General features: G+C 45.5%; 45 protein-coding genes, 1 tRNA gene and 2 pseudogenes (2 of these 48 cut by a window edge). 28 read left to right on the top strand and 20 right to left on the bottom strand.

Annotation, left to right across the window (positions count from 1 at the left end):
* Positions 1 to 1650, top strand: the 3' portion of a protein-coding gene (locus B0I21_RS12025) for a peptidase MA family metallohydrolase (RefSeq protein ID WP_243836077.1). The gene continues 1386 nt to the left of window position 1, outside the view; 1650 of the gene's 3036 nt are visible here — the last part of the coding sequence; the start codon falls outside the window, past its left edge; it ends in the stop codon at positions 1648 to 1650.
* A 70-nt stretch (positions 1651 to 1720) separates the two neighbouring features.
* Here B0I21_RS12025 and B0I21_RS12020 read toward each other — a convergent pair whose 3' ends face one another.
* A complete protein-coding gene (locus tag B0I21_RS12020) occupies positions 1721 to 2041 on the bottom strand; it encodes a GIY-YIG nuclease family protein (RefSeq protein WP_133640704.1) in 321 nt (106 codons plus the stop codon).
* A gap of 112 nt (positions 2042 to 2153) precedes the next feature.
* Between B0I21_RS12020 and B0I21_RS12015 the strand changes: the two genes are divergently transcribed.
* The 7 genes from B0I21_RS12015 to B0I21_RS11985 all read left to right on the top strand — a co-directional run bounded on the left by B0I21_RS12015 (position 2154) and on the right by B0I21_RS11985 (position 12186).
* A complete protein-coding gene (locus tag B0I21_RS12015; protein ID WP_133640703.1) occupies positions 2154 to 2927 on the top strand; it encodes an XRE family transcriptional regulator in 774 nt (257 codons plus the stop codon).
* Positions 2928 to 3030: 103 nt separating this feature from the next.
* Positions 3031 to 3495, top strand: a complete 465-nt coding sequence (locus B0I21_RS12010) for a ribosome maturation factor RimP (RefSeq protein ID WP_133640702.1) — start codon at positions 3031 to 3033, stop codon at positions 3493 to 3495.
* Between the two features lie 2 nt (positions 3496 to 3497).
* Entirely contained in the window at positions 3498 to 4736 is a 1239-nt protein-coding gene (gene nusA / locus B0I21_RS12005) for a transcription termination factor NusA (protein ID WP_133640701.1), read from the top strand.
* A 106-nt stretch (positions 4737 to 4842) separates the two neighbouring features.
* Complete coding sequence (infB, locus tag B0I21_RS12000; RefSeq protein ID WP_133640700.1) at positions 4843 to 7938, top strand: translation initiation factor IF-2; 3096 nt, start codon at positions 4843 to 4845, stop codon at positions 7936 to 7938.
* An 82-nt stretch (positions 7939 to 8020) separates the two neighbouring features.
* On the top strand, positions 8021 to 9142 hold the full coding sequence (locus tag B0I21_RS11995) for a ferredoxin--NADP reductase (RefSeq protein ID WP_317130181.1): 1122 nt from the start codon (positions 8021 to 8023) through the stop codon (positions 9140 to 9142).
* 2 nt (positions 9143 to 9144) lie between these two features.
* Positions 9145 to 9786, top strand: a complete 642-nt coding sequence (locus B0I21_RS11990; protein WP_133640698.1) for an NAD(P)H-binding protein — start codon at positions 9145 to 9147, stop codon at positions 9784 to 9786.
* A gap of 186 nt (positions 9787 to 9972) precedes the next feature.
* Entirely contained in the window at positions 9973 to 12186 is a 2214-nt protein-coding gene (locus B0I21_RS11985; protein WP_133640697.1) for an NADP-dependent isocitrate dehydrogenase, read from the top strand.
* Between the two features lie 173 nt (positions 12187 to 12359).
* Here B0I21_RS11985 and B0I21_RS11980 read toward each other — a convergent pair whose 3' ends face one another.
* Positions 12360 to 13205 carry an AraC family transcriptional regulator gene (locus tag B0I21_RS11980; RefSeq protein WP_133640696.1) on the bottom strand — a complete coding sequence of 282 codons (846 nt, stop codon included), beginning with the start codon at positions 13203 to 13205 and terminating at the stop codon, positions 12360 to 12362.
* Positions 13206 to 13286: 81 nt separating this feature from the next.
* On the opposite strand from B0I21_RS11980, the gene B0I21_RS11975 reads away from it, so the two are divergent.
* Entirely contained in the window at positions 13287 to 13958 is a 672-nt protein-coding gene (locus B0I21_RS11975) for an NAD(P)H-dependent oxidoreductase (protein WP_133640695.1), read from the top strand.
* A gap of 187 nt (positions 13959 to 14145) precedes the next feature.
* On the opposite strand, the gene B0I21_RS11970 is transcribed toward B0I21_RS11975, so the two are convergent.
* Both B0I21_RS11970 and B0I21_RS11965 read right to left on the bottom strand, forming a co-directional pair.
* Positions 14146 to 14913, bottom strand: a complete 768-nt coding sequence (locus tag B0I21_RS11970; protein ID WP_243836074.1) for a murein L,D-transpeptidase catalytic domain family protein — start codon at positions 14911 to 14913, stop codon at positions 14146 to 14148.
* Between the two features lie 71 nt (positions 14914 to 14984).
* On the bottom strand, positions 14985 to 16025 hold the full coding sequence (locus B0I21_RS11965; RefSeq protein ID WP_133640694.1) for a L,D-transpeptidase: 1041 nt from the start codon (positions 16023 to 16025) through the stop codon (positions 14985 to 14987).
* A 133-nt stretch (positions 16026 to 16158) separates the two neighbouring features.
* Here B0I21_RS11965 and B0I21_RS11960 point away from each other — a divergent pair, with 133 nt between their 5' ends.
* Positions 16159 to 17511, top strand: a complete 1353-nt coding sequence (locus B0I21_RS11960; RefSeq protein ID WP_133640693.1) for an aspartyl protease family protein — start codon at positions 16159 to 16161, stop codon at positions 17509 to 17511.
* 77 nt (positions 17512 to 17588) lie between these two features.
* Here B0I21_RS11960 and clpB read toward each other — a convergent pair whose 3' ends face one another.
* Positions 17589 to 20201 carry an ATP-dependent chaperone ClpB gene (clpB, locus tag B0I21_RS11955; protein WP_133640692.1) on the bottom strand — a complete coding sequence of 871 codons (2613 nt, stop codon included), beginning with the start codon at positions 20199 to 20201 and terminating at the stop codon, positions 17589 to 17591.
* A gap of 248 nt (positions 20202 to 20449) precedes the next feature.
* Between clpB and B0I21_RS11950 the strand changes: the two genes are divergently transcribed.
* Positions 20450 to 20522 (top strand) — tRNA-Thr (locus B0I21_RS11950).
* A 126-nt stretch (positions 20523 to 20648) separates the two neighbouring features.
* On the opposite strand, the pseudogene B0I21_RS20575 reads toward B0I21_RS11950, so the two are convergent.
* The 3 genes and pseudogenes from B0I21_RS20575 to B0I21_RS20565 all read right to left on the bottom strand — a co-directional run.
* Positions 20649 to 20842 (bottom strand): annotated as a pseudogene (locus B0I21_RS20575) (integrase core domain-containing protein); the annotation flags it as partial.
* Complete coding sequence (locus B0I21_RS20570) at positions 20780 to 21334, bottom strand: IS3 family transposase (protein WP_394346359.1); 555 nt, start codon at positions 21332 to 21334, stop codon at positions 20780 to 20782. The gene B0I21_RS20570 and the pseudogene B0I21_RS20575, both read right to left, overlap by 63 nt.
* A gap of 128 nt (positions 21335 to 21462) precedes the next feature.
* Positions 21463 to 21753, bottom strand: a pseudogene (locus B0I21_RS20565) (transposase).
* 300 nt (positions 21754 to 22053) lie between these two features.
* Between B0I21_RS20565 and B0I21_RS11940 the strand changes: the two are divergent.
* The 3 genes from B0I21_RS11940 to B0I21_RS20560 all read left to right on the top strand — a co-directional run bounded on the left by B0I21_RS11940 (position 22054) and on the right by B0I21_RS20560 (position 23215).
* Positions 22054 to 22368 (top strand): type II toxin-antitoxin system TacA family antitoxin, encoded by a 315-nt coding sequence (locus B0I21_RS11940; protein ID WP_133640691.1) that lies wholly within the window; start codon positions 22054 to 22056, stop codon positions 22366 to 22368.
* Entirely contained in the window at positions 22337 to 22831 is a 495-nt protein-coding gene (locus B0I21_RS11935; protein WP_133640690.1) for a GNAT family N-acetyltransferase, read from the top strand. The genes B0I21_RS11940 and B0I21_RS11935 overlap by 32 nt, the downstream gene beginning before the upstream one ends.
* Positions 22832 to 23008: 177 nt before the next feature.
* Positions 23009 to 23215 carry an outer membrane beta-barrel protein gene (locus tag B0I21_RS20560; protein WP_133640689.1) on the top strand — a complete coding sequence of 69 codons (207 nt, stop codon included), beginning with the start codon at positions 23009 to 23011 and terminating at the stop codon, positions 23213 to 23215.
* Between the two features lie 407 nt (positions 23216 to 23622).
* Here B0I21_RS20560 and B0I21_RS11925 read toward each other — a convergent pair whose 3' ends face one another.
* Complete coding sequence (locus tag B0I21_RS11925) at positions 23623 to 23949, bottom strand: winged helix-turn-helix transcriptional regulator (RefSeq protein WP_133640688.1); 327 nt, start codon at positions 23947 to 23949, stop codon at positions 23623 to 23625.
* Between the two features lie 116 nt (positions 23950 to 24065).
* Between B0I21_RS11925 and B0I21_RS11920 the strand changes: the two genes are divergently transcribed.
* The 4 genes from B0I21_RS11920 (at position 24066) to B0I21_RS11905 (ending at position 30013) form a co-directional block, all read left to right on the top strand.
* Entirely contained in the window at positions 24066 to 24842 is a 777-nt protein-coding gene (locus tag B0I21_RS11920) for an SDR family oxidoreductase (protein ID WP_133640687.1), read from the top strand.
* 907 nt (positions 24843 to 25749) lie between these two features.
* Complete coding sequence (locus tag B0I21_RS11915) at positions 25750 to 28170, top strand: mechanosensitive ion channel family protein (RefSeq protein WP_166637843.1); 2421 nt, start codon at positions 25750 to 25752, stop codon at positions 28168 to 28170.
* Between the two features lie 17 nt (positions 28171 to 28187).
* Positions 28188 to 29255, top strand: coding sequence for a PCMD domain-containing protein (locus tag B0I21_RS11910; RefSeq protein WP_133640685.1), 1068 nt, complete (start codon positions 28188 to 28190; stop codon positions 29253 to 29255).
* Between the two features lie 8 nt (positions 29256 to 29263).
* Entirely contained in the window at positions 29264 to 30013 is a 750-nt protein-coding gene (locus tag B0I21_RS11905) for a porin family protein (protein WP_208292331.1), read from the top strand.
* A gap of 6 nt (positions 30014 to 30019) precedes the next feature.
* Here B0I21_RS11905 and B0I21_RS11900 read toward each other — a convergent pair whose 3' ends face one another.
* A complete protein-coding gene (locus B0I21_RS11900) occupies positions 30020 to 30412 on the bottom strand; it encodes a hypothetical protein (RefSeq protein ID WP_133640683.1) in 393 nt (130 codons plus the stop codon).
* A 175-nt stretch (positions 30413 to 30587) separates the two neighbouring features.
* Here B0I21_RS11900 and B0I21_RS11895 point away from each other — a divergent pair, with 175 nt between their 5' ends.
* The 10 genes from B0I21_RS11895 to B0I21_RS11855 all read left to right on the top strand — a co-directional run bounded on the left by B0I21_RS11895 (position 30588) and on the right by B0I21_RS11855 (position 42518).
* Positions 30588 to 30935, top strand: coding sequence for a PKD domain-containing protein (locus B0I21_RS11895; RefSeq protein ID WP_133640682.1), 348 nt, complete (start codon positions 30588 to 30590; stop codon positions 30933 to 30935).
* A gap of 572 nt (positions 30936 to 31507) precedes the next feature.
* On the top strand, positions 31508 to 31693 hold the full coding sequence (locus B0I21_RS11890; RefSeq protein WP_133640681.1) for a hypothetical protein: 186 nt from the start codon (positions 31508 to 31510) through the stop codon (positions 31691 to 31693).
* 162 nt (positions 31694 to 31855) lie between these two features.
* Positions 31856 to 32845 carry a LacI family DNA-binding transcriptional regulator gene (locus B0I21_RS11885; RefSeq protein ID WP_133640680.1) on the top strand — a complete coding sequence of 330 codons (990 nt, stop codon included), beginning with the start codon at positions 31856 to 31858 and terminating at the stop codon, positions 32843 to 32845.
* Between the two features lie 141 nt (positions 32846 to 32986).
* Complete coding sequence (locus tag B0I21_RS11880; protein ID WP_133640679.1) at positions 32987 to 33832, top strand: ROK family protein; 846 nt, start codon at positions 32987 to 32989, stop codon at positions 33830 to 33832.
* A gap of 196 nt (positions 33833 to 34028) precedes the next feature.
* Positions 34029 to 34169, top strand: a complete 141-nt coding sequence (locus B0I21_RS20155) for a hypothetical protein (RefSeq protein ID WP_166637842.1) — start codon at positions 34029 to 34031, stop codon at positions 34167 to 34169.
* A gap of 100 nt (positions 34170 to 34269) precedes the next feature.
* Entirely contained in the window at positions 34270 to 37380 is a 3111-nt protein-coding gene (locus tag B0I21_RS11875) for a SusC/RagA family TonB-linked outer membrane protein (RefSeq protein WP_133640678.1), read from the top strand.
* A gap of 10 nt (positions 37381 to 37390) precedes the next feature.
* Positions 37391 to 39025: a RagB/SusD family nutrient uptake outer membrane protein gene (locus B0I21_RS11870; RefSeq protein WP_208292330.1), complete on the top strand. Its 1635-nt coding sequence runs from the start codon at positions 37391 to 37393 to the stop codon at positions 39023 to 39025.
* Between the two features lie 18 nt (positions 39026 to 39043).
* Positions 39044 to 40189, top strand: coding sequence for a SusE domain-containing protein (locus B0I21_RS11865; RefSeq protein ID WP_133640676.1), 1146 nt, complete (start codon positions 39044 to 39046; stop codon positions 40187 to 40189).
* Positions 40190 to 40200: 11 nt separating this feature from the next.
* Positions 40201 to 41331: a glycoside hydrolase family 76 protein gene (locus tag B0I21_RS11860; RefSeq protein WP_133640675.1), complete on the top strand. Its 1131-nt coding sequence runs from the start codon at positions 40201 to 40203 to the stop codon at positions 41329 to 41331.
* A gap of 8 nt (positions 41332 to 41339) precedes the next feature.
* On the top strand, positions 41340 to 42518 hold the full coding sequence (locus tag B0I21_RS11855; RefSeq protein ID WP_208292329.1) for a glycoside hydrolase family 76 protein: 1179 nt from the start codon (positions 41340 to 41342) through the stop codon (positions 42516 to 42518).
* Positions 42519 to 42757: 239 nt separating this feature from the next.
* Here the strand turns inward: B0I21_RS11855 and B0I21_RS11850 are convergent, their stop codons facing one another.
* The 10 genes from B0I21_RS11850 to B0I21_RS11810 form a co-directional block, all read right to left on the bottom strand.
* Positions 42758 to 43747: a chemotaxis protein CheB gene (locus B0I21_RS11850; protein WP_133640674.1), complete on the bottom strand. Its 990-nt coding sequence runs from the start codon at positions 43745 to 43747 to the stop codon at positions 42758 to 42760.
* Positions 43725 to 45353 carry a PAS domain-containing sensor histidine kinase gene (locus B0I21_RS11845; RefSeq protein WP_133640673.1) on the bottom strand — a complete coding sequence of 543 codons (1629 nt, stop codon included), beginning with the start codon at positions 45351 to 45353 and terminating at the stop codon, positions 43725 to 43727. The genes B0I21_RS11850 and B0I21_RS11845 overlap by 23 nt, the downstream gene beginning before the upstream one ends.
* Before the next feature lie 7 nt (positions 45354 to 45360).
* The gene (locus tag B0I21_RS11840) at positions 45361 to 48285 is read right to left on the bottom strand and encodes a CheR family methyltransferase (protein WP_133640672.1); all 2925 of its coding nucleotides are present in this window, start codon (positions 48283 to 48285) and stop codon (positions 45361 to 45363) included.
* Positions 48286 to 48582: 297 nt separating this feature from the next.
* The gene (locus B0I21_RS11835) at positions 48583 to 48840 is read right to left on the bottom strand and encodes a DUF3072 domain-containing protein (RefSeq protein WP_133640671.1); all 258 of its coding nucleotides are present in this window, start codon (positions 48838 to 48840) and stop codon (positions 48583 to 48585) included.
* 154 nt (positions 48841 to 48994) lie between these two features.
* Positions 48995 to 50482: a TolC family protein gene (locus B0I21_RS11830; RefSeq protein WP_208292328.1), complete on the bottom strand. Its 1488-nt coding sequence runs from the start codon at positions 50480 to 50482 to the stop codon at positions 48995 to 48997.
* Positions 50466 to 53645 (bottom strand): efflux RND transporter permease subunit, encoded by a 3180-nt coding sequence (locus B0I21_RS11825; RefSeq protein ID WP_133640670.1) that lies wholly within the window; start codon positions 53643 to 53645, stop codon positions 50466 to 50468. The genes B0I21_RS11830 and B0I21_RS11825 overlap by 17 nt, the downstream gene beginning before the upstream one ends.
* Before the next feature lie 16 nt (positions 53646 to 53661).
* A complete protein-coding gene (locus tag B0I21_RS11820) occupies positions 53662 to 54807 on the bottom strand; it encodes an efflux RND transporter periplasmic adaptor subunit (RefSeq protein ID WP_243836072.1) in 1146 nt (381 codons plus the stop codon).
* A gap of 633 nt (positions 54808 to 55440) precedes the next feature.
* Positions 55441 to 57012 (bottom strand): hypothetical protein, encoded by a 1572-nt coding sequence (locus tag B0I21_RS11815; protein WP_133640669.1) that lies wholly within the window; start codon positions 57010 to 57012, stop codon positions 55441 to 55443.
* 2 nt (positions 57013 to 57014) lie between these two features.
* Positions 57015 to 57188 carry a hypothetical protein gene (locus B0I21_RS20150; RefSeq protein WP_166637841.1) on the bottom strand — a complete coding sequence of 58 codons (174 nt, stop codon included), beginning with the start codon at positions 57186 to 57188 and terminating at the stop codon, positions 57015 to 57017.
* Positions 57189 to 57474: 286 nt separating this feature from the next.
* Positions 57475 to 57671, bottom strand: the 3' portion of a protein-coding gene (locus B0I21_RS11810) for a hypothetical protein (protein WP_133640668.1). Its footprint extends 10 nt past the window's final position; only the last 197 of its 207 coding nucleotides appear in the window; its start codon lies beyond the right edge, outside the window; its stop codon occupies positions 57475 to 57477.

The raw sequence follows: 57671 nt of genomic DNA, 5'->3' as shown, positions 1-57671 counted from the left end.
TTCGGAGCGAATAACCTGAACCCGCATTTCGCCAAAGATGGTCAGCATATCTATTTCCTTTCCAACGCAGATGGCTACAGGAATATGTTTCGCTATTCGCTCGCTACGCTTGCCGTAGAACAGATGACAGACTATTTCACGGGTATCAGCGGAATTACCGAGTATTCGCCGGCAATGAGTGTGTCGGATAATGACGAGATCGTGTACTCCTATTTCAAGGGCAACCAATACAATATTTACAAGGCTAAAGCTACGGATTTCCAGCCGCAAGTGGTCGATGCTACGACTGTCGATCTAGCAGCAGCGATGCTACCACCTTATATCAATCGCGGCGTAAATGTGGTGAACACAAATCTTCAAAATTTTAACCTTTACCAGCGAATCGATGGCTCCCAAATCAAGCCAATAGCTTATCGTTCTAAATTTAAGTTGGACTATCTGGCCAATACGGGGGTGGGCATGACCATAGGCTCCCGATATGGTGCTGGTATGGCGGGGGGAGTTTTCGGTAGTTTTTCTGATATTCTGGGCTACAATCAAATATTTACCACCTTGAATATCAATGGCGAGATCTATGATTTTGGTGGACAAATTGCCTATGTTAACCAGAAGAGCCGATGGAATTGGGGTGGATCCATCTCTCACATCCCTTACCGCTACGGGTTTAGAGGATACGCACGAGAAGACTTGGGACAAGGACAAGGCGAGGAGGTTGTGGTTAACGATTATGTCATTCGGCAATTTGAAACGCAGTTGGATGCGTTCGTTGCTTATCCATTTAATCAATTTCATCGTTTTGAGATTGGTGGCGCTGTGGCACGGTATAGCTACCGCGCCGAAAAATGGCGCCAGAGCTACTTCTTTGGCTATGGAGACCGCGAGCGGATATCGAATGAGGAAGCAAGTGCGCTGGGCTTTGGCAATTTGAATGCGTTAAATGTGCAGCAGGTAAGTGCGTCTTTCGTAGGTGATAAATCCACATTCGGGATGACGGCGCCTTTGGATGGCTTTCGCTACCGCGTTGGTGCCGCCCAATATGTGGGTAATTTAAATTTCACCGCTTACACCGTTGATTTGAGGCGTTATGTGCGCCTGAAGCCGGTTACCGTCGCGGCTCGAGCCTATTCGTATATACGATCTGGTGCTGATGAAAACCGCCTACGTGGAAACTACATCGGTTATCCATTCTTTATCCGCGGTTTTGATGATTTGACGCCTGAAAAAGTTGGCGATCTCTCCTTTAACGATTTGATGGGTGCGCGCGTAGTCGTCGGGAATTTTGAAGTGCGCTTACCATTCACTGGACCCGAAAAACTTGCAGCAGTAAAATCAAACTTTCTTTTTTCTGACCTCAATCTTTTCTTCGACGCCGGTTTGGCGTGGAATAAAGGCAATACCATTGTCGGCAGTTTGGAGAAGAAACCTATCGTGCAGCAAACGGATTTAGATAACGAACTATTGTTTGACGAGAGTGGTGCACCTATTCTGGGATACGATAGAAACTACAGATCTCCGGTGTTCAGTGCTGGCGTGTCGCTCCGCATTAATCTTTTCGGTGCGATGGTATTAGAACCTTATTATGCCGTGCCATTCATCAGCTCAAGGACGAGGTTTGGAACTTTTGGATTAAACTTTATGCCGGGCTGGTAGTCCAATGTAATACAAACACGAACGTGTATCGTGTTCAAGTGAGGTTGTTAAGGGTCGTTGTTTACCTAATTTATGCGTAAACAACGACTTTTTTATTGCTCAATAATGCAGGGGATACGCTTAAATTTAACCAATTTGGATTTTTTGAACGCACCAAACGCTCCCGTTGCATGCGCGTAAAGTGCTTAAGCTGCATTTCGCGCGCTTCGGCCTGCTCTTTATTTTCATAATGCTCTGTATACACCATGTTATTCAGTCGAGATGTCCCAGCAAATAAAATAGATGAAGCATCTTTAATTTCGGCAAGACGCCTATGTACATCGGTACACATACCCGTTTCTAAGTATGTACGGTTACTATCTGTTATTATATATACGGTATACTTTTCCATCCCTTTGCGTGACTAATCTGCTAATAAATTTGGTGATATTAATCTTAATTACTAATTTTATTGGCACAATATTACTAATAAAATTAGTTTTTTAAAATTTTTTTATAAAAATATGTCAAACATCGCATCCAATCTCAAATTCTTAAGGAAGAAAAAGCGTTTAACGCAGCAACAGTTTGCTGACGCCATAGGCATAAAAAGGGCTTCTGTAGGTGCTTACGAAGAGGATCGTGCCGAACCTAAATATGAGTTACTAAAAAAAATAGCGGAGTTTTACGAACTCACTATGGATGAATTGGCGAATGAGCAGATTGATGAGAAATGGCGCCCTACGCCGCGGAGCAACGCTTCGAATTTGCGCGTATTGGCTGTCACCGTTGATAGTCAAGAAAAAGAAAATATAGAGCTTGTTCCGGTGAAGGCTAGCGCCGGTTACTTAAATGGCTACGGCGATCCGGAGTATGTTGCCGAATTGCCTAAGTTTTCACTGCCTATGTTCAACCAAGGAAGCTACCGTGCGTTTGAGATCAAAGGCGATTCTATGCTTCCGTTACCGACAGGAAGTATTATTATAGCGGAATACGTGGAAAACTGGCATGACATTAAGGTCAATCAGACCTACGTCGTTGTATCGAAAGATGATGGCGTGGTATATAAACGTATCGGAGCAAAGTTTAAAGAGGATAAAGGATTGAAGTTGGTTTCCGATAATAAGAGCTACGAGGCGTACTGGGTGGAGGCACCAAGTATTATTGAGGTATGGCGCGCTAAAGCATTTATTAGCACGGCACTACCAGAACCTAGCCCGGAGCCCACGATGGAGACATTAACAGCAATGATGGCACAGATGCAAAAAACGATCAGCGCGGTCGTCGATAATAAATAGTACCGAGTTTTGTCGTTTCAATAATTTTTGGTAGATTTGTAAAATCTGAAAAGAGGGGGCATGGTATGCCCCCTTTTTTAATTCAAATATTGAAAAAATTGCCATGCAGATAGAAGATAGGGTGCGTGAACTTGTTGAGGAGAAGATTGCTGATCGGGACGATCTCTTCATCGTTCGAATAAAGATGCACGTCAACGGTTTATTGGAAATTTTACTCGATGGAGATCAAGGTATCGCCATCGAAGATTGTGCGAAGGTAAGCAGGCATGTCGGCTTTCATCTGGAAGAAGAAAATGCCATTGATAAGGCTTACCGCTTGGAAGTCTCGTCGCCGGGAATTGATACAGGTTTGCTGTCAAGCAGGCAGTACGTAAAAAATATCGGTAGGGATGTTCGTGTCAAGACAACAACGGCTGAAAAGCGAGAAGGAAAGTTGCTTTCTGTTCACGATGCCCATGTTGTTATCGAAGAAAAAGTAAAAGAGAAAGGAAAGAAGGCTGAATTGATACAGTCGGAAATTCCATTTGAGCAAATAAAGGAAACTAAGGTGTTAATTTCATTTAAATAAAAATGAGCAGCAATATCAATTTGATTGACTCTTTCCAAGAGTTCAAGGATTTTAAAAACATTGACCGTCCGACGGTGATCACCGTATTGGAAGAGGTGTTTCGCAGTATGATTCGTAAGCGTTTTGGTACCGATGAAAATGTTGACGTTATCGTTAACCCGGATAATGGTGACTTAGAGATCTGGAGAACACGCGTTGTTATGGAAGATGGTTTTTCAGAAGACGATGATTTAGAGATTGAGTTGGCGGAAGCGCATCAGCACGATCCGGATCTAGAAGTAGGGGATGATTTTATTGAGCAGATAACGCTGGAAAGTTTCGGTCGCCGTGCGATCTTGGCTGCTCGCCAGACGTTAGTTTCTAAGATCCTTGAGCTAGAAAAAGATGAAGTTTTCAAGAAATATAAAGATCGTGAAGGCGAACTGGTTATTGGCGAGGTTTATCAAATCTGGAAAAAAGAGATCCTTGTTTTGGATGAAGACGGCAACGAACTGATCTTACCGAAGACAGAACAAATTCCAGCCGATTACTTCAAAAAAGGCGATAGCATTCGTGCCGTTGTGTCCAAAGTGGATATGATGAACAGCAACCCGAAGATTATCATCTCGCGTACAGCACCCGAGTTTTTACAACGCTTATTCGAATTGGAAGTGCCTGAGATTTTCGATGGTTTGATTATGATCCGCAAAATTGTTCGCGAGCCGGGTGAGCGCGCGAAAGTTGCCGTAGAGTCTTATGATGATCGTATCGATCCGGTTGGTGCTTGTGTGGGTATGAAAGGTTCCCGTATCCACGGTATCGTTCGCGAGTTGAGAAATGAAAATATCGACGTGATAAACTTTACGTCTAACCACTCGTTATATATTACACGCGCGTTGAGCCCAGCTCGTATATCTTCCATCAAAATTGATGAAGATCACAAAACGGCTGCCGTCTATTTAAAACCAGACCAAGTTTCTTTGGCGATTGGCCGTGGCGGACACAATATTAAACTTGCAGGTAAATTGAGTGGTTATGAAATCGACGTTTACCGTGAAAATGACGAGATCGAGGAGGATGTGGATATCGAAGAATTTGCAGATGAAATAGACAGCTGGATTATCGACGAGTTAAAACGCGTTGGGCTGGATACTGCAAAATCGGTGCTATCATTAACACAGGAAGAGTTGGTAAGACGTACAGACTTGGAGGAAGATACCGTTCAGGAAATTGTACGCATCTTGCAAGCGGAGTTCGAATAGGACTTCCGCATCCATAGATACTGAAAAAACAATTGCCCTTAAATTGTTTTTTCAGTGTAAAAAAGCATATTTTTGTAGTACTTAATATTAGAAGGTAAATAAATAGATGACAGAAGGAAAAAGCATAAACTTGCTAAAGGCAGCAAAAGAACTTAACATTGGAATAGGTACAGCTGTTGATTTCTTGGGAAAAAGAGGGTTTGATGTGGAATCAAAACCCAATACCAAGTTGTCGCCAGATATGTACGCTGTTCTTCTCAAAGAATTTCAAGGCGACAAAATTGTAAAAGACGAAGCAAAACAAATAGTTATCGGGAAAATTCGTCGTGATGAGTCTACTGCTGGAATAGCTGGTGTGAATCCTACAGAATCTAAAGATAATAACGAAGATACTACATCTGCAGAACAGGAAGTCTTGGTGAAGAATACACAGCAGCCGGTGGAGACAACCGACGCTGTAGAAGCCAAGGATGAAAGTGCAAAGAAAGAAGAAGCTAGTCCCCTTAAAGTAGTGGGCAAAATAGATCTTGATAGCCTGAATAGAGGTAAATCAAAGAAGGCTGAACCGAAGGAAGAGTCGAAGCCAGAACCGGTCGTGAAAGCGGAAGAGGTGTCTGCGCCTGTTAAAAAGGAAGAGGAAAAGCCTGTAGTTGAAACTCCTGTTGCGGAAGCCCCTAAAGTTGAAGCTCCGCAAGCAGAAACGCCGAAAGTGGAAGCGCCAAAAGCGGAAGCAGCGGTGGAGAAGGTTGCTGAAAATCCTGTAGTCGTTCCGGCTAAGGAGGAACCTAAAGAAGAAGTTAAATCCGAGCCTAAGGCCGACATGAATAAAGAAATTACAGAATCGAAAGCTCCTGTGAAAGGAGATGTTACCCCTCCTGCAGCAGCGGCAGAAGAGCCTCAAAGTAGTGTGATTCGCGCACGTTCGGAAACGTTGGCCGGTCCTAAGGTTGTCGGCAAAATACAGTTGCCGGTTGAACGTAAGCCTGTCGCTTCCTCGTCCAATGCAGCGCATAACGACAACAAGCGCAAGCGCAAGCGTTCCAATAAAAACCCAAATACGCCTGTCAATCCAAATGCGACAGAAGGTCAGCGTAATACGGGTGATAACAGAAACACAGGAAATGCGGGCGGTAACGCCAATAACCGCACACCAGGTGGCTTCAACCGCACCGGCGGTCAGCAAAATAACCGCCAAGGTGGTGGCTTCAACCGTACAGGTGGCCCACAAAACAATCGTCACGATAATCGTGGCAAAGGTCGCCCAGCGGATACACCGAAAGAGGAGCCTTCCGAAAAAGAAATTCAAGATCAAATCAAGGCAACACTGGCTCGTCTAAGTGGTGCTGGTAAGTCGGGTAAGTTTGCACAACGCGCAAAATTACGTAGACAAAAACGGGATGATATAGCGCTTTCTGCTGAAGAAGCAGCAATGGAAGAGGCAGCACAATCGAAGATCCTTCGCGTAACAGAATTTGTTACAGCGAATGAGCTTGCAAATCTGATGGATGTGCAGGTAACGCAAGTTATCTCAACCTGTATGAGTTTAGGTATGTTTGTCTCTATCAACCAACGATTGGATGCCGAAACCTTGTCTATCGTGGCGGATGAATTTGGCTATCAAGTTGAGTTTATCAAACCAGAAGATGAGGAGGTTACTGAACTCGAAGAACCAGATACTGCAAATAACCTGATCGATAGAGCACCTATCGTTACGGTCATGGGACACGTTGACCACGGTAAAACGTCCTTACTCGATTATATTAGAAAAGCCAATGTTACCAAAGGCGAAGCAGGGGGTATCACGCAGCACATTGGTGCTTATGCAGTGAAATTGGACGATGGACGTAAGATCACGTTCTTGGATACACCAGGTCACGAAGCGTTTACAGCGATGCGTGCTCGTGGTGCAAAGGTAACGGATATTGTGATCATCGTTATCGCGGCGGATGATGCTGTGATGCCACAAACCAGAGAGGCTATCAACCATGCGCAAGCAGCAGGATCGCCGATCGTATTTGCCTTTACGAAGGTTGATAAACCGGGCGCCAATGCCGATAAAATTCGCGAGCAACTTTCTGCTATGAATATTCTCGTTGAAGATTGGGGTGGAAAATACCAAGCGCAGGAAATATCAGCTAAAACAGGTGAGAATGTTGAACTCTTATTAGAGAAAGTATTGCTTGAGGCTGAATTATTAGAATTGAAGGCCGATCCAAAAAAACGCGCTGTAGGTTCTGTTATTGAAGCAGCTTTGGATAAAGGTCGCGGTATCGTAACAACAGTATTGGTTCAAGGCGGTACGCTACGGGTAGGAGATGCTATCTTAGCAGGATCACATTCCGGTAAAGTGAAAGCATTGACCAATGAACGTGGCGAGCGTGTAAAAGAAGCAGGGCCATCAACCCCGGTACAGATCTTAGGTATGTCTGGTGCGCCAACGGCCGGCGATAAATTGTACGTGCTGGAAAGCGAGTCAGAAGCCCGTCAAGTGGCCAACAAACGCCTCCAATTGCAACGCGAGCAGGGTATGCGTGCAACCAAACATATCACCTTGGATGAAATTGGTCGTCGTCTTGCTATTGGTAACTTTAAAGAACTTAATGTTATCGTTAAAGGTGACGTGGATGGTTCTATCGAAGCACTTTCTGACTCCTTGTTGAAGTTATCGACAGACGAAATCCAGGTCAATATCATACACAAATCAGTAGGAGCGATTTCCGAATCCGATGTCTTATTGGCATCTGCTTCCGATGCGATCATTATTGGTTTCCAAGTGAGACCAACGCAAGGATCGCGCAAGCTTGCTGAGCAAGAGCAAATTGATATTCGTCTGTACTCGATCATCTACGATGCTATTGAGGAGTTGAAATCAGCAATGGAAGGTATGTTAGCACCGAAATTCGAAGAGAAAATCGTGGCAGAAGTACAAATTCGGGAGACCTTCAAAATCTCTAAAGTGGGTACCATTGCAGGTTGTATGGTTATCGACGGTAAGATTAACAGGAATAACGATATCCGCGTGATTCGTGAAGGCGTCGTGATCCATACGGGTAAACTTGCTTCACTAAAACGCTTCAAAGACGACGTCAAAGAAGTGGCGCAAGGTTACGAATGTGGTTTGAATATCGATCGCTTCAATGATATTCAAGTTGGCGATATTGTAGAAGCCTACGAGCAAGTAGAAGTAAAACGTAAGCTCTAGCATACGTCAGTCGGCAAGCCAAATGCGTGCTTTTATATCACATCTGGTAAAGCTGGATATTGTATAGCACAACATCCTGACAGTGAAAACTGTCAGGATTTTTTTTGCTCTTGATGAGTATCCACTTGCCTATCTTCGGCATTTAGGTTACTTTTATGGCATGTACAAATTTGAGATTGCAGAAATTGTCCGTCAACCCAACGATAACGTAACCATATCTTTCCATGACCTTTCGGGAAATTATCCAGCTCCCAAATCGGGTCAATTTCTAACCCTATGTTTTACGTTTGGTGAGCGGGAAGTGCGGCGCTCGTACTCTTTTAGCAGTTCTCCCTATGTAGATGAACCGCTCGCCGTCACCGTCAAGCGGGTGGACAATGGCGAGATTTCGAGACTTCTTCATCACAAAGCGCAGGTGGGTGATATAATTGACGTGCTGGAGCCGCAGGGCATATTCTTTTATGAACCTGAGCCGACTGCCGAGCGAACGCTATTCTTGTTCGCCGCAGGTGTTGGTGTAACACCACTATATTCCATACTAAAGACAACATTAGTTGCCGAGGAAAAGACAAAGGTCGTACTGGTATACAGCAACGGCTCGGCTGGACGGACCGTGTTTTATGAGGAGTTGCAGCAATGGCAAGAGCGATATCCCGATCGTTTTAAAATCATTTGGATTTTTTCCAACAGCAAGAATTTGTTGAACGCCCGATTGAATCGCGAGTATTTGCTCCGCATCGTGCAACAGCATTTGTTGGCGGGCGAGCAAGCGCTTTTCTTTACTTGTGGCCCTGTGTTTTATATGGATCTAGTTCGTTTTACGCTACTAGGGATGGGCATTCCTGATCAAGACATTCGGAAAGAGACGTTTCATTTTCCGGAGGAAGAAGAAGATGATGATGAGCGTGACGAAGCGCCTGTCGATATGACCACGCATGCCGTTGTTCTCCGGTTTCAAGGTCAAAGCTATCCCTTGGAAGTTCCCTACAATAAAACTATTTTGGATGTAGGCCTCCAACATAAGATTAAACTCCCTTATTCGTGTAAATCGGGCATGTGTAGCACCTGCATCTCCCAATGTGTCAGCGGTAGCGTTCGTATGGATTACAATGAAGTATTGACAGATCGAGAGGTAGACAATGGCCGATGTCTGATCTGTGTTGCTCATCCGTTAGAAGCAGGCACGGTGATTGAGGTGTTATAGCTATGAAAGCACTTATAATCGGCGGTACAGGCGCCACAGGAAAAGAAGTTGTGAGACATTTGCTGGAAAACCCCGCTTATGACGAAGTTCGGGTTTTTGTTCGCCGACCATCCTTTGATCCACGACCGAAACTTCGCGAGGTGATTGTCGATTTTGAAAATTTGGCAGCATGTACTCATGAGATGGATGCTGACGTCGCCTTTTCCTGCCTAGGCACTACAAAGAAAGATGCCGGGAGTGAAGAGGCGCAATGGCGCGTTGATCATGACTACCAGCTCATGTTTGCGCAACATTGTAAGCAACAGGGTGTCGCCAATTTTGTTCTTCTTTCCGCTATGGGCGCTGATGCGAAATCGATCTTTTTTTATAACAAAATGAAAGGACAACTCGAAGAAGATATACAAGCCATCGGCTTTGAACAGCTTACGATAGTGCGACCTAGTCTTATCTTAAGACCTGGTTCTAAGCGCTTGGGGGAGGTGTTGGCTGGTAAAGTCTTGCATTTCTTCAATACATGGGGTCTCTTTAAAAAATATGCGGGTACTACAACAGCTCGGTTAGGCGATGTGCTTGTCACGGCGTCCTTAGAAAAGCATGCAGGTATACGCATCATCAGCACGGAAGATTACAACCGAAAAAAATGATCAGGCATACCGCACGGTGCCTATCAATTTATGCCATTCCTTTTCCTAAAAACGCCATTATTATACGAATTATGGCGTTTTTGTTTGTAAATGCTTATCTTTAGGCAAATTTGAAAAATGGGCTTTGCCATCGGCATTGTCTATCATGTATTCAATGAAAATTAAATAGTATTTCAATAAAAAATTATGTCATCTAAAATTATTTACACGAAAACGGATGAGGCCCCTTTATTGGCCACTTATTCGTTTTTACCCATTGTTCAGGCATTTGCCAAAACTGCTGATATCGACGTGGAATTGAGAGACATTTCATTAGCTGGACGCATTTTAGCAAACTTTTCATCGTACTTGTCGCCAGCGCAACAAACTACGGACGCCTTAGCAGAGCTTGGACAGTTAGCAACGCAGCCCGATGCAAATATTATTAAGTTGCCCAATATCTCGGCTTCTATTCCTCAGCTGAAAGGGGCAATAGCGGAGTTGCAAAAGGCAGGCTTTGCTGTTCCCAATTATCCAGATAGTCCATCAACTTCGGAAGAAGAAGACATCAAGTCGACCTACGCGAAGATATTAGGATCGGCTGTTAACCCTGTCCTTCGTGAGGGAAACTCAGACCGTCGTGCACCAAAAGCTGTGAAAAACTATGCGAAAGCAAATCCACATAGTATGGGCGCTTGGTCTGCAGATAGCCAGACTAAAGTAGCCTCGATGACAGAAGGAGATTTCTTTGCTACCGAGCAGTCTGTAACGATTGCTGAGGATAGCCAGTTCCGTATCGAATTTGTCGCGGAGGATGGCACTACCAAAGAATTAAAAGGCCTAGCCAATCTGAAAGCTGGAGAAGTGGTTGATAGTTCCGTATTGAGCGTCAACAAGCTTAAGGCCTTTGTGCAGAAAACAATTGACGAAGCAAAAGCTGCCGGCGTTTTATTATCAGCCCACTTGAAGGCTACGATGATGAAGGTTTCTGATCCCATTATCTTTGGTGCCATTGTCGAAGTATACTTCAAAGATTTGTTTAATCAATATGGCGATCTTTTTGCCAAGTTGGGCATCAACAAAAATAATGGCTTGGGCGAGGTCTATAGTAAGATCGCAGGACAACCCGAGGAGAGCGAAGTAAAAGCTGCTATCCAGGCAGCCATTGCGAATGGCCCCGATTTAGCGATGGTTAATTCCGATAAAGGTATCACGAATTTACACGTTCCTTCCGATGTTATTGTGGATGCTTCGATGCCAGCCATGATCCGTACTTCTGGACAGATGTGGAATAAAGATGGGAAGCCGCAAGATACGTTTGCCATTATACCTGATCGTTCCTACGCCGGTGTATATGCTGCTGTGATTGAAGATTGTAAAGCTAATGGTGCTTATGATCCTACTACGATGGGATCTGTTCCAAACGTAGGGTTGATGGCGCAAAAAGCAGAGGAATATGGTTCACATGATAAGACATTCCAAGCCGCAGCAAATGGTACTATCCGTGTTGTTTCTGGTGCTGGTGATGTATTGATGGAACAAGCCGTTGAGGCGGGCGATATCTTCCGTATGTGTCAAACCAAAGATGCTCCAATTCAGGATTGGGTAAAATTGGCAGTTAACCGTGCGCGTTTATCAGCTACACCTGCTGTATTTTGGTTAGACGAAGAACGTGCACACGATCGCGAGATCATCAAAAAAGTAAATACATATTTAGCGGACCATGATACCACAGGGTTAGATATTCGTATCCTATCACCTGTAGAAGCGACCAAACTTTCTGTGGAGCGTATCCGTAAAGGTGAAGATACGATCTCCGTGACTGGAAACGTGTTGCGTGATTACTTAACAGACCTATTCCCTATTTTAGAAGTGGGCACATCCGCAAAAATGCTTTCTATCGTACCGTTGATGAATGGAGGTGGATTGTTTGAAACAGGTGCCGGTGGATCTGCGCCAAAACACGTAGAGCAGTTTCAAGAAGAAGGATATTTACGTTGGGATTCTTTAGGCGAATTTTTAGCATTGGGTGCATCATTTGAGCATCTATCGCAAACACAAAGCAATGCAAAAGCACAGGTACTAGCGGACGCATTGGATGTAGCAACCGAGAAATTTCTGGCAAACGATAAATCCCCAGCTCGCCGTGTGGGACAGCTTGATAACCGCGGCTCGCATTTCTACCTCGCATCATATTGGGCAGAGGCGTTAGCCGCGCAATCGAAAGATGCAGACCTCGCAGCGAAATTTGCGCCCTTAGCAGCTACGCTAGCGGAAAATGAAGCGAAGATTAACGAGGAGTTGATTGCTGCACAAGGAAAACCACAAGAGATTGGTGGCTATTATTTTCCGAATGATGATCTGGCTTCAAAAGCTATGCGTCCTTCAGAAACATTAAACAAAGCCATAGATTCCTTATAATTAATACGCTTTTTGAATATAAAAACAGCTCCCGTTTCGAAGAAACGGGAGCTGTTTGTTTTTATTGATATTGATTGCCGTACAAAACCTAGCGATCTATACAGCTTTCAGATTACCGTAATCGTCATGGGTTTTGTCAACGCAGGTCCTCTCTCCATAGGCGATACCCGCGGCTACCCCCGCACGGTGTTGAGCTTACGATATATCTTCGGACTGACACCATGCTGTTGTTTAAAAAATTTATTGAGATGGCTCTCGTCTGTAAAACCAAATTCTGCTGCAATTTCGTTGATTCGCTTGTCGCTATGCTTCAGACGATGTGTAATAAGCGTCGTCTTGTATTTTATGATATAAGACTGCATGGTTTCTCCGCATTGTTTTTTAAAGTACCTACCTAAATAATTTGCGGAAACACCAAATTGAGCGCATAGCGCATCCGTACGTATTTTTTCCGGCTCGTAGATATGGTTTTGAATATAGGTTAACAGCGAAATCACCCGCTCATCCGTTTGTTCGTTGGTTGTGCTGGGGATATAATCGGCGATGTTTCGAGCAATGAGTACGATCAATGTATCTACACACTGTTGTATGACCTCTCTTTTATAGAAATCTGTACTTTTCAATTCGTTTCCGGTATGCTGAATAAGGCTATCGATGAGCTGTCTATCAGCGGCACTTTTCAACAGACAGCCTGGTTTATGAGCGGCATTTTGCAAGATATAGTCTAACTGTTTGATACGCTCGTGCTGCAATACGTTATTCTTGAGATAAATATTAGAAAAGCGGAGGAAAAAAAAGTCCGTGACGGTAGCTACGTCAAAATGATGGGAGGCCTGCGGCGTGATTAGAAACAAGTGTCCAGGTTCATACTTGAAGGTATGCCCATCGACTTGATGTTCTCCCGTACCGCTTAAAATGTAGACAAGTTCAAAAAAATGATGCGTATGATCGCGGATTGGACAGGCAGCCCACGTCTCAAAGGAAATCGAATACGGTTCATGAAGCGTCGCTTTTTGCATATGTAAAAATACCGATTTATCACAAATTTATACCATTTATGTGTATGTATATTGGTATAAATTTGTTGAAAAGGAAATGTTATGAAAGTATTACTAGTCGTCGCTCATCCCGAAGCAAAAAGCTTTAATCTGGCTATGCACCAAACAGCGGTCAACGTGTTGCAGCAACAAGGACATGAAGTTCAATGTACGGATCTCTATCGCATGCCGTTCGATCCGCGCTCCGATAGGCACAACTTTCAGACGGTGCTTGACCCCACATTCTTGAAGTTAGGTATGGAAGAGAACCATGCCACTTTACACAACGGTTTTGTTCCGCTTATTGCAGACGAACATGAAAAGCTGCTTTGGTGCGATATGATGATTTGGCAATTTCCGTTATGGTGGTTTTCAGTACCCGCTATCTTAAAGGGTTGGGTGGACCGTGTTTTTTCCAGCGGAAGAGTGTATGGTGCCGGTCGCGTGCCGTATGTTAGCGGCGCCTTGAAAGGTAAGAGGGCGATGCTGTCATTGACCACGGGCAGTCCCGCCAGCGCTTATGAACCAACAGGCGAGTATGGCGATATCTACAACATCTTAAAACATATCCATCGCGGCATGCTAGCCTATGTAGGTTTTTCTGTACTTGCGCCCGAAATTAATTACGCCGTAGCTCATCTGTCTGCAGCAGAGCGAGAGCAAATGCTTAGCCGATGGGAGGGTAGATTGAAAAATTTAATGACAGAAGATGTTTTTGATGTAGGCAGGTACTAAGGCGGCCGGGTACAGGTGGATGCACCGCTATAAATTGCTGCATGTGCGCAAGCTTGGGAAGGAGAGCGACAAAAAAAAGCTAGTGTCGGCCCCTTAGGAGCTTACACTAGCTTTGTTATATCAACAGTACAAGTTTACTGCTAAACCGTTCTTTTGGCTCCAGTATCTTGTATAAAATGTGCTTCACTTAATTCAAGCGATCGGTTTCCTGCACGACATCATCATGCTGCGCAAGCAGGCCACCCTTGGTTACCGGTGCAAGCACTTTCGTCGAAGCCATATATTCTTTATTCTCTGCATAAATATAGAGCAGGCTGCCGCCTTTTATCGCATTGATAATAGGTTTAGTCAGTTCCCGAGGCAACGCGGGACAACCGTAGCTTCTACCCAAGCGACCGGTAGATTTGATAATGGATTCGCTGCAATAATCTGCACCGTGAATAACTACTGCCCGGGCCTTTGCTTGGTCATTAATTCCTTTTTCTAAACCATTCAATACCAGCGAATAACCATTGCCACCTTGGTAGGTGTTTTGTGTTTCATAGAAGCCTAGCGAACTCTGGTAGGAACCATGTCTGTTGGAAAATGATTTCGCATATTTTTCACCCGAATTTTTACCGTGAGAAACGATGGTGTGAAACAAAACCTTCTCTTTTTGCATGTCTAGCACCACCATTCTTTTATCCGTAGACGGCAGCGTAAAGTCGATGACTGTTAAAATATTCGTTTTTCGGGGATGCAAGAGGTTGTATCCCTGAAAAGCTTGATCGAAAGCTTCGAATTTTAAAACCTGAGACAAATTCATCTTGTCGTATAAAAGCTGACTTGCTGATTTGGCTTCTTCAGGTTTTTCGGAAATGGTTTTAATGGAATTTGATTTAAAATCTTCAGATAACGTGGCCGGTATATAACTCACAAACAACCCCGTCAACATTACAAAAAATAAACTACGCATACACACATATCTTTGATTCACATGCAAAATTAGTAAAAATTTGCTAATCAAAGTGTTAAATTATGTCAAGATCAATCTATAACGATGACGAGCGCGTTAAACTTCTTCGCCCAGTCGAAAACAAACTTCGCATGTGACGAGGCGTTCCGCACACACATGTGCGACCTTGGCGTAGTGCCCAATGACCAGCTGTACTCAATAATCGAACCTTTCGGGTTATTCACTGGCACACCGTGTACGTAGGCTCCATTGGTGAATCGACTGGCGTAAGGTGCGTAGCCTTCTATGTTTGTCGTGCCATCCTTGTAATAGTACATCTTTGTTTTCTTTTCTTGCACGACGTATACGCCTGTCGGCGTCTCCTGTGCATAGGGTGGCTTATGTCGGCCTGTCGTTGCCGGGTTCATACTGCGTATAACCCAATCGCAATCGCCGGTTCTTTCTACGGTCATGATATTTTGGTTGGTTACATCCACAAACACGACATGATGAAAGTCTACCGAATCGCCAAGGGCTTTCACATAGCGCTTTGGTGCTTCCCAGGTTCCTTCAAAGGAAACGCCTTCCACTTTCACCATATCCAAGGTATCACTGCTTCGTAACTTTGCTAGAAAGCCATCGCGACCATAGACCGTCGGACGCTCTGTTTCGCCGGGTACATAAAGCGGCGCGGATTGATAGCGCTCATTGCCCAACGTGTCCGAAATACGCGTATATTCATTTCTACGGTATTTTTTCACGAGCGGCGCTTCCTGATTTTTGTTTTTATGGTTTTGAAGCACAACGTATGACGCAGGCGCGCGCTGAAAATTCTCCACGAAGGCGAGCCGCTCTTTTATTTTGTCCAACTGAAAAACACGGCTGGTGTCTTTGTAGGAATAGCTATCTTCCAACGTGTGTTTGTCGTACGACAGTTCTTTCGACAGTTTAATGTCTTCTGCGGTACGTGGCTTTTTTTTGGCTTCTTCCTCCGCTTTTTTTACAGCGTCCAGCGAGTCTAATCGTCGCTGCTCGGCAGGATCAGTTTTTTCATTTTTAGTGGTGTTCGGTTGGTTACAAGCTATAACCGCCAAACTGCATGCTAGGAAAACTAATTTACTGTATAATTTCATGTATGGTCACTTTCGTTTTTTACGTCCAATCTTCCAAATATAATCATTGCTTGCTGCATACCGATGCTGCGGATTAGTGCATTATCGCGATAAAATCGCTACATTCGTATGCGCTCCAATTATAAATATGTAAATGAAATGGTATGTCTACCTGATGGCTTTATGTACGCCATGTATTTTACATGGCCAGGGCATCTTTAGACTTAAGAATAACAAACCAGTGACCGTAAAGTTTGAATTGCACAACAACGTCGTGCTTTTACCCCTCAAAATCAATGGTATATTATTTTCATTTCTTTTAGACACGGGTGTGAAGGAAACCATACTCTTTGCGCAGACCGATGATTCCCTTTACCTTAACAATCAAAATAAGATGCGTTTCCAGGGCATCGGCATGGAGGAGGGGGTTGAAGGGATACGCTCGAGCGGAAATATCGTTGAAGTAGCTGATGTTGCTGTCGACTCTTTGCATTGGCTGTATGTTATAGAGGCTTCCGAACTGGACATCTCGACTGATGTCGGAGTAGCTATCAACGGTATTTTGGGTTCCAAATTCTTTTATAGTTTTGCTATTCGCATGGATTACGTCACAAAAAAAATGACCTTGTACCCCCACGGCTATCGGTACGATAACGTTATTCGCAACTACACGCCCGTGGCTATGCAGATCGAGAATGACCGACCTTACATAGAGGCGAGGCTTGGAGATGCGTATAATTATGCACATGGTAAAATGTTGCTGGACATGGGCAATACGGATCCGCTCATGTTGTTTCCGTTTTTGTTGCCCGATTACCACGTTGCGGCTCCCTATGTTGAAGAATATATTGGACGGGGTTTTAACGGGGAGATTTACGGTCGGCGAAATCGCATAAAAGCAGTTGATATAGGTAATTTCAAGATCCGTAATCCTATTGTGGCCTACCCGGACTCTGCTGCAGTTTTTATGAGCAAGCTGACGCCAGATCGTATCGGCTCGGTAGGAAGCCAGACCTTGCAACGATTTGACGTATTTATCGACTATGAACGGGAAGTCTTATTTCTTCGAAGAAACCGCATGTTCGCCAAGCCGTTTTTTCTGAATATGGCTGGAATGGATGTCAAGCATGATGGCATGATTTGGAAAAAAGAGCTCATTACACAACCCAACAAGCAGGAGGGAACGTCAAATTCTTATGGGCATAACGAGGGCATAAAGATTGATCTGTCGAATGACAACATGCGGTATTCCTTTGTATTGCGCCCTACCTATCGTGTCGCCGGACTGCGGAAGAGCGGTCCCGCGGCCTTAGCAGGCGTTCAAGTGGGGGATGAGCTGCTGAAAATAAACGGCAAAGACCTTGCGCGATACAGTTTATCCAAAATTATGGAAACCTTACATGCCCGCGTAGGTGAAACCATCCGTATAACGCTGCTGCGAAATGGAGAGCTGAAAGATCTTAAATTTCAATTGATAGACCCGATACCCTATCAGGAAATGCCGTAACGTAAGAAAGGCTGCAATCGTATCGTTAAAGAAATACGACTGCAGCCTAATAGTATGCTTTGTCGAAGAAGGTCGTTTTACGAGATCTGTTCGGCCGTATCTTTGTTGATAAATACAAACTGACCGTCGAAAACATCCACCTGTATCGTAGAATCGCGTAAAACCTTGCCCGCTAAAATTTCTTTCGATAGCTCATTCAAGATTCGCTTCTGTATAACGCGTTTCAGCGGGCGCGCACCATACACCGGGTCGTACCCAAGCTGCCCCAGCCAATCTAGCGCATCTTCACTCGCTGTGATAAAGATGTTTTGTTCGGCAAGCTGCTGTTGAAGCCTATTGAACTGCATACGCACGATATTTCCAATTTCATGCCGGCCCAGCGGCGTAAACATAATCACTTCGTCAATACGGTTTAAGAACTCCGGACGGATGGATTTTTGAAGGATGTCAAAGACCTCGTCTTTGGTTTTTGCAACCACCTCATCTCGATTTTCATCCGTTAGTTTCAAGAAATTCTCCTGTATTACCCCTGATCCTGTATTGGACGTCATGATAATAATCGTATTTTTGAAATTAACGACCCTGCCTTTGTTATCGGTGAGGTGTCCGTCGTCCAATACCTGCAGCAAAATGTTAAACACGTCGGGATGCGCCTTTTCAATCTCATCCAAAAGCACAACGGAGTACGGGCGGCGTCTTACCGCCTCAGTCAATTGGCCGCCTTCATCATAACCCACATAGCCCGGAGGCGCACCGATAAGGCGCGACACGGCATGGCGTTCTTGATATTCGGACATGTCAATCCGTACCAACGCCTGTTCGTCGTCAAACAAAAACTCTGCTAGGGCTTTGGCCAGCTCTGTCTTTCCCACACCTGTGGTACCCAAGAAGATAAAGGATCCGATAGGACGTTTCGCATCGCTCAAACCAGCCCGCGAGCGTCTGATGGCATCGGCAATAGCCTCAATAGCTTCCTCTTGGCCCGCTACACGCTTGTGTAGCTCGGTTTCAAGGTTTAGCAACTTTTCACGCTCAGACTGTATCATTTTATTGACGGGGATACCGGTCCAGCGCGATACCACATCTGCGATATCTTCAGAGGTCACCTCCTCTTTCAACATACGGCTGTCCTGCTGTTTTTCTGCCAGCTCTAATTTGAGCTGCTCGGCCTTGTCTTGCGCTTCTTTGATCTTGCCGTAACGCAGCTCTGCCACTTTACCATAATCACCAGCACGTTCAGCCTGATCGGCCTCCAGTTTGTAGTCTTCTATATGTTGGATTTCTTGGTTGACCCGATCTACTAAGGTCTTTTCCGACTGCCAAGCTGCCTTCAACGAATCGCGTTCCGTAGAAAGATTAGCAATGGTTTCCGAGAGCTCCTGCACTTTACGCTCATCATGTTCTCTTTTTATCGCCTCACGCTCTATCTCCAATTGCATAATGCGTCTGTTTAGCTCGTCAACTGCTTCCGGAACAGAGTCCATCTCAAGACGTAATTTCGATGCCGCTTCATCAATCAAGTCGATTGCTTTATCGGGGAGGAACCGGTCAGTGATATAGCGTTGTGATAGCTCTACCGCGGCGATGATCGACTCATCCAAAATTCGAACTTTGTGGTGGGTCTCGTAACGCTCTTTTAAGCCGCGCAATATGGAAATTGCGTCTTGCGTGTCGGGCTCCTCCACCATCACCTTCTGGAAACGACGTTCCAGGGCCTTATCCTTCTCGAAGTACTTTTGGAATTCATTTAAGGTGGTTGCACCAATAGCACGCAGCTCGCCCCTAGCTAATGCGGGTTTTAGAATATTCGCAGCATCCATAGCACCCTCGCCGCCGCCAGCACCGACCAGCGTGTGAATTTCATCAATAAACAAGATGATCTCGCCATCGCTTTCAGCAACTTCTTTCACCACCGCTTTTAAGCGCTCTTCAAATTCTCCCTTGTATTTCGCACCCGCAATTAACGCACCCATATCGAGGGAATACACCACTTTAGATTTGAGGTTTTCGGGCGCATCCCCCTTAATAATCCGGTAGGCTATACCTTCTGCTATAGCCGTTTTACCAACGCCCGGTTCGCCCACTAAGATGGGGTTGTTTTTCGTCCGTCGAGACAAGATCTGCATCACGCGGCGTATCTCCTCATCCCGCCCGATAACGGGATCCAGTTTTCCAGACTCGGCGTATTCGTTTAAGTTACGTGCATATTTGCCCAAGGCATTATAGGTTGCTTCGGCATTTTGGTCTGTTACCCGTGATGATCCGCGAAGCTCCTTGATAGCAGTCTTCAAATCTTTTTCGTTAACACCCTGATCTTTCAGCAGCGCGCTTGTTTTGTCGCTTGCTGATAGCAGCGCAAGAAGAAGATGCTCAATAGAAATAAATTCGTCATTGAATTCCTTGAGGTACGTTTGCGCTTTCTGCAATACAGCGGAACTGCTATTGCTCAAGTACACGTTACTGCCGCTTACTTTCGGCAAAGAATCGATAAGTTTATCAACCTCGGTATGGATATAGTTTAAGTTGGCATTCATTTTCTTAAGCAGATGTCCTACGATGTTCTCATCCACAGCCAGCAGGGCTTTCAAAAGATGTGCAGGTTCTATAGCTTGTTGTTGATTTCCAACAGCTATTTCGGAAGCTTTTTGTATAGCTTCTTGTGCTTTGATTGTATAGTTGTTAAAATTCATATATATATTCGTTTTTTTTATCGTATTACTGTCTCGTACTAATTAACAATTTATATGCCCTTTGGATTTATTTCGCTTTGTCGGAAATTTTGTCGCTCAATTTTAGTTTTAACAGACAAAATGTCTCATTATGTTTTTTTTTCCTTGACTATCATGGAATTATTGGCGAGGGATAAGAAAAAGCACTTTCGCACTTGCAAAATTTAAACAAAGTTCTGATATTTGCACAACCAAGTAATCAGCATTAAGCCTCCTTAGCTCAGCTGGTAGAGCAACTGACTTGTAATCAGTAGGTCATTGGTTCGATCCCGATAGGAGGCTCAGGTTTAAAAAGCGGTTTTTTTACACGAAAAAGCCGCTTTTTTGCGTTTTAAACGAAGATCAGGGACATCTTTGTGACATGTAAGTACCCCGTTTTTCCGACAGCTGGGATTGGACTTTTCTAATTTACGGTACTAATTGATTTATTTGTTGTTGTTGCCTAATATTTTTTGATAATTCCGTTGGTGTGAGATTCCCAAGACCTTCATGGGGTCCGTTGTTATTATATTCATCCATCCACGCCTGGGTATATTCTCTTACTTCTGACAAGTTGAAAAATAAGCATCCAAAATTTCTTTGCGATAACTTCGGTTGAACCGTTCGATGTAACCGTTCTGCATAGGCTTACCGGGCTGGATAAATTGAATAGCGATACCGTGGTCTTTACACCAGAGCTCAAAATGATGACTGGTGAATTCGGGCCCATTATCTACACGTATACAGAGCGGTTTGCCCCGCCATTCTATAAGTTGTTCAAGTGTCCGAGTTACCCGCAAAGAAGAAATTGAAGTAGCTATCTCGATATACAATATCTCACGAGAACAGTCATCCAACACATTAAAAGTTCTAAACCTGTTTCCGTTGGCCAAGCTATCGCTCATAAAGTCCATACTCCATTTTTGATTAATGCTGATCTGTTGTTCCAAAGGTTGTTTCTCCCGAGCAGGTAGCCGACGTTTGCCACGCCGCTTCTTGTTCATATTAAGCAGCTTATATACTCTGTATACTTTTTTACGGTTCCATGACTTACCTTCCCTGCGCAGGTAGGCATTTAGTTTTCGAAATCCATATACAGGATGTTTAGAAGACAGCTGATCTAATGCTGCTATAACGGCGCTATCATCTTTCTTACTAACATAGTAATATTGTCAACGGCACATACCTGTCAATTTACAGGCTCCGGTGACACTCAAACCGTGATCTAGGACAATCTCCTGGGTTAACTGTTTTTGTTGCCGGAGCCCCAACCTTTTTTTGTGATGACTTCTGTTAGGATATCATGGTTCATACTCAGTTTGGCAAACATCTTTTTTAAGCGTGCATTTTCTTCTTCAAGTTCCTTCAGGCGCTTGACATCGGATGCTTCCATGCCACCGTAACGACTTTTCTAGTTATAAAAGGTGGCTTTGCTAATCTCAAGCTCTCGGCAGATGTCATCGGTCTTTCGGCCTTCTTCTCCCTCTTTGAGTGCTCGCACAATCTGTGTTTCTGTAAAACGTGTCTTTTTCATCTTATTACTTAAATTTAAACATTTATGTCCAGTTTTAAGCTGTCGGTTTTTTTGGGATACTTACACTGGTAATCTATCAAAGTGGCTGTCTAATTCTAGATAATCTGTGACGCTAAATTCGCCGGTTATGGCATCAGACAATTCCATCAAATCAGTGAGATTGATGTTGTTAGTAGATAGCAGTATTATAGTTTGATCAGATTTGGATAGAAATTTAGACCTTTTCATGTAGATGAATTTAAAATCACTTAAAATGTACGGTAAAATAACGTACATTTGTGTTGTTAATTGATTAGAGTTATGGCTACGTTAGTAAATGACAGAATTGATGTGCGTATCAGTAAGGAGCATAAAGAGCTTATAAAATATGCTGCTGAGATCAGTGGTTTTAAGACTGTTTCAGAGTTTATCGTGACTTTGGCAAAAAATGAAGCAAATCGTATCATAGAAGAGGAATCTAAAATTCTAAAATCTATGAACGACAAGGTTCTTTTTGTCGAAACCTTACTGGATCCACCAACGCCAAATAAAGCACTAGAAGCAGCACGGAAAGCTTACAATCAATTCTCCAACTTATCATCCGATGACCTTAAAGGTTTTAGAAAAAAAGCATAACCGAAAAGGTTTTTCTTGTGGTGTTGTCGAACTGGATAACTACATTAAACAGTACGTTAGCCAAGATGTAAAACGTAAATTGGCTGTCTGCTACATCCTAGGCGATGAGGATGCAAATGTAGTTGCTTATTATACGTTATCCTCTAGCCGTGTTGATCTGAACGATATTCCCGACGATCTTAAGGGTTCATTAACATATACTGAAATTCCAGTCGTGATCATTGGACGTCTTGCTGTTCACGTGGACTACCAAGGCAACAAATTAGGACAAATCCTATTAATTGACGCACTAAAACGTATTATTGAGATCAGTGCTCTTGTTGGTAATCATGCCGTTATAGTAGACCCGATTAATGAATCTGCCGAAAAGTTTTACGCCAAATTTGGCTTTGTTGAATTGAAAGATTCTAAGCGCATGTTTCTTCCGCTAAAGACGATAGCCACATTATTTGAAACAGAATAAAGTTGCAAAGCGCATTAAGCGCCTTTGCTCCATTTCATCATTTCTTTAGATAAATAGCTGCCTTCTAATTTTATGAAGTATCTGAAACTGTACTCGTCTTTGTGATTACTCATATTTTTCACGACTCGTTCAGGAATACCAAGCTCCAGCGAGACGGATATAAAAGTTTCTTGCTACATGGCTATTTTTTCGATCAACTATTCGCGTAGAATTGATCGGCAGCGAATGAATACGTTAAATCCCTTCCGAATTTATGTGAATCTTTATAACTCTTATGCGGGTAATCCCTATTTACGACCTACCATTAGCAACAATTTAGAGTTTAATTATTTACTGAATGAAATGATTTCGTTTACAATTTTCGCGTTGCAGACAAAAAAATGATCTCATCACGCACACTTATTAAGGGCCGACCACGACTATCAGACCAGATAACTATCTTAACCAAAAGAGCATCGGAACACTGACCGTTGGTTTAACATACATTTTTGGTAAAACGAAAGTATCAGAGAATGATAAGCGTGTACAGTTCGAAGCAAAGAATCGGGCGATTAATTTAACTCTTTTTTTCTCAATCATAGTGCTGCTATATAGCTTGCATAGGCAGACTTGACAGTTTTACGCATTTCTTTATCTTGGGTGATGACCCCTTCGAAAAATGTACTGTTGATACCACCCTATTCGTTCATCGCATCGATGATGGGCCTCAGCGTCCAGCCTATAACTCTGAGCGAATGTTCCACTTTTTGGGGGAGTTGCAGGTAGATGTTTTGTAATTAACACCACTTATACTAAGCTACATACTCCTCGCCCCATTTTGCCATTTCATCCAAAATAGGTCGTAGTTTGACACCTTTTTCTGTCAACGCATACTCCACCGTTGGCGGTACCGTAGCGAATACTGTGCGGGTAAGAATTTTATTAGCCTCCATGTTCTTCAGTTCTTTAACCAACATACGGGTACTTATGCCCGGAATGAGTCGCTCCAGTTCCTTAAAACGCAATTTCCCCGGCACGAGCGCATAGATAATAGACATCGACCACTTGCCGCCAATAACATCCAAAATCTGTTGGATGGTACATTTACTTTCCGATTTGTGTATTTTTTTTTCTGCCATAATATGTTGATAATGATCAAAAGGCACTTTTCTGTTCCTACTTCACATTCGTGTAACTACTTGCAAAAGTAAAGTAATGGGGATAGTTTTGCAATTCATTTTTAATAAAAGCAGATATGAATCAGACATTTTACGGAAAAGTTGCGGTTGTGACCGGCGGCACCAAAGGAATAGGTAAGGCTATTGCCGAAAAATTAAGTAGCCAAGGCGCGCAGGTCATCGTTACGGCGCGAAACCGACCGACAGACTTGCCGACAAGGCAATACTTCATTGCTACAGACGCTACTGCGCCTGGTAGCGGAGAGTTAATCGCAGGCGAGGTGCTAGCAAAGTATGGGAAGATAGATATCGTTGTAAATAATGCAGGCGCAAATCTGAACCCAGTTGGTTATGCAGCACTGACGGATGAAAGTTGGGATAATGAATTGCAACTCAACCTAATGGCTGCCGTGCGATTGAATAAGGCGGTGTTGCCCAGCATGATCGAAAGCAAAAACGGCGTCATTATTAATCTATCGTCTGGTGCGGCAAAGCAATCTTTTCCGAATATGACAATGGCCTATTCATCTGCGAAGGCAGCTTTAAACGCCTACAGCAAAGCTTTGGCAAATGAAGTAGGCCTGCACAATATTCGTGTAAACGTTGTTGCACCAGGCATGGTGAGAACGCCGCTTATGGCGGAATTTCTTGAAAATATGGCTGCGCAACATCAGCTCAGCTACGAGGAGATGCTTCAAAGCGTCATTAAGCAAGTGGGCGGTTTGCCACTGGATCGCATGGGCGAGCCAGAGGAAGTGGCCAATATTGTGGCTTTCCTAGCTTCGGAAGAGGCAAAATACATTACAGGTTCTATCTATTCTATTGATGGCGGCGGAATGCCTACGGTAGGATAAACTCCTGACCGCTGCAGCCGATATCAAAGTCCGGCAGTGTTTTGCGGTTCAGGTTGTCCAGGCTTATAGTAGTGAGGTGCTTATATTTTTGAACAGTAGGCTTAATATAAATTATCAATCTCTGGTTCGAACCCCGGGGTGGGCGCAAAGAGTAAAAAGCCGTTTTTCTGCAAAGAAAAGCGGTTTTTTCCGCTTCTTACTGCATTTATAATTCATGCTTTACGTCGAAAAGCAAACCGCGATTCGATGTGCTTTACATACATTGTTGTTAAACGTAACGTAAAATTGTTACGGCGCTTTTACGTTTATTAATGCTAGGGGATTATCGCAAATTTAGGTATGAAGTTCTTCGAACAGCACAAAAAATCAGATCGCACCTACCACGGGGAAATTTATCTAAGACACAAAAGAAAAAAGGAAATAGCTCGACACCCTGCATTAGTTGGTTAAGAAGCAGCTTACCAAAGAGATGAAAATTCGCGATCCGTCGGATTTAAAAAGGGTTTTCAATTAAGGCGTTTATATTCATTTGGCGTATACCCGGTTTTTAGTTTGAATAATCCCTGCCACGATGCATTGGGCGTGCTATTTTCAAGGAGTTAGTTTTTTTAGGATTCATGAGGACTCTCTCTGATGCTGTGTAACGGACTTTTGTTTAGTGAACTTATTTATTTCGGCTTCTGTAATTGCTACCATAAGTTATGGTTCTTCTGCATGTATATATCCATAAAATTCTATATTTATTTTCTTATTATTTTTGGGTATTAATGGTATCTTTAAAGTGTTGACCACTAACAATGAAACGCTTATAAAATGAAAAATGAATAGTAGGAACCTGAGGAGATTATTACTTTGTTACTTTGTTTTTTTTCAAAATTTAGGTCTTCTTGCCGTAGAGGTTCTGCCCATGCAAGATAGTCTTAACGTCGTTTCCGATACGAGCAAAAAGGACTATGTCGCCGGTATGGAAGAATTTTTTCGGAAGGCGTCGGTGCAAAGCGAGAATGACTTAGCGTTGGATAGGGCGTTGATGCGTCAAAATAAGGTATTCGAGGAGATAAAAGTAGCATCAAGGCAGGCTCATGCCTTTCTGAAACAAGGTTTTGATACCTTGGCTATGCGCACGAAACTCGGTGAAGCTATACAGTGGCGTACACTGGCTGGAGATGGTGTATTTGAAAATCAAGGCACCGCCCACACCTCTCGAAATCTAACGGCCACCTATAACATATTAAACGCTCTCCAAATACAGGTGCTAAGCTACAAGAAGCAGGTTGACGACTACCAGGAAAAGTTGGTAAGCTATAGGCTAGCGATTGATTCGCTATCCAACGACAAATCACTATTTGTCTTTTCTAGGGATTCATCTGAACTCAGCGAATATATCAAGAAATTGAGGTTGCTTTCCAAAGCTGTAACGCCCATCAATAAGCAGCTTGCGGTAAATATTAATGGTGTTCAAGCTCTTCAAGATGATCTCAATATCGAGCTTCTCGTGCTAGAGAATAGTTTGGAGGAAATTTTATATTATCAGCGTAACATTGCAGAAAAATCGTTTGCAAAAGATTTTGCCCCATTATGGGAAACCAGTAAGTATGATAGGTCCTTAAAAGAAATCTTTCATTTTTCGCGTATCAAGGCTCAATTGGTGTTGAATTACTATGTGAAAGCCCATATAGGCAAGTTGTTTTTTGCACTATTTATCGTAGTCTTAGTCATGCTGTACACGTATTCCCTCAAGCGGGGTGTTGAAAAAGATGGTCATAAAATCAAGGGTAAAAGTATGTTGCTCTCTTCGCCATTAAGTTCCAGCCTGGTTATTGGACTATCTGTGGGTCAGTTTATCTTCCCCAATCCGCCGTTTATTTTTCTGACTATTTTTGTTTGTCTGTCTGCGTTAATGCTCACCCTTACCTTTCGAAGATTTATTTCACCCTATTGGATGCAAGTATGGCTGGTCTTCTTTGTGCTCTACTTCATTGCCTCGCTAGATAATATGGTGCTTCAGGCGTCGCGTTTAGAACGTTATATGATGATCTGTATAGCGGTCTCAGCAATCGTTAGTAGTGTCATGACGCTTTTCAAAAGGTCTAAACATGTCGAGCTTCAGGAAAAATGGATTCTTTTTCCCATCGCCCTTGTGGGTGTTCTTGAGTTTGGCTCCGTATTGTTCAATCTTTTTGGTCTTTTTAATATTGCCAAGGCATTGATGATAGCCGGTTTGCTGAATGTAATAGTCGCGATCATTTTTCTATGGGTGGTGCGATTGGTTAACGAGGGACTTAGCTTAGCATCACTGCTCTATACCAAACAGGAGCGACGTCTCTTCTACATCAACTATAATAGGGTAGGAAAGCGTGCTCCGGCATTTTTCTACGTATTACTGATTGTCGGTTGGTTCGTACTTTTTGGACGGAACTTTTACGAGTTTCGTTTCCTTTCCGAACCGCTAAATGCCGTGCTCTACAATAAGCACCAACTAGGGACGTACAGTTTTTCTGTTAGTAATTTTGTTGTGTTTTTTCTGATCATGCTTGGAACCACTGTTCTTTCCAAGATCGTTTCATTCTTTGCGGCCGATCCGCAGTGGAACACGCGTGATGAAAAGGAAGAAAAAAGATTTCATTTAGGAAGTTGGATCCTCTTGGTGCGCATAAGCATTATTGTCCTTGGATTCCTTCTGGCTTTTTCAGCGGTAGGCATTCCCTTACAGCAGATGACCATAATTGTGGGTGCTTTGGGAGTTGGTATCGGCTTCGGTCTTCAGACATTGGTCAACAATCTAGTTAGTGGACTTATCATAGCGTTCGAAAAGCCCGTCAACGTGGATGACCTCATCGAAGTGGGCGGGCAATCGGGCAAGGTTAAATCCATAGGTTTTCGCAGCAGCGTGATTGCGACGGCAGATGGTGCCGATCTGATTATGCCGAACGGCGACCTACTGAATTCGCATGTAATCAATTGGACACTTGGTGGCTTTCGTAAACGACTACATTTAAGGCTAGCTATACAGTATGGCAGCGATCTCGAACAGACCAGGCAGCTGCTGATAACCCTTTTTGATAAAGAGGAGCAAGTTTTGGCCAGCCCGCCCCCGGTCGTTCAATTTGTGGAAGTAACTGCGCAGTCGGTTGGTATCGATCTTTACTTCTGGGTGAAGACTCTTAAAGATGCTGGCCAGATCAATAGCGATATGTTGGTAGCTATAGGTCATTTATTACAAGATAACGGAATAAAATTAGCTGTTACCCAGCAGGAGGTCCATCTCGTACGCACGCCTTCGGGCCGCAAAACGAACAAAAGCGAAGACAACAGTGAACATATGTAGTTCCAATACATAATAGGATGATAAACAGAAAAATGATAGCAGGGCTGTGTTTCGCAATAGGGCTTCAGCAGGGGTGTATCAAGGATGCACCACCAAATCCGGAAGCAGACATCGAATCGGTACAGGTAGAATCGAGTCAGCTAACGGGAAATGTATTTATTGACCAAATCAATCGTACTATTACGCTAAATCTTACTGCCGAAGCCTTTCAGCAAGGTATTAGCCCGGTGCTTAAGCTTTCCGAAGGGGCATCGGTCAAGCCTGAAAGTGGGACAGCCATCCGGTTTGATGGCACAGCGGGTGCGACTTACACGGTTACATCGGCATCTGGTAAGAACATCAAAGTGTACACCGTAAAGGTCGTGAATGTGGGTAATTGGGGGTTCGACTTTGAAAACTGGCAAAGTCATCCTACCGATGCTTATGAGTTCCCCATAGAAAGCGATAATGTGCAAATCTGGTCTTCAGGTAACCCGGGTGTAGCTTTATCAGGGATCCCTGCGCGTCGTGATGCCTATCCTACGAGGTCTACAACAGATGGTTATTTGGGAAGTAGCGCTGCCGAACTCATTACAATAAAGGGTACCACGCTATCGGAGTTTGTTGGGATTCGCCTTTTTGCGGGATCGCTATTTTTAGGCGATTTTAATGCATCTCAAGCATTACTCAATCCTTTAGCCGCAACAGAATTTGGTCAGCCCTATATCGGACTGCCCGATCGCTTTACTGGGTACTACAAGTATACTGCAGGTGCGGACTACCAGAACCGCGAAGGTGTGGTGCAGCCTGCTGTCAAAGATAAGTGCGCCATATATGCCGTACTTTTTAATGGAACCGAGCGCTTGAATGCCACCAATGTGATGACATCGGATAAGGTTATCGCTCGTGCCGAGCTATCTGATGGATCGGATAAGGCGAATTTTACGCGCTTTGATGTGCCATTTGTTTACAAACAGGGTGTCAATATTAGTGATCATGTCATGGTCGCCATAGTGGCTTCCTCTAGTGCAGACGGGAATGAATACCGTGGTGCAATTGGTTCCCGGTTGGTGGTTGATAGCTTACGTGTAATTCCAAAATTATGACCAAACATATGTACCAAATCATACTTTGTGCCTTATTACTATACACAGGCCAACTTTGTGCGCAACATGCTTTCCGAATTGGCGATATACAGCACCGGATAACTGTTGGGTACAACCTAGGTGCGAGTGCGCCGTTTTCCCTGCCGAATACCATTCGAGAAATAAAAAGCTACTCGCCCGTCTTTGCGCCATCTATCGGATATGAAGCGACTTATGACATTTCCGAAAAGTGGCTAGTCGGCGCAGCATTACGTTTCGATGTGAAGGGGATGGAAGTAACGGATAGCGTACAGTATTTTCATACGATCATTACTGTTGATAATGCCTCGGGCGATCAAGGTACCTTTGAGGGTGATTTTAGCGGCACGAACGCGACAACGGTTAAAAATAGTTACCTAACGCTTCCTGTTTATGGGGGCTATCGTTTAGGGTCTTGGGATTTTAAAATTGGTCTGTACGTAGCGAGATTGCTCAATGGCCGTTTTGAAGGCAGTGTCTCTGATGGATATATTCGCAAAGGCGACTCTCTCGGCGAGAAAGTACTGATCGACAGGGCAACTTTTGACTTTGCAGAGCAAATCCGTAAATGGGATTGGGGAGGGCACCTAGCCTTTGCCCGGAACTTTGGTGTACATTGGCAGGCAACACTCACGGCCCAGGTGGGCGCGCAGCCGATCTTTCCATCATCTTTCAAGGGCGTGGGATACGACTTGCATAACATGTACGTGACTCTTGGCGCGGCCTATCGTTTGTGGTAACTTGCGTCAATCTTTGCAGTTGGGCGCGACAGTCAATATATCCAAGGACATGTTCATGGCTTTTTTTATCAATTTTCGGGCCTTATCCAGATCATCGGCTTTGAGCGCCTTAGTTCCGAATGCAAAAGCGCTCAGTGCATATGTCTCAGCAGAAGAACAGCCACAGGACGAAGAAACGGAGTATGCAGCCGCCTCTTTAGCTTGATTGTTGCCTTCTTTTAAAAATGGTATCGCTGCTTCAAGGGTAGCTGCCTGATGGGCTTTTTTAAAGGACGCAAAAGCCATCTCCGAGTAGCTTATGGTCATTTCACAGCCCGAGAACGTCGGTGTTGAAATCGAACTTTGCGATGGGAAAAGAAACATGCAGAACAGGTATCCTTTTGTAATTAATTGTTTCATAGTCAGAATTTTTAGGTGTTATCCATCTAAAAACATTATTGTCAGCGATTTGTTCTTCTTTTATAACGAATTCAACATGCAATATACATAGCGCATGAAAAGGCTCCCAGTTAATCTAGTTACCGCGATGTTTGGGGTTATTTTCCTGTAGTATCTATACACTAAAATATAAATTATGAAATTATTAAAATTAATCCTTCCGATGGCCTTTATTGGGCTATCGTCCTGTGGTAAAACAGAAGAAAGTATCGTAGATTGCCTTGGCGAATCTTTCTTGACCAATGTTGAACACTCGGCATCTGCGGAGAACGTAAAAACAATCAACTTCACGGTAGGCCACTCCGGAGAGCAACAGCTAAACAATTCCATAAAATGGAACTTCGGAGACGGAGCACAGCAGACTGTGACCGGTAAGAGCGCTAACCACACCTATGCACAAGCTGGTGTTTATAACGCGATTGCAACAGTGACAACAAGTGGCGGTTGCACCTTTGATGTAAAAGAGACTGTAAATGTTCAGTAAATTTAGCTCGTAATTCGCTTAAAAATGGATCGCGGTTAGCACGTGCTGCTAACAAAAAAGTCGGTAGCCGGTTGTAACAACTCTTTATGTAAATACAGGTTAACATCAATTGACCGGCTTGATTTTTATGCTATGTGTATCCATCTTGATGAGCGTTTTGAGAAGGCGACTGGATCGCATAGGCGAGCGAGAGTAAGTGACCAATATCGTCGCTTTCCTAGCTTCGGAAGAGGCAAAATACATTACAGGTTCTATCTATTCCATTGATGGCGGCGGAATGCTGCGGTGGGATAAGCTCCTGACCGACCAAACGAATAAAAAAAGCAAAGGAAATGAGCGTTCGCGTTTCCTTTGTCGCTACAGATTTAATTTCTGTATGCGCTGAACCTGCATCTCGCTCAAGACGTTATCTCCCTGAAAGCTTTATGTTTTATACCATGATGGTGAAATAGGAATTAACAGACGCTCCATACGTCAATGCTGTGTAAGGTGATGCAACCATTGTTGTGTTCATTTGCCGCTTTTGGTAGAATAAGGCACAGATATTGTTTTGTGATGGGAAACACACAACGATGAACGTAAAACGCACTTTCGGAACCATTCTCACTATACTGGGTATAGGTGGATTATTATACGCTGGCTATGGACTAATCAATAAAAGCACCGACTATATGACCTTGGCTGTAGTAGGTATAATTGCCCTGATTTTTTTCTTTTCAGGGATAGGGCTCGTGAAAAACACGAAGGATATGGCATAGTTCGTTGTACTGAGTTTGCTCTGCAATGCCTACATCTTGGTGCCTCGAACATGCAATTATGTACCGAGATAGAGGACGTTTCTTGCATAAGATCTGGATATTTAAATAGCATAGCATCTTTTTCAAAAAAAAATGTAATTTGCTGGCTAGAAAAAGAAGCAGATGTCCATTAGCGAAATAGCAAAACACCTCAACGTATCAAAATCGACCGTATCCTTGGTCATCAATGGGAAGGCCGAGGAGGGGCGTATTAGCAAAGCGTCTGCGCAGCGTATCCGTGATTACATTGAAGAGATAGGGTATAAGCCTAACGCCCTCGCAAAAAGTTTGGCGACAGGCAAGTCGCGCACCATTGGTTTGGTCGTGGAAAATATTGGCGATTCTTTTTTTGGTCCGATCGCGCTCCATATCGAAGAATACCTGCGCAAGCACGAATATCAGGTGCTGTACAGCAGTACCATGGGCGACAACAAGCTGGCCGCGGAGATTGTGCAGACCATGCTGGATAAGCAAGTGGATGGTATTATACTGGCTCCGACTGATGCGATGGGGGCAGAGGTAGAACGCATGTTAAAGAACAATTTACCGCTGGTGCTTTTTGACCGGAAGATCCCAAACCTGCAAACCAACTATGTGGGCACGGATAACTACGAAGCGAGTCGGCAGGCCGTGGAGCATCTGCTTCAGCAAGGCTATAAAAACATCGGTATGGTAACGATCGACTCGCAGCAGCCGCAGATGCAGGATCGCTTGCGCGCCTACCGCGATGTGCTAGCCGAAAATAGACTTGAAGAGCAATTGCTTTATACCTCATTTCTCGATCGACGGGGCAATCCGGTCAAAGCCATCACCACATGGTTGAGAAAGAATCCGCAAATCGATGGCCTATTTTTTAGCACCAACTACGTTTGTGTGGCTGGATTGAAGGCTATCCGTACGCTGGATCGAGAACATGTGCTGGGCCTAATCACCTTTGATGATCTGGAAATGTTGGAGTTGATGCGCCCGCAAATCTCCTGCATTCGGCAGCCGCTGGAAAAGATTGCCAAAGCTATCGTGCACATGCTAATCGAGCAACTGAACGACAGCGGTAAGTCCTTCGACGAGAAAATTATCAAGTCCAGTATACAGATCCGCGAAAGTTCTTTATAAAACATTTGGAGATTCTCCCAAAATCTTCTAGCTTTACAAATAGCAAAACCGGTTTTGCTTTTGATAATAACCTTTATAAATTATGTTTACTACAACTTCTCTACACCATGAGGCGTGCCCTAATGCCCGCTATGCTAGCCTATGAAGAGTTCCATTATTGTATGCTTAGATATTGGCGGTTCGCATATTGCGGCAGCTTCCTTACGTGCTGAAGGGGGACAATACTTTCCCCTGAACGAAGCACGTGGCGATGTGGATAGTGGCGAGAGCCGCGAGCGTATACTACAGCAGTGGGACACGGTGATTCGACAAGTGTGGGACGAGGAAAACCAACATATTGCTGCGCTCTTGATTGCTATGCCCGGACCATTTGACTATGTGCGTGGCATTTGTTTGATGGATGGGATGCACAAATATCAGGCGTTGCTGCACATGGACGTTAAGTCTTACCTAAGTGCCAGCTATGGTATTTCGGCCGATGCCGTGCGTTTTGTCAATGACGCCGAAGCATTCTTATGGGGGGAGCTCTATCATCACCAATTGCAGGAAAAACGTATCGTGGGACTAACACTGGGTACAGGCCTTGGCTCTGCCTTGTATGGCCACGGTGAGGTTAAGGATCTGAACTTTGGTTCGGCCACCTTCCGGGAGGGCATAGCCGAAGACTATATTTCAACACGCGGCATGCTTGCCTTTCTAAAACGCCGTGGGGTTCGTCAATTGCCGCACGTGAAAGCCTTACTAGAGGCCGAAGACCTAGTGGCAGAGCGTGTGGCGGCCTTCAACTACCTCAGCGATGCGCTGTTGGATTTCCTGCGGCAGCACATTCTGCCTCTGCAGACGGATGGGATTGTGTTTGGCGGGAATATTGCCAAGGCACACCGCTGGTTTTTGCCGGCAATTGAAGAGGAGCTGCAGCTGCCCTGCTATGTAGCTTCTTTCCAAGAGTGGAATTTGTTTTATGGTCTTGCCACTTCTTATAAGTAACAGCAAGTGTATGGAAATATGCGCTAACCGTTGTTTAAGGGGGCTTTGAGAAAGCTTTTATCCCATCCGCGGAGCAGGTTATCTAAGAGCGGTGGTACCTGCATCCTTTCTGGCATAGACTAACGGTGTTTATTCCTTTCTGAACCAAAACGCAAAGATCTGGAAAGGAAAGGCCACTTGCAATAGATTAATTGAAATGCAGTGCGCAGCAGCCCAACGCGCTGCCGTTTTTGCGGTGCAGCAAAGTTTGGAAGGCGTTTTCTATTTCGTCGGGTACGACGACTTCGGTCAGGAGTCACTATTGCAATTGTTACTAAAAAAATTACAGCTTTATTAGGAAATGTAAATTTTATATTTACTTTTGTTAAACCGGTTTAGGTGTAAGCTAACCCGGTTTTGCTAACAGGCGTAAGCCACGATATAAACCATTCTTTATTATGATCAAAAAGTCGAAATTATTTCTTGTTGCGGGAGCGTTGCTTTTTGGGCATCACCCTACACAGGCTAGCGTCGATGCGTTTCTATCGCACAAAATGGACATGCAGGTCTCTGTGCGCGGAAAGGTCGTCGACGAGCGCGACAGCCCGGTGCAAGGGGCAACGGTGCTCGTTGTAGGCAGCTCTACTTCAGTGGTGACGGATAGCGATGGCGCATTTAGTCTCTCCGCCAAACTAGGCGACCAAGTGCGCATCACGTATTTAGGCTACCAGGACGTCATGCGGCGGGTGGATGGTACAGAGATGACCATTACCATGTCCGACAATAACCAGTCGTTGGACGAGGTTATCGTCGTGGGCTATGGTACCACCACGCGACGTGCTGTGGTCGGCGCCGTGGACCAAATTAATGCGAAAGCCATCGAAAACAGGCCGGTGGCGAATGCTATGCAGGCCTTGCAAGGTGCGTCACCCAGCTTGAACATACAGCAGCGCAGTATGGATCCGAACAGCAATACCATGAATATTAATATCCGCGGTATATCCACCTTGAACAGTAATGCGCCCTTGGTGGTGATTGATGGATTGATCACGGATGTGGGCGCCTTGAATAAGCTGAATCCGATGGATATCGAAAATGTATCGGTGCTCAAAGATGCGGGTACGGCAGCTATCTACGGATCGCGTTCGGCCAATGGCGTAGTCCTAGTCACCACGAAAAGCGGAAAGCGAAACCAACGCCCACGCGTAAACCTCTCTTCCTTGGTGGGTGCCCAAGATCCACAAATCCTGTTCAGTCCGGTGCAGGGCTACCAAAATGCAACATTGAAAAATCTGGCCCTGACCAATGTGGGTAAGGATCCTGAATTTACGCCTGATCAAATAAACGATCTTTATAATAACCGGGACATCGAACAGTGGAACTATGACCAGATTATGAAGACCGCCTTGCAGCAGAACCACAATGTCACGGTATCGGGTGGCGGTGAGAGCTCCACTTATCTCTTTTCTGGTGGTTTCCTGGATCAGCGCAGTAATTTCGTGGGCAACAAGGACTACGGTATCAAGCGCTACAACTTACGTAGCAATATGTCTACCGAGTATGGCATCTTCAAACTGAATACGATCGTATCTTATGCGCGCAATAACGGCTTAAGTAGCACGGCAAGCAATGCCATCATCAACTCTTCGCGTATACCGCCCTACTACTATTACCGTATGCAGGCCGATAATGGCCGGTACCTGATCAACAATGCGCTGACTGATCAAAATCCATTGGCCGAATTGCGCGATGGCGGTTACACCAAAAGTGACAATGATTTTTTTAACGCAAATGTTGCCTTAGATGTGCGGCTGATGGATGGCCTGAAGCTGCGTGGGGTGTTCGGTGCCGACATCAATGCGGACCATCGCTTTATTCGACGCATTCAGGTGCCCTTGTATGCGACCGCCGATGCCGAAAGACCGGCCGTCAACGTAAATTCCACACGCAATACGGAAGATTTTAACGAAAAAAGAACGTTGCTAAACTATCAGTTGCTATTGGACTACCACAAGACTTTCGGCAACCATGAACTAAAAGGGCTCTTTGGCGCAACCAACGAGTCGGAAACGAGCCGCATCAACGAAATCAAATACCGCTTTACGGATCCCATCTTGGGAACACCGACTACCGGGACGGAGTTCGACCCATCCAGCCGCTCATCATTAGAGGGGACCAGGGAAATTAATATCACTTCGTTAATAGGGCGCCTAAATTACGCCTATGCACAGCGCTATTTTTTAGAAGCTACTTTCCGGTACGATGGCTCCTCGCGCTTTGCCCGAGCCTATCGATGGGGTTTCTTCCCCTCGGTTTCTGCGGGATGGCGCCTATCCGAAGAATCCTTTATGCAAGTCTACAACGAGCGCGTGGGCGACTTGAAACTTCGCGCCTCATATGGAGTGTTGGGTAACCAGGACATGGACCCATACCAGTTCCTGACCCGATACGAACCCTTTAACAACAGCTATGGTTTCAACAATACGGCCGTAAGTGGTGCTGGTTTTCGAATAGGTACGGACGATTTGCAGTGGGAAAGAACAAACAATTTCAACATGGGGGTAGACGCCTCTTTCCTGCAAAACCGCCTAACGGCCAGCTTCGACTATTTCCATAAACTTACATCGGAAATTCTGCTAACGCCAAGTATCCCTTCGGCTTTCGGAACCATCTTAAATAAGAAGAATATTGGTAAGATGAAAAACCAGGGTTGGGAATTGGTGCTCGCCTATAACATGCGCACGGGCGAAGCGCAGCATAGCTTCTCGGCCAATGTTGGCGATACGTACAACGAGGTAACCTATTTTGAAGGCAAGGAACAGTTTTCAGAAGCCGACCGCATTCGTAAGATTATACGCGAAGGTTTACCGGTAAACTCCTACTACGGGTACAAGGTACAGGGCTATTTCCAGAATATGCAGGAAATCGAAACGGCAGCCTTGCCCGTGGGAACCAGCTCTTCAGATCTGCAGCCCGGCGACGTACGCTATATAGACCGCAACAACGATGGGGTCATTGACTCCAAAGACCGCTTTGTGCTGGGGCACGGATTTCCACGCCTTACGTTTGGGTTTACTTACGACCTGAAATTCAAGAATTTTGATTTCAGCATGTTTTGGCAGGGGGTGGGCAAGCGTGATATGATGGTGCGCGGTGAACTGGTGGAGCCTTTCCACGAAAACTATTCCTTCGCCATTTATCAGCATCAGCTGGACTATTGGACGCCGACCAACACCGACGCCGCATGGCCTCGGCTCACGGCGGCAGGATCAGCCTCGACGAGCAACAATTATCAGATGGAATCGGATATCTACCTATTCAATGGTCGCTACGCGCGTTTGAAGAATCTGCAGGTAGGTTACTCCCTGCCACAAAGTTGGGCCAATCGCCTGCATTTGCAGCGGGCACGGATTTTTGCGAATGCACAAAATTTACTAACCCTGAGCATGAACTCCTGGATCGATCCTGAGTCGTCGGAGTTTGATAATAATATGGGCGGTAGCGCCAACAGTGCCCGCAACTACCCAACTTTGAAATACTACGGTTTAGGCTTAGATATACAGTTTTAATAGCATGACAATGAAACGAATAATTCACTTTCTATATAGCGGCGGCCTCCTGCTGAGCAGTTTGTATTCCTGCAATACCATGGACCCGCTGCCGACCGACGAATTTACAGATGCCACGTTCTGGCAATCGGTAGACAATGCCGAACAAATGGTCAATATGGCCTACAATCAAATGTACTCCGCTGATAAAATGTTTAATGATGAAGCGCTGAGTGATAATATTTTTGAAGGACGATCCAATACCGATCAGCGATCCATCCGTAACGGTATGCCGATGCCGACGTTAGGGCGCTTCGCTTCCGAGTGGAGCGATGCATATGGCGGCTTGAAGACCGTACACGTATTTTTAGCCAATGTGGATCGCGTGCCGGATGCTACAGAGGCATGGAAACAACGGAAAAGAGCCGAAATGCGCTTTATCCGGGCTTTGATCTATTTCCGCTTGGTCAACTTCTATGGCGATGTGCCTTTTTTCACCGAAGACATCACGCTGGAAGAATCCGAGCAGATTGCCCGCACGCCAAAAGCGTCTATTATCGCCTTTATCCATGCTGAGCTTTCAGCCATCAGCAGTATGCTCCCTAGTCGCAATGAGCTGGCGGATACCGATCGTGGACGGATCACCAAAGGTGCGGTCATGGCTTTCCAAGCCCGCGCTTACCTTTATGAAAATAACTGGCAAAAAACGGCCGACTACTGCGATAGCTTGATGAATGGGCAAGGGACCTACGGTACTTATGCGCTCTTCCCGAATTATACGGGCCTTTTCGAAGCTGCCAACGAGTACAATGAAGAGGTGATCCTGGACTATGCCTACGTGCCTTCGCTCAAGATGTGGGGTAAACTTTACGACGCCGCGCCGCTATCGGCCGGTGCACGGTTGAATGCCTATGCGCCCCTGCAGAGTTTGGTGGACAACTACCTGACGCTAAGCGGAGCCAGCATAAGTAATAACCCGAGTTACAACGAGAACAACCCCTATGTAAATCGGGATCCTCGGCTGACGGCGACGGTGGTGCACCATGGTGCACAGTGGGTGAATTTCAATGGTACCACGCGTACGATCTACACGCGCCCCGGGACAGGAAGCAACAACGAAGAGCGAATGGATGTGTACATCGGCGCCGCAGCCAATACGTCACCCACCGGCTATTATGTTCGCAAATACTACGATAGAACGGCTACCGAGGTATTCCAATCGGGCTTAAACATCATCATGTTTCGTTATGCGGATGTGCTGTTGATGTATGCTGAAGCGAAGCAGCAGCTGGGACAATTCGATGCCGCCGTGTGGAATCAAACTATCCGCCCGATTCGCGTACGGGCAGGCTTTGAAGCCGCTAGCGCCTTAGATTTTCCTGCCGGGCTGAGCAGCACGGCAATGACAACGCTGATTCGTAACGAACGCCGTAGTGAATTAGCACTGGAAGGCTTACGCTACTTCGATATCGTGCGCTGGAGAGCCGGTAAAACGTATCTCGACGGACCGGTGTATGGCGCAAAATTTGCCAACGGCAACAGCAGTTACATCCGGCTCGATACCCGCCGCTTTGATGAAAACAGGGATTACCTGTGGTCGCTACCGCAAGTAGAGGTGGACTTAAACAGAAACTTATTGCCGAATAACCCCGGCCATGCTAACTAAATTATAATCTAAGCAATCATGAAAAGAATTTCAATTTTTATTTGGCTTTCAGCCTTGCTCGCCTGCTTTGAAGCGTGCAAAACGGATGATATGAACTATACGGACGTGGAGGTTACGCCCGTAACGGCCCTGTTTGAACCTTTGGACAACAAGGCCGTGAAACTGGTGAGTTCGAGTACCGCTTCCTTGTTCTTTGAGTGGGAGGCTGCGCTGAGCGAAGATGGCGGAGCCGCGCTCTATGAGGTGGTCTTTGACAAGGTAGGTGGCGATTTTTCGAAGCCACTTTACAAGCTGATGTCCAACAATAATGGCTTTGGAAACAATGCCTATGTAACGCACAAGGTACTGAATGCCGTAGCGGTTTCCTCCGGCGTAAATCCGGGCGAGAGTGGTGAGGTACAATGGACGGTCATTGCCTCCCGTGGCATAAAACGTGTGCAGTCGTCTGTGGTGAGGAAGCTCAACATCAGCAGCCTGGAGGGCTTTGCCGATATTCCTGATGCGCTGTATGTTTCGGGTGAAGGGTCGGAGGGCGGTACAGCGGTGGCAACAGCTTTGCCGTTCAAACAAACGGCGCCGGGCGAATTTGAAATCTACACGCGCTTAGAGGCCGGTAAAAGCTATGTATTTTTGGATCGCAAGGATGCTAATGCCCGTAAGTTCTATACGGATGACCAGGTGAAGCTTAGAGAGGCGGCCGAAGAAACCAATATGCAGGTGAGCCAAACGGGCGTGTACCGCGTCGTGCTCGACTTCAATGTGGCTACGGTAAGCTTCACCGAAATCCGTTCCATCGGTCTTTGGTTCTCGCCGGAAAATAAAATCTTGTTCAACTTGCCTTACCAAGGAAAAGGCGTCTGGAGCGGTACCGGCGTGGTAACATTCCGCCAGGAAAGCTGGGGCCGGGACGAACGCTATAAATTCCAACTTACGACAGTCAGCAATGGAAACAACGTCATACAGCAATTTGGGGCGAAAAATTCAACAGATAGCCGCCCGACAGCAGCCAGTGATCCATCCTACTACCACCTGAAATTACTGAATACAGTAACGCAATGGGACGACAAATGGAAGTTTGATGGCGCTGTAGATGGCAAGTCAACCACCATTACTGTGGTGCTGCAGGGCGATAAGGAGTATACACATAGTATTAAAGTGAACTAAAACCGGAACGGATGAAATTAAGAGCGATAGGATTCGCATTTTTTGCCCTGCTCGCTTTGGCGAGCTGCGGCAAGATTAACGACGAATACCAATTTAACGACGAGTTGCCCGTTTCTTGGGAGGAGATGGCTAACAGAACTACCGATACCTTGATCCGCCAATTTTGGAATGCGGAGGGTTACTTTAATTACGGAAGCGACCGTTCGGATCTCGGTTTTCAGTATTGGCCCAATGCGCATGCCATGGATGCGGTGATCGATGCGTTTTTGCGAACCAACGATCCAAAATATAGTGCTTATTTTGGAACCTGGTTCGACGGAGTGCGGGTAAAAAATGGGGGTAACTACTACAATGTGTTTTACGATGATATGGAGTGGAACGCCTTGACCTTTCTGCGGCTGTACGAAATTACAAAGGAGCAGAAGTACCTGGATGCAACCCTGGTGCTATGGGCCGACATCCTAAAAGCTTGGAACACGGAATATGCGGGCGGAGGCTTGGCTTGGCGTAAAGATATGTTGTATTCGAAAAACGCCTGTTCCAATGGTCCGGCCAGCATATTGGCGGTGCGCCTGTATAAGCTGACGGGAGAACAGGCGTATTTAGATTGGGCGAAGCTAATTTATGAATGGCAAAAGGATGTGCTTTTTGATCGGGCTACCGGTGCGGTGTTCGATAATATCAATGGGCAGACAGATGTCATCAGTACGGTGGCCCTGACCTATAACCAAGGTACGTTCTTGGGAACTGCGGTAGAGCTTTACGATGTGACGAAAGATCCGCTTTATATGAACGATGCACAAAAGACGGCCAACTACACGGTTTCTAAATGTATTGATGCCAGCAGTAATGTATTGCGCGATGAAGGCAGTGGCGATGGAGCCTTGTTTAAAGGGATATTTATGCGCTATTTTGTGCAGCTATTGCAGCGCGATGGCGTAGAGCAGGCCTTCCGCCTGAAGTTTGAGAATTTCCTCCGCAACAACGGTCGGGTGGCTTGGCAGCAAGGCGCGGACGAAAACTTCCTGCTTTTTGGCTCTTCTTGGGCGCAACGGCCAAGTGGCGATGCCCAGCTGACGGGACAAACCAGTGCAGCCATGTTGTTCGAGAGTATTGCATATTTTGAAAAAAACAGTAAATAATAATGATGATGAAAAAAATAGTAGGAGCCGCGCTGGCGCTCTTGTGGGCCTCCTGCCTGCAAGGGCAAAAGCAACCCGAAAATGTGAACTATGCGCGTGCAAGCGAAAGCCTTTCCCATATCGAGGAACAGTATGCCGTAGCAGATGGTAAGCACCTTTTCCGGGAAACGTACCCCTTTGATGAGCAGCACAGCGCCACATACCTAGCGGATAACAACAACCAGCCGAAGGCCAATGCCTATTCCTACCTGTGGCCTTTTTCGGGCAGCCTATCGGCTTATGTGGCGTTGCTGGAAACCCAAGATAACGCCGCCGTTAAGCAGCATATTGACCAAGCGGTGCTTCCTGGTCTGGAAAACTATTACGATAAACGAAGCCCGGTAGGTTATGCCTCCTATGTGAACAGTGCACCACTTTCGGATCGTTTTTACGATGACAACATCTGGCTAGGGATCGATTTTGCAGACCTCTACCTACACACGAAAGAAAAGGCTTACCTGAACAAAGCGCAAGAGATATGGACTTTTGTGCAAAGTGGGATGGATGATAAGCTCGGGGGCGGTATTTATTGGTGCGAGCAAAAGAAAGAGTCCAAAAACACCTGCTCCAATGCCCCTGCGGTGGTATATTTGCTGAAGCTGTATGAGGCGACCAAATCCAAGGCCTACCTCCGGGATGCCATCAGCCTGTATACCTGGACAAAAAAGAATTTGCAGGATCCGAGCGACAACTTGTATTGGGACAATATCAGCTTGGCAGGGAAGGTGCAAAAGGCAAAATATCCGTACAATACGGGGCAGATGATCCAAGCTGGTGCGTTGCTGTATAAGTTAACCAAGGACAAACAATATTTGCAGGATGCACAGGCCTCGGCAAAAGCCGGTCTAGGCTACTTCTTTTCGCCCGACGGCGCAAAGGGATATCCCGTCTTGAAGAAAAGTGACAATTGGTTTATCGCGATCATGCTGCGCGGCTATTTGGAGCTATACCAGCAGGATAACGATGTACAATATGTACGGGCGTTTCAAAAAAACCTGGACGAAGCATGGATCAGCATGCGGGATGCAAACGGATTGTTTGGAAAAGATTGGTCAGGCAAAGATCGCGGCGCTGACAAGAAATGGCTGCTGGACCAGTTTGCCATCGCTGAGATGTATGCGCGTTTAGCAGGGATAAAGAAAAGCTAAGGAGAAACCGCATTCGTCGGGGCCGACCGAAGACTCTTAATCTTTTGGTTCCCGGTATCTGCCCAAGTGGGCGCAAAAAGTTGAGAAGCCGTTATCCGTATTGGGGATGCGGCTTTTTTTCATGGCTATATTCATTATAGGGCTTGCTCGTTTTTACTTATTGACTATAGCGCAAAACCTCTGAAGAAAAACAGCTGTTTATTCACCTATAGACCTCTACGGACAATACACCGCAGGATTTAGTTATCCAGTGCGGTAAGCAGGCTTTTAAGTTGGGTAATGTGCTCCTTTAGTTCGTTGACCCGTTGTGCACGCCGTCCGTTTGTATCCGGACTGAATTGAGGCCGTTCGTCCATGCTCATGATGAAGTTGCGGCGTTCTTCCATCATGCGTAGTGCTACCCACAACGTCTCTTCCGTACGTTTGAGGTATTGATCGTTCAGCTGTGCCTCCGAAAAGACATGGCCGGTGTAGCAGCGATACCTCGCGTGCCCATGTTCTTCGATTTTTGTTAACACGCCGCCACAGTCCGGACAGGTCATTAACGTTGGGGCACCGAGTGCAGTGGTTGATTCCATGTTGCTGGACATGCGTAGCGTGATAGCCGCTTCCTGTTGCAGATCTTTTGGGACTTCTTGCGGGGAGCATTCTCCGCGGGAATAGATGTCCGCAAGTACATAGGTGATTTCATGCGCCGACACGCGATAGTCTACGTCGATGTTGCTGAGCACATTGCGCGGCATATCGGCATAGGCAGCTTCGTCCGGTTCTTGTACGAGGCATCGTCCGCCGGCACTTTTAATGGCTATCATCCCCGATGTGCCATCGTCTAACAAACCGCTCAAGATAATACCGGTAACACAGGAGTCATATGCGGCGGCGGCGGTTCGAAATAACACATCAATAGATGGTCGCCAGTGGTTTTCCAAGGCTCCACGTCTAACCAACACGCGATCTCTTTCCAGCATCATGTGCTGATCTGCAGGAGCCAGGTAAACCTTATCATGCTCGATAGGCATGCCTTCTTCCGCGATGACGACAGGTAGGGTAGACCGTTCCTGTAGACGTTGCAAGATGTATTGTGGATTCACGCTTTCGCTGAGGTGGATCACAATAAATACACTCACTTTGTTTTTCGTGCCTAGTGTAGCCAAAACATCTGTTAAGACGGGAAGGCCGCCAGCGGAGGCGCCAATCACGACAATGTTATACACTTGCCTCTTGTTCATACAAAAATGTTTCTTGGGGGTTTAGTGGCAGAACGACCTTGAATTGTGTACCGGCGTCGGTTAAAATTTCAAAGCTTCCATTCAACAGAGCCACTCGGTTTGAAATTCCCCGTATACCGGAGCCCTGTTTGATGGCTTCCTCCAAATCGTCGCCAAAACCTTTTCCTTCGTCTTGCACCTGAACGCTTACGTAGTTGTCCTGTTTTTGTATGCTAACGGTAGCAGCATTCGTTCCCGAGTGTTTTATACTGTTGTTAATAAGTTCCTGTACTATGCGAAAAATATAGATCTGTATGTCTTTCGGTAAGCGGTCTGCTGCAAGATCGATGTCTGCGTGAATGTGAAATCCAATATTTTTTAGACGACGGACGGTATCTTGCATACCTGCAACAAGCCCAAAATCTTTCAAAATGGTTGGCGAAATATTGGCGGAGAGCGTACGTAGTTCGGAGATAGCCTGCTCAAGCAGTTCGTACATTTCGGCAAGCTCTTTCGGTAGGGGCCCATCTTGCTTGAGCACATTGAGGCTATATCGTATAGCGTAAAGAATTTGGCACACGCTATCATGCAGGATGGCGCTTATCTTTTCGCGCTCGCGCTCCTGTGCTTCGACGGCTGCCTTTTGTAAGAGCAACTGTTGCACTTTCCGACGTTCTTCTTCGATAGCCAGACTTTTCTTGCGTTCCGTAATGTCCATCAAGATACCGGTCAGATAGCTATTGCCGTTAAGCTCTTTAATGCTACGCCCCTTAAGCGCGATGTATTTTGATTTGCGACGCACAGGCAAGCGTTGTAGCTCCATGTCGATTTCCATATCCGGATCGGGAGATGTGGCATACTGTTGAAACTTTGCGCTATCTTCCGCAACAAATACTGCGGACAACTCATGGATGCGAAAATGATCTTGCAAACTATCGATCCCTAACAATCGCTTCGCATGCTCATCCAAATAGATAAATTGATGACAAGCGGATGTTTTCCAAATGCCGGATCCAGAGGCTTCTAGTGACAGCGCCAGCCGTTCCGCCATTTCGGTCTGGCGTTGCTCTTCCAATTTTGTCGAGGTAATATCGCCTATGGTGATATAATAGGTATCTCGACGCGTAACCGGATGTACGGACCAGCTTCCATGTAACATCACCACGCATAACTCTTTGTTTCGCATGTGGAGCATCACTTCGGTATGGGCACCTTCTGGCTTATGCTTACAGGCGTCCAGAAATTTTAGATAGGCTTCCCGCGAATCGGGGTGTATACAAAGCGCAAAGGTGTGACCTTGCAACACCTTCGTGGTTTTCGATAGCAGGGTAATTCCTTTGGTGTTAACCTCCTGTATGGTTCCCTGATGATCGAGGATGACATATCCAACCGGTGCCGCGTGATAGAAGCCCGCAAACTTTGCTTGTTCATTCTCGAGTGCAGTTTGCGAAGCGCTGATCTCATCACTTTGCATGTGCAACTCTATTTGATAAAGTTCAAGCTCTCGAATAAGTTTGGTCAGTTTGTCCTCTACAGCCAGCGGTTTGGCCGTCAAGGATTCACCCAACACAGTTTCCGCTCTATGGCGAAGGATGTCGAAACGGTTTTGTTGCTGGTTTATTTCCATGAGGATGTTAATTATGTTTTTCTATAGTCAGTTTGACGGCTTCTATTTTGTTGGTATCATCCGGTATTTTTTCGATGGTTGCTATAAGATCGAGCCAGCCAATGCCATTGATATGATGCTGAATATGCATCTGTACGTATAGGTCTGTTGCCAGCAGTCCATCAGCGAGTTCCGTCATCTGCCATTTATTACGAACAAGATCCAGGAAAGAATGTTCATTTAATTCGAAAATACTTAAGTTAAATAATTTTAAAAATGGATCATTGTTGACAATTAATTTATAGTCTGCATCCAAAATAGCAATGCCATCGGGCAGCGTTTGGATGGACGCCTTGAGATAATGCAACAATCCCGATAACTGCGTGCGTAGGGCTTTGACTGGCGTCGTTTTGGTAAACGTTAAAACCGCGCCGCTGATAAAATTATCCGTGGTGCGGTAGGGCATGATGCGCAGATTGTACCACTCATTCTTTTTCGTTTTTACTTCCAGTTCCTTACCCACGAGTGTATCAATGACTTCATTGATAGTATTTTCAATAGCCGGATAGTCAAAGTTAGAAACAATATGGGTGATGGACCGCCCTACATCCGTAGGAATAACATTGAACAATCGCGTGATCTGTGGCGTGAAGCGCAGTATGCTAAGTTTATTATCCAGGAAGATGGTGCCGATTTCGATATTGTCCAAGAGGTTTTTCATATCGTTGTTCAGCTGCGTAAGCTCTTCGGCTTTTGTTTGGTACTGATGGTTGATGGTCATCAGCTCTTCGTTGAGCGATTGCATTTCTTCTTTTGTTGTCAGGGCCTCTTCATTGGTGCTTTGAAGTTCTTCATTTGTGCTCTGCAGCTCTTCGTTGGTTGATTTCAGCTCTTCGAGTGAAGTTTCCATCTGTTCGATGGTGGTATGGAGCTGCTGCTTCGTGTAGCTGAGCTCTTTTTCCAATTCTTCCACCGCCGCCGTCGACACCGTGCCGTTCTGTTTGGGCTTACTATTGCGCTTTGGAAGATCTTTTTCCTGAAAAGTAACCATGATCATGCCTTGTAGGGGCGACTCGTCGACATAGGTAACGGTAAAGCTGACAGCCACGGATTTATTGTCGTCTTTAATTTTAATATCACGCACAGTTACCGAGGCCTTTTGACGCTGCGCCTGATGGAAAGCATTGCTCAATACGTACTTCAGTTCTTCGCGAATCATGCGGTGTATATTCATAATCGCTTCACCGGGGTGCAGTTCGATGTATCGATTTGTTTTACCGTTCACGTATAGAATTTCCCCCTTCTCGTTCAGTAAAAACGCGGCGGGGGTATGTCGTTGCAACAATATCTTGTTGAAGTGTTCGGCTATGGGGTTTTTAGCCGCCTGGGGCACGCTTAAGTCTGGCTTGGACTGCTTGCCATGCGCGCCTACATGGAATGGGAAATCTAAAAAGCGCCCTACCGCAGTGATGCCACTGTTGCGACGGAAAATTTTCCATTTGGAATCGACTACCTCGAAGATATCCTGATAGCCATTAATGGACTCGGCCGGTCCCAGATACAAAAGACCGTTTCCATGGAGGGAATAATGAAAAATCGGGATTATTTTTTTCTGAAGTTCGGCAGTAAGGTAAATCATCACGTTTCGGCAGCACAGTAAATCTAAACGAGTAAACGGTGCGTCCTTGACCAAATTGTGCTGCGCAAAAACAATCATCTCTCGAATATCTTTTTTTACGACGTAGCCGTTATTCCTTTCGATGAAAAAGCGATCGAGTTGCTGTGGATTAAGCTCGGAAGCAATGTTGGAAAAGTAGAAGCCGTCGCGCGCTTGCTCTATTGCCTGGGCATCTAGATCGGTCGCGAAAATTTGCGGTCTAGTTCTAGGCTGTACAGCTGCATTTTCCAAGTACTCGGTCAATAGAATGGCCACCGTATAAGCTTCTTCACCCGTAGAACAACCGGCGATCCAGATACGGATGGGCTCGTCCGGGCTCTTGCGATCCAAGAGTTCGTAAAGGTGTCTTTTTAAGGTTTCGAAACCGAGTCGATCTCGGAAAAATTTGGTCACGTTGATCAACAGTTCATTAAATAACGTATCTAACTCGGCAGGGTGCTCCCGCAGATAGTGAATGTAACTTTCATACCCAGGGAGTTGATGAAAAGCGATCCGTCGTTCAATACGTCGGCAGATCGTATTTTTTTTATAGAGGGTAAAATCATGTCCGGTGTTTGCCCGCAATAGCATTAAGATTTTTTGCAAATGGATGTCATTAGTCAGGTTATCTTCTATGCCTTCTTGGAGGGAATGAATGGAGGGATGCAAAAGATATTGAATAAGTTTAGCGGGCATCTGTTCCGGCGGAAGGATATAATCGATCAGTTGGGTGCGTATAGCGGCGGTAGGCATGCTAGGAAATTCGGCCGTCTCGGGTTGTTGTGCCATGGTCATCCCCAGTTTCTCTTTGATCATCCGTACCCCCGTTTCGCCGTCGGCACCAATACCCGATAATACAATGCCAACCCCCATGGCGCCTTGGTCATCCGCTAAACATTCAAAAAATTGATCGACAACCATTCTTGCGCCTTGATCATGCTTAGGTTCAAAAAAGAGAAATCTTTTTTGGTGCATGCCCACTTCTTTATCGGTGGGTGTGAGATAAATGGTATCAGGTTCCAACTCCTGACCATCTGCTGCCAGCTCGACCGGCATCGGGCTAAACGATTGAAGGCGTTCTTGATAAGCTGGGAGCGGCATGTCTAGGTTGTGCGCAATAATAACAAAAGCCATAGTAGGGTTGCTGGGCATGTGCATGAAAAATTGTTCCAATGCGTTCAGCGATCCAATGCCGGCACCAAGACCCACGACGGAAAACCGTTCGGGCTCACCGTTTCTTTCATTTGCTTTATTGTTAGCATCCATTTTACTGTTTCCCTGTCTATTGTTTTTCATGATGTCACTACCCGAGCGGTTGCGGAACGCTAATTTAGCTGAATATATATGAAAACGCAGAAAAAAGCGATAAAATCGATCGTTTCTGCTGGGCGAAGTGATTTGCAGCCGCCGATCGGGCACAGGATGGTCATAAAAAAGCGAGGCACTGCAAGATAGCTATAACTTCGAAGAATAGTAGAACTTCGCTGGAGAGCGCATTAGCGCGTAAAGCGATGGGCGTAGCAGGACTTCAATTGGGGGGGAGGAAACAAAGGAGTGCTGAAAGGCTTGTTTTCCAGCACCCCGTTATGCAAGTTAATTATCCGATGGCGTGTCTAAGCCTCTACCGGTGAGATGTTGAAGTTCGTCGATCCGTTTAGAAGCTTCAGCCTTTGTCAAGCCCTCCTCAAAAGGAACTTTGGCTTCATCAGACAATGTTTTTAGGTAAGAAGCCTGCGCGCCTGTCATAGGCTCACTGCCCGTCGTCCAATCGTCTGGATCTTTTTGGGTATTGGAGCCATCACTTTTGCTTGCTGCGGAGAGATCCTCGTGTTTGTCTTTTTCGTTTTCCATAGTACTACGTTTTTTAAAGAACCTATCTTTTACTGTATTAGTTTTCTCTCTCAATTGTTTTATCCATGCTTTTTTTCTGATTAGTGCATTGGATCAGCCTTCACAATGGCGATCCTGTTCTCTTTTGAATAATAAATGAAATATTCCGCATTGATCACTCCGATGTAGGAGTGGCATAGTCGGTCCAACCACCGCCCAAAGCCCTATATAATTCGACGACGGCGACAAGTTGCTGCAATTTGTCTGATATCGCCTCCAGTTGCGCTTGCAGGAGATTTTGCTCGGCAGTCAGCACATCGGTATAATTTGTATTGGGCGTATAGCGTAACAGTTCTTTTGTAAAATCAGCGGCTCTTTTTAAGTCGATAATCTGGGCACTTCGAATAGCTTCCTTGTCTTTTGCTATCGCAAACGAATATAGTGCATTACTAACTTCTTGGCCGGCTACCAGCATGGTATTTTGGAACGTGTAGTAGGCCTCATCTTGCGTGGCCCGGGCGGTTGCCAGGCGCTGGCGATTGAGTCCTTGATTGAAGATCGGTTGCACAACACCGCCCAATAAACTTCCATAGAAGGTTCCCGTAAAGAAGCCTTGCAAGGTGTTGGCGGTGGCCCAGCCAGCACTTCCAGAAATCAATAGGGAGGGATAGAAATGTGTTCGAGCAACATTCGTCAGTTCAAAAGCCTGCTGAAAGGCTTGCTCTGCTTCCTGGACATCTGGCCTATGTGCCAATAGTTGCGCCGGTACACCGGTATGTAAGCTACTGTCGATCGCTAAGCTATCAAAGCTATTGCGTACAATGTCTTGCGGCGGCATGCCAAGCAAGATCGACATGGCATTTTCCACTTCGCGCCGTTGTTGCATGACCTCCGGAATCTGCAGCTTTGCAACTTTCACATTGGCTTCGCTGTTGGCGATGTCGGCACCCGTCACGATGGCGCTTTGCTTCAATGTTTTGACGATATCAACATCTTGCTGCCTGTTGATGACCGTAGAATCTAAGATGCGGAGCTGTTCATCGTAGGCCAGCAGTTGGTAGTAATGTATTGCAATGGAGGCGACGAGCTGCGTTTGGACGGTTCGCAAATAAGATTGGCTCGCCAGAAACGCCGCATATTGCGAACGCTTTGTGCTGCGAAGCTTCCCCCAGACATCAATCTCCCAGCTTGTAGTGGCTATCAGATCATATATTCGGTTATCGGGGATGGATGTTACGTCGACACCGTTCGCGCGTGCCTGTGCGGTAGATGGCCGGTTGTAGCTCACCTCGCCTTGCGCCGAAAGTGTAGGGTAAAAGGCTTGCTTGCTTTGGCGAAAGGCAGCCGCTGCAGCTTGGATGCGTGTAAAGGCAATTTTAAGGTCCAAGTTGTTTTGAAGCCCTAAATCAATAAGCATAAGTAAGTTCTTATCCTTGAAAAATCGGCTGTAGGGAATAGTCGCTAACGTGCTCGTATCGTTTGTCGATGTATCGCGATCTCTAAAGAGTTGGCTTACATCTGCTGTGTTAGGACGCTGGTAGTTTTTTGTAACCGCACAAGAACATACCATACCGACGAGTAGCATAGCGAAGATGAATCCGGTAAACCACTTGGAACAATGGGATTGTCTCGGTCCGGAATAGTGTTTAAGATGCTGTTCCATGCTCGTCCTCCTTAAATTTACTACTCATTTTTTCGTGTAAGCCTTGAAATATCATAAAAAGCACAGGAACCATAAACACCCCCAGCAAAGTGCCTGTCAACATCCCACCAATAGAGCCTACACCGATGGATACATTACCTTTCGCACCAGCGCCTGACGAAAAGAGTAGGGGGAGCAGCCCGAAGATGAACGCAAAGGAGGTCATCAAAATAGGACGTAGCCGCGCTTCCGCGCCCTGCAGCGCCGACTCAAATATTGAAAGCCCGCTTCTTCGCCGTTGCAGCGCGAACTCCACGATTAAGATCGCATTCTTCGAAAGCAGGCCGATCAGCATAATAAGCGTGATCTGTACATAAATGTTGTTGTCCAGCCCCCAAAGGCTGACAAAGAGCAAAACACCCAATAGACCGATCGGTAGCGAACATATGATGGCTAAAGGAAGTACATAGCTTTCGTATTGTGCGCAAAGGAGAAAGTAAACGAAAATCAGACATACCGAAAAAATGAGGATAGACTGCTTTCCGCTACCTTCCTCTTCACGGCTTATCCCCGAAAATTCAAAACCATATCCGTCGGGCAAGGTTTCTGCTGCCACCTCCTGTATAGCGAGTAGCGCCTCGCCGGAGCTATGCTTCGTATCGGGCGAGCCATTAATCGTGACAGCAGTAAACATATTGAATCGTGCGATGCTTTCCGGGCCATAGACCCTTTTTAGTTCAATAAATTCTGTGATAGGCGCCATCTGTTGCCCGTTATCCGTTCGCACAAAAATATTTTTGATACCCTCCATATTCGCCCGATACATGGTGTCGGCCTGAACCATCACGCGATATTGTTTACCAAACTGATTGTAGTTGCTGGCATATAGCCCGCCGTAGTAACTTTGCATCACCTCAAGTATGGTTGAAATACTAATACCTGCTTCTTGGGCTTTGGCGACATTGACCGACATTTGATATTGCGGAAAATTGGGGTTGAACGAGGTCGATGCCGTTTGTATTTCTGGACGCTGATTCAGTGCTTGAATAAATTTCTGTGATACTTCATACAAGTTTTCGATGGATTGACCGGACTGATCCTGTAACTGAAGCTCGAAGCCGCCGCTTGCGCCGAAGCCGGTAATGGTAGGCTGTGAAATAAATTGTAGCTTGGCTTCTTGGATATGTGCGGTCTTCTCGCGGAGCTCCGTGATAAAATCTTCGTTTGTGGTGCCCTTACGATCATCCCAGTGTTTAAGCTTCACGATCTCCATCGCGTACGAACTACCCTCACCGGCAATATTGTTACGACCTACCATGCGCAAACCATTGTTTACGGCATCGATAGTGCGTATGATGCTATCCACTTCATTCGCGATAACCGTTGTTCGCTCCATGGATGCGGCAGGAGGAAGACTCATCATCACAAACACGGTGCCCATATCTTCGGGTGGGACAAAGCTTGCTGGTGTCTTTCGAAAGGCAAAGCCAAGCGCTATGGCAAAGCCTATCGTGAAAATCCCCATCAGCCATTTCTTTCGACCAAAAAAGCTGATTGCGTGTTTGTATTTGTTCAGCACCTTATCATAGCCGCTGTTAAACGCCCGCCCAAAGCGTGCCAGCAAGCCTTTCTTTTGATCTGCGTCAGAACTGGAATGGGCCGGTGGTTTGAGAAAAAGAGCAGCCAAGGCTGGACATAGTGTCAAGGCGTTTACCGCAGAAATAATAATGGCGATAGCCAGTGTAATGCCAAATTGTTTATAAAACACACCGGTTGAACCACCCATAAAACTGACGGGAATAAAAACGGCAGCCATGACCAATGTAATCGAAACAATGGCGGAAGATATTTCGGACATTGCATCTACGGCGGCCTTCCGCGCAGATTTGTATCCGCCCTCAAGCTTTGCATGAACCGCTTCAACCACAACGATGGCATCATCCACCACGATGCCGATAGCCAGCACCATCGCAAATAGCGTAAGGAGGTTGATGCTGTAGCCCAACAGCTGGAGAAAAAAGAACGTTCCCGTGATCGATACCGGCACGGATATGCCGTGGATAATGGTGCTTCTAAAATCTTGTAGGAAAACGAAGATGACCAGAAAAACGAGCAGGAAGCATTCAATCAAGGTGTAAATAACCTTCGAAATTGATGCATCTAAAAAGGTGTTGATGTCCACAAAAGTCACGTTGTGGATGCCTGCAGGATAGGATTTTTCGGCCTCGGCAAATACAGCCTTCGCGCCCTCGATAACCTCTTTGGCGTTAGCACCCGCGATCTGGTTGACCGCAATGTTAACAGATGGTTTTCCGTTGACCGTTGGTGTGACGCCGTAACTTTCCGCACCCAACTCGATGCGGGCAATGTCTTTCAGGCGAATAAGATTGCCTTGGCCTGCGTATCGCACAATGATATTTTCAAATTCGGCAATGGAGGTCAGTCTGCCGGTATACTTAATTACGTATTGGAAACTCTGATCGCCATTTTCACCAAATTTTCCCGGTGCCGCCTCAATATTCTGGTTACTAAGTGCCAATGATACATCTTGTGGAGTAAGGCCATAGGAAGCCATCACGTCTGGTTTCAACCATATGCGCATGGCATACAAACGCCTTCCCATCGCGGAGGCGTCGCCTACACCTTGTATTCGTTTTAATTGCGGTATGATGTTGATTTCCGCATAATTCTGCAAAAAATTCTGATCGTACTCTTCCTTGTCGCTGTATAGTGCATTGATAAAGAGGTTACTTCCTTGTCTCTTTTTTACAATAACACCAGCTTGGGTCACCTCTTGCGGAAGGAGGCTATTGGCGGTCGAGACACGGTTTTGTACATTCACCGCCGCCATATCGGGATCTGTTCCAATCTCAAAATAAATATCAATGGTTCCCACGCCTTCATTTGTCGAGGTGGATGTCATGTAGGTCATTCCCTCCACACCATTAATTTGTTCCTCCAAAGGTACAATGACGCTGCGCTGCACGACATCTGCATTGGCCCCGATGTATGTAGCGGTCACCTGCACGGTTGGCGGTGTAATGTCGGGGTATTGCGCGATCGGGAGCGTCAGTATGCCCAGTAAACCCAATAAGACAATGATGATCGATATCACCGTGCTAAGCACAGGACGATCAATAAATACCTTGAGTTTGCTGGATTTCTTTTTTTTATTTTTTTTCATAGATCAGCATGGACCGTTAACGTTTTTGTGGGGTCTCTTTCGGCGTGATCAACACGCTGTCTTTCAAGTTGGCCATCCCACTAAGCACAACAGCATCCCCTTCGGAAAGGCCTTTTTCTACGATGAAATGCTTTCCGTCATTCGTAGCCGTCGCGACGATCGCTTGGCTGCGTACCCGATTGTCTTTGTGGATGACGTAAACCATGCGCTTATCTTGCACCTCATAGGTGCAGGACTGCGGAATAATAATGGCGTGATCGATCTTTCTGGGGATGCGCAAAATGGCGCTGCCGCCACTCTGGAGCACGGCCGATGGATTCGGGAATGTCGCTCTAAAATTTGCAGACCCGGTTTGTGCGGTAAGCAGTCCGCTTGCCGTCTGCACTTGACCTTGCTGCTCGTAGCTGCTGCCGTCAGCAAGTATCAATTCCACGGCGGGCAGGTTTTTTAGCTTTTCTTGAATAGTTTTGCCTTCGAATTGGCGATTGAAAGCAAGAAGCTGCTTTTCGTCCAGTGAAAAATAGGCATACATATCTTTGTTGGAGGAGAGAAAGGTCAGCGGTGAGGTCGAGCTCGTGCTGACCAAACTGCCTTTGCGGTAGGGGATCGTACCGATAATACCATCGCTCGGGCTGCTAATTATCGTGAACCCTAAATTCGCTTGTGCGTTTGCCAAGTTCGCGCGCGCTTGCGCCAACGCAGCCTTTTTTGCTTGTAAGGCGTAATCTGCAGATTCCAGCTCATACTCGCTTATGATTTCCTTTTCGACCAGCGGCCGCGTTTTACGAACCATCATCTCTGCGGCATCAACGTCGGCTTGCGCGGTTTGGATGGCAGCCTGCGCCATTCTTTTTTCCTGCTCGAATTGTGGACTTGAAATTCGAAAAAGACGCTGCCCTTTTTTTACGGTCGCGCCTTCGTCGACATAGAGCTCCTCGAGGTAGCCCTCTACGCGAGGTCTAATCTCGATTACATCTTGCCCCTGTATGGAAGCAGGGTAACTGGTATATACTACCGTTTCCTGTGGTTGAATGTTGAGCACCGCGTGTGTAGCCGGTTGCTCGTCTTTTTTTTGTTCTTTGTCGCCCCCTTTGCAAGCGGAAAAGATCAGTAGGATCGTCATGCAACTGATCAGCTCGGTTATCGAAATTTTTATCTTCACCTTATGTACAACTTAAGCGGTTTTCTATATAACGCATTTTTCCATGATTAGTTACGAATAATAGAATATTCCGTTTCGTAAAGGAAATGGCACCTATAAGGTGAGATGTTTATGTGCGGACAACATCTCGATCGATTTGCTTCTGGGAAAGATGGAGGAAGATTTAAAGGATCAAAGGGTCTCTCTTAGTACACCTACTTCGTTCACGGAAATTAAAAATCCCCTCGTCGGGTGACGAAGGGATTATTGAATGTCCATTCCCCGGAACATTTTCATAAGCAGTCGTACTCTTTTTTTTTGGAATCTTAGGTTTTGAGTTCCTATTTCATAGCTATTGTGTAATTATGAGTTGAAGGTAAGCCTTATAGTTTATTAATGCAAATGTTTTTGATTTTTTTTTTACAAGCCTAAATCGTGGTGAGCCGTGTGTTAAATTTCTGGGTACGATGCTGATCCACGGCGGGTTTTCATTGACCCTCCATGTTACCATGGAGAGTCTGCTTATGAAATAGTGCCCCTGGGAAGAGCAACTCAATTTAACAAACCTACATATTTTTATCAAATATGAGTTATAGTAATACACCTGTTTTATCGCTTTTATACATTTTATTGGGTGAATTCACGCATTTTAGCCTAATTCGGACAGGTAATTATCTGTCTTCCGCGCCCTCTTCCAGTGATTAGGGTAGGGCCAGAAACAATCTGTGTGACTCGTATGGTGTTGCTCCCCGTTGTATTCCAAGTGGTGTTGGCAAGTGTCAAATTCCCTCCTGGTATAGTAGTTAACGGTAACAACGGGCCGCTAATTGATTTTCTACCTTCTAAAGATACTTGACCTGCTGCGCTAACAGTTACCCTGATAATCGGTGATGCTTCATTACCTATCAAATCATATATTTCGGGGACGCCTCCTAAACCCCATAGCGCCCCATCTGCAAATTGAATGTTCCTTGGAGACCCTGCGCCGCTCGCTTGAAATTGTATTTCATTGGATCCGATCCGCGTTCCATTAATCGTCATATTGAACGAGTTATCCAGCGTGTAAATATCCAAGATAAATCCATAGTTCGCACCCGATACCGTAAAATCTCTGAAATTTCCATCCCTAACGTCAAAAACAGTATTATTTACATCCTGCGTACAGGGTACCCGAAAATTTAAGTTCAGGTTGTATTTTTTTCCAGGTGAAATGGCCAAATCCGGAACAAGGAATTCCGCTTTCGCCGTCCCGTTTACCGTCAAATTCCGCAAGGTGAGCACGCCGTTGCTAACAGCGGGAGAAAGTAGGCGTGTCGGCGTGCTACTTAGGCGTTTCGTACCTCCTGTCGGTATGGCAGGAAATGCTACCGTTTGGCCGGTAGAAGAGAGCGCCGCGTAGGTTATTGCTTCGGTTGCCAAGGAATAGGTTGCTCCGGTTCTCGTTGGGCGTATATCTGCAGAATTAACAGAGGTAATCGTTCCGCCCACCGTGGGATCAATAATTAGGTTGGTCGTGATTTCAGTGAAGATGTGCCGAAGAACAACGGAAAGTGTGTTATTTCCCGAGACGACCGCCACAGATGTTTTAAATACCATAAGGTCTTGGGTCGTTGCTGTAACCGAAGCCGTATTTAGTGTTCGCACGTTGGGATTGGTATACACAATCGTTGGTACCGTATTCTGCGTATTAAACGAAAGGCCTATAAACGTATATGTGGATCCGCCGTCAAGAAGGAAGGCGGCAGTTTCACTTTCTCGACCAGATATATAGGTGTTTTGTGCTACGAATTGGCCAGCAGCAGAGTATACAGCAATAAGGTATTGCGTGCCTGGTGCTAGAGGATTTCGCTGTATGGCTGCCTTGCCGGCACTTGCCCGTTTTAATTCCGTTGTTGGGGTGTTTGCTTCGGAACCGCCTGCTGATAATTCCTGTAATGTACCGAAAACGGTTATCTCGTCGCTAAAGGGCAGGGTAAAAGTTTGTTGTGCGGTATTTTTTGTTTCTGCAGAGGGACTCTTCGCCATCTGTGCGGCACTGGATTGATTTCCTGAAGATACACTACCCACATTATCTTCGTAATCGAACTCTGCGCTGGCTAACGTTACCAGTACTTGCGCCTCACCAGCAGAAGAAAGCTCGTTTACGTTTTTTTTACAGCTTAAGCAAAGTAGAGCTATAAAGACCATCACTTTTGTAGCTCCTATTGTTTCAAAATAATTTTTCATATCTACCAAGTATAAGTTCGTTCAACATCAGGATCGACATCCCACTCATCAGTCGCTTGTTGGTTTGCGTTTACCGGACGAACTTGCGCAGATCCCGCGGCAAACGAACTTTCTAACGATATCGGGATTATTTCAATGGTTGGAGAAATGTAAATTAATTTCGTGTGCTTTTTCATAGATTAAATTTTCTAATTGCTGTTTTTAATTTAGTGTGGTAATTGTTTGATAGCACTCTGTTAAAAATTGTACCGATGTGTATTAAATCGTATTAATTCCTATGAAAAATAATGTTTGTAGTAGATAATCTACAAAAATTCCGATACGTATAATGGAATTAACTATTTATGCTGTTTTAGAAAATATATATAATTCAAGTAGACTGTCGAAATGTTGTGTCAATATTTCTAAATTTAGTACACATGTGATTTCTATGCAGTACAAGATGCCAAAGGCTGCTTTTTCCTATCCGCTGATACGCTTGAGCGGCGTGCGGCACATCGATCCCGGCAGCTCCCGTGATTCGATCGTATTGCTGCAAATTTCGGCAACAGTTGATTCGGGGTTATTCGCATAGCAACATATGGTCGTTTTGCTGTCGTATTCCCGGATTTGGTAATCGCAGCTGTCCACATGTTTATTTGCCAATTGGATAAATACCT

This window comes from Sphingobacterium paludis (assembly GCF_004364125.1).
In the GTDB taxonomy this organism is placed as follows: domain Bacteria; phylum Bacteroidota; class Bacteroidia; order Sphingobacteriales; family Sphingobacteriaceae; genus Sphingobacterium; species Sphingobacterium paludis.
Note: the sequence above shows the minus strand (reverse complement) of the source record. Positions and strands in the feature narration are given on the sequence as shown.

Bases quoted from the DNA above. Each gene is read 5' to 3' on its own strand.
- B0I21_RS20150 (WP_166637841.1), bottom strand. From the start codon at position 57,188: ATGAAAAAGCACACGAAATTAATTTACATTTCTCCAACCATTGAAATA.
- B0I21_RS11980 (WP_133640696.1), bottom strand. From the start codon at position 13,205: ATGCAAAAAGCGACGCTTCATGAACCGTATTCGATTTCCTTTGAGACG.
- B0I21_RS11880 (WP_133640679.1), top strand. From the start codon at position 32,987: ATGAAGAGTTCCATTATTGTATGCTTAGATATTGGCGGTTCGCATATT.
- B0I21_RS11825 (WP_133640670.1), bottom strand. From the start codon at position 53,645: ATGAAAAAAAATAAAAAAAAGAAATCCAGCAAACTCAAGGTATTTATT.
- B0I21_RS11830 (WP_208292328.1), bottom strand. From the start codon at position 50,482: ATGGAACAGCATCTTAAACACTATTCCGGACCGAGACAATCCCATTGT.
- B0I21_RS11890 (WP_133640681.1), top strand. From the start codon at position 31,508: ATGAACGTAAAACGCACTTTCGGAACCATTCTCACTATACTGGGTATA.
- B0I21_RS11875 (WP_133640678.1), top strand. From the start codon at position 34,270: ATGATCAAAAAGTCGAAATTATTTCTTGTTGCGGGAGCGTTGCTTTTT.
- B0I21_RS11905 (WP_208292331.1), top strand. From the start codon at position 29,264: ATGTACCAAATCATACTTTGTGCCTTATTACTATACACAGGCCAACTT.
- infB (WP_133640700.1), top strand. From the start codon at position 4,843: ATGACAGAAGGAAAAAGCATAAACTTGCTAAAGGCAGCAAAAGAACTT.
- B0I21_RS20155 (WP_166637842.1), top strand. From the start codon at position 34,029: ATGCAGTGCGCAGCAGCCCAACGCGCTGCCGTTTTTGCGGTGCAGCAA.
- B0I21_RS11915 (WP_166637843.1), top strand. From the start codon at position 25,750: ATGCAAGATAGTCTTAACGTCGTTTCCGATACGAGCAAAAAGGACTAT.
- B0I21_RS20560 (WP_133640689.1), top strand. From the start codon at position 23,009: ATGGCTATTTTTTCGATCAACTATTCGCGTAGAATTGATCGGCAGCGA.
- B0I21_RS12015 (WP_133640703.1), top strand. From the start codon at position 2,154: ATGTCAAACATCGCATCCAATCTCAAATTCTTAAGGAAGAAAAAGCGT.
- clpB (WP_133640692.1), bottom strand. From the start codon at position 20,201: ATGAATTTTAACAACTATACAATCAAAGCACAAGAAGCTATACAAAAA.
- nusA (WP_133640701.1), top strand. From the start codon at position 3,498: ATGAGCAGCAATATCAATTTGATTGACTCTTTCCAAGAGTTCAAGGAT.
- B0I21_RS11925 (WP_133640688.1), bottom strand. From the start codon at position 23,949: ATGGCAGAAAAAAAAATACACAAATCGGAAAGTAAATGTACCATCCAA.
- B0I21_RS11865 (WP_133640676.1), top strand. From the start codon at position 39,044: ATGAAAAGAATTTCAATTTTTATTTGGCTTTCAGCCTTGCTCGCCTGC.
- B0I21_RS11910 (WP_133640685.1), top strand. From the start codon at position 28,188: ATGATAAACAGAAAAATGATAGCAGGGCTGTGTTTCGCAATAGGGCTT.
- B0I21_RS11960 (WP_133640693.1), top strand. From the start codon at position 16,159: ATGAAATGGTATGTCTACCTGATGGCTTTATGTACGCCATGTATTTTA.
- B0I21_RS11885 (WP_133640680.1), top strand. From the start codon at position 31,856: ATGTCCATTAGCGAAATAGCAAAACACCTCAACGTATCAAAATCGACC.
- B0I21_RS11900 (WP_133640683.1), bottom strand. From the start codon at position 30,412: ATGAAACAATTAATTACAAAAGGATACCTGTTCTGCATGTTTCTTTTC.
- B0I21_RS11835 (WP_133640671.1), bottom strand. From the start codon at position 48,840: ATGGAAAACGAAAAAGACAAACACGAGGATCTCTCCGCAGCAAGCAAA.
- B0I21_RS11975 (WP_133640695.1), top strand. From the start codon at position 13,287: ATGAAAGTATTACTAGTCGTCGCTCATCCCGAAGCAAAAAGCTTTAAT.
- B0I21_RS11990 (WP_133640698.1), top strand. From the start codon at position 9,145: ATGAAAGCACTTATAATCGGCGGTACAGGCGCCACAGGAAAAGAAGTT.
- B0I21_RS11970 (WP_243836074.1), bottom strand. From the start codon at position 14,913: ATGCGTAGTTTATTTTTTGTAATGTTGACGGGGTTGTTTGTGAGTTAT.
- B0I21_RS11940 (WP_133640691.1), top strand. From the start codon at position 22,054: ATGGCTACGTTAGTAAATGACAGAATTGATGTGCGTATCAGTAAGGAG.
- B0I21_RS11965 (WP_133640694.1), bottom strand. From the start codon at position 16,025: ATGAAATTATACAGTAAATTAGTTTTCCTAGCATGCAGTTTGGCGGTT.
- B0I21_RS11860 (WP_133640675.1), top strand. From the start codon at position 40,201: ATGAAATTAAGAGCGATAGGATTCGCATTTTTTGCCCTGCTCGCTTTG.
- B0I21_RS11870 (WP_208292330.1), top strand. From the start codon at position 37,391: ATGAAACGAATAATTCACTTTCTATATAGCGGCGGCCTCCTGCTGAGC.
- B0I21_RS11935 (WP_133640690.1), top strand. From the start codon at position 22,337: ATGACCTTAAAGGTTTTAGAAAAAAAGCATAACCGAAAAGGTTTTTCT.
- B0I21_RS11845 (WP_133640673.1), bottom strand. From the start codon at position 45,353: ATGGAAATAAACCAGCAACAAAACCGTTTCGACATCCTTCGCCATAGA.
- B0I21_RS11920 (WP_133640687.1), top strand. From the start codon at position 24,066: ATGAATCAGACATTTTACGGAAAAGTTGCGGTTGTGACCGGCGGCACC.
- B0I21_RS11985 (WP_133640697.1), top strand. From the start codon at position 9,973: ATGTCATCTAAAATTATTTACACGAAAACGGATGAGGCCCCTTTATTG.
- B0I21_RS11855 (WP_208292329.1), top strand. From the start codon at position 41,340: ATGAAAAAAATAGTAGGAGCCGCGCTGGCGCTCTTGTGGGCCTCCTGC.
- B0I21_RS11815 (WP_133640669.1), bottom strand. From the start codon at position 57,012: ATGAAAAATTATTTTGAAACAATAGGAGCTACAAAAGTGATGGTCTTT.
- B0I21_RS12020 (WP_133640704.1), bottom strand. From the start codon at position 2,041: ATGGAAAAGTATACCGTATATATAATAACAGATAGTAACCGTACATAC.
- B0I21_RS11840 (WP_133640672.1), bottom strand. From the start codon at position 48,285: ATGAAAAACAATAGACAGGGAAACAGTAAAATGGATGCTAACAATAAA.
- B0I21_RS11850 (WP_133640674.1), bottom strand. From the start codon at position 43,747: ATGAACAAGAGGCAAGTGTATAACATTGTCGTGATTGGCGCCTCCGCT.
- B0I21_RS12010 (WP_133640702.1), top strand. From the start codon at position 3,031: ATGCAGATAGAAGATAGGGTGCGTGAACTTGTTGAGGAGAAGATTGCT.
- B0I21_RS11895 (WP_133640682.1), top strand. From the start codon at position 30,588: ATGAAATTATTAAAATTAATCCTTCCGATGGCCTTTATTGGGCTATCG.